Source organism: Enterococcus sp. DIV0240d, assembly GCF_051711245.1.
GTDB classification, from domain to species: Bacteria; Bacillota; Bacilli; order Lactobacillales; family Enterococcaceae; genus Enterococcus_D; species Enterococcus_D casseliflavus.
This window is the reverse complement of record NZ_JBIOMG010000003.1, coordinates 1-56,711: the sequence shown is the minus strand read 5'-3', so window position 1 is coordinate 56,711 and position 56,711 is coordinate 1. Positions and strand designations below refer to the sequence as shown.

The window sequence follows — 56,711 nt, the reverse complement described above, 5'->3', positions numbered from 1 at the left end:
CTGGTTCATTCTGACCCAGATTTGATTTTGCACAACTCATCAGTCCTTATTGACAAAGAGCCGAAAATCCTTCGTTTTGTATCACTTATTTTTCTTTCGTATCGATCACAATCGTCACCGGGCCATCATTGACCAAGGCGACTTGCATATCTGCACCAAATTTTCCAGTAGCAACAGTGATCCCTTCTGCTTTTAAGCCTTCATTAAAAGCTTCGTAAAGCGGGATCGCAATACTTGGCGGTGCCGCTTGAATGAAGCTGGGACGATTGCCTTTCTTGGTCTCCCCATAGAGGGTGAACTGTGAAATACTCAAGACGGCGCCATTTATACTTTCCAGTGACCGATTCATTTTACCTTCTTCGTCTTCAAAAACCCGCAGATTTTTGATTTTTCTTACGAGATAAGCCACATCGTCGCCTGTATCCTCATGGGTGATCCCCAATAAAACCATAAACCCTTGTTGGATCGCACCGACGATATTCTCCTCAATCGACACACTTGCTTGACTGACTCGCTGGATCACTGCCCGCATTCTTTCTCATCCCTTCGTACGTCTGACGCTGTAAACATCTGGAATCTGCTTGATCTTATCAACGATCGATTTCAAATGAGTCAAATTCTGAATCGCCACCGTGATGCGGATCGTTGCCATTTTGTCTTTGTTGGTTTTGGCTTCGACACTCACTAAGCGCTTCGTGACAGTGTTGACTGTCTGTAAGACATCATTGAGCAACCCAGAACGATCATAGCCGTAGATCTCAAGATCGGCATCGTATTCTTTGTTGATGTCAGTGGCATCTTCCCACTCAACATCGATCAAACGGTTCGCGGCGTCTTTGTTTTGAACATTGGGACAATCGCTACGGTGGATCGAGATTCCTCGGCCTTTGGTAATGTAGCCGACGATCGAATCTCCAGGGACGGGATTGCAGCAGCGGGAGATACGGATCAACAAGTTATCGACCCCTTCAATGACAATGCCGCCTTCGTGACGAACCTTCATTTTTTCTGGTTCTTTTTTCGTCGGTTGATTGATCATCTCTTGGACTTGCTGCTTTTGCTTCTCGATTTGTTTCTCGCGCCGTTCTTCTTCGGTCAACCGGTTGGCTAACGTTGTGGGACTAACTTCCCCATAGCCGACAGAGGCAAATAGATCATCTTCTGTTTGGTAGTTGAACCGTTCGCAAGCTTCCGCCATTTTGCTTTTCGTCAAAAATTCTTTTGGCACAAAGCCCATATCTTGTAAGGTACGAACCACTGCCTCATGCCCTTTGATGATGTTTTCATCACGATCTTGGGCTTTAAAAAATCGTTTGATTTTGTTCTTCGCTTTGCTGGTAGCCACTAGTTTGACCCAGTCGCGGCTTGGACCAAAGGAATTTGGTGAGGTCAAGATCTCGATAATGTCCCCATTTTTTAGCTTGTAGTCCAATTGGACCATCTTGCCGTTGACCTTGGCGCCGGTGGTTTTGTTACCGATGTCGGTATGGATGCTATAGGCAAAATCCAGGGGACTGGAGCCTTGAGGCAACTCCGTCACATCACCTTTTGGCGTAAATACATAGACTTTGTCGCTGAAAATATCGCCTTTGACACCTTCCATAAATTCAGAAGCATCATAGCTTTCATCTTGTAGTTCCAAGATTTCTCGGAACCAGCCAACTTGTTGGGTCATCTTGTCGGCTCTGACTTTTTCGGTCTTGCCTTCTTTATAGGCCCAGTGCGCAGCAACCCCAAATTCAGCGATCTCATGCATTTCATGGGTCCGAATTTGGATCTCGACAGGATTGCCTTTGGGACCAATGACCGTCGTATGCAGCGATTGGTACATGTTGGCTTTTGGCATCGCGATATAATCCTTGAACCGCCCAGGCATTGGTTTCCATTTTGTATGGATCGTTCCCAAAACCGCATAACAATCTTTGATGGAGTCAACGATCACTCGGATCGCCAACAAATCATAGATTTCATTGAACTGTTTCTTTTGGTCTTTCATCTTGCGATAGATTGAGTAAATATGCTTTGGTCGGCCATAGATCTCAGCATAGATATCTAGTTCCTCGGTGGCGATTCGAATCTCTTCTACGGTTTCAGAAACGTAGGATTCCCGTTCTTCTCGTTTTGTCTGCATCAAATGCACGATTCGGTAATATTGCTGTGGATTCAAATAACGCAAAGAAATATCTTCTAATTCCCATTTGATGCGGCTGATCCCTAAACGATGAGCCAATGGGGCATAGATTTCCATCGTTTCTTGGGCGATGCGGCGTTGTTTGTCTTCCCGCAGATGTTTCAACGTACGCATATTATGTAAACGGTCAGCCAGTTTGACCATGATGACCCGTAAATCTTGCGCCATGGCGATCAACATTTTCCGATGATTTTCTGCTAATTGTTCTTCATGAGATTTGTACTTGATCTTACCCAGCTTGGTCACGCCATCCACTAGCATCGCTACATCGGCACCGAATTCTTCTTTCAGATCGGCTAACGTCACATCGGTATCTTCGACGACATCATGCAAAAAACCAGTTGCAACGGTATGAGGATCCATCTGCAATTCTGCCAAGATCCCCGCAACTTGGATTGGATGAATAATGTAAGGCTCGCCGGATTTACGGAATTGTTCTTTATGGGCTTCTGTCGCGTAATCTAATGCTTTTTGGACAAAGGCAACATGCTCTTCACTCATATAATGAGCGACCAATTTGATGACATTGGGCCCGGTCAATATAACTTCTTTTGCCATTCATTCCGCCTCCTGCTTTTCTTTTTTGTGCTATCAAAAAGGCAGACAGAAGTCGCTGTTAACGTTTCGTCACGCACCCAAAGCCTTGCGGACAAACGTTCTAAGCATGGGACTCCTGTCTAACCTGCAGTTCTTATTTAGTAGTATTATTATACAAATTTTTCAGCTATTTTTCAATCGCTGTTGTTCAAAGCACATCGGGCGACGGCTGGTCCTTAAGCAATTCTTCAAAAACATGATACGAGAGCCCGATTTTCTCAGCGCCAGCAGCCTGTAGTGATTGCAGCGCTTGTTCATCGACTGTGTCAGGATTGATCTGGATCGACAGTTGACTGCCGCCATCTAAGGAAAACAAGCTCACGTCATGCAATGCTTCTGCTAGTGGTTGTTTTTGCCCTAACACAATCTTTGGCCAAGCTTCTTCTTTCAAGCGTTGTGCTACTTGGATCTTCGTCAATTCATTCATGATCTCGGTTTGCACAGCTAAGCGGATCTCTCCTCCTGTCAAGGTCAAGGAGCGGATCGTTTCAGTCAGCTCCGCAAAGCCACGATCATTTTCCATGAAGGAAGAAGCTGGCAGCCAGACTTCCAAAAAATCGGCGCCTTCCATAAACGCCCGACCAATTTCAAACGCCACCTTTGCCAGTGTTCCTTGGGCAAGGGGGTAATCGATCACTGCGCCGATTTGTAGGGAAGAGCCTTGTGCCAAGATTTTCGCTCGCCGAATGGCACTAGGCAAAACGACGACTTCCTTTAAGGTCGTCTTATATTGATTGATAAAATCCTTCAAGACCCAGTCGGTCAGATCGGCCGTCAACAAACGGACACTGATTGCTTCTTGGTTCTTATTCATCAACTCACATCCTCTTTAATTCCGTTAGCACACTGACAGCACTTAAAAAATAAAACGGTGCTGTTTCTGTTCGTAAAATTCGAGGGCCTAACCCGCATAATTTGGCGTTGTTTTGCTGGGCTTCTTCGATTTCGGAGGGGGTCAGACCGCCTTCTGGACCAAAGATCGCTAAAACTTTGCTGCCAACAGGCAATGCGGTGATCACTTGCAGCAGCATCGCTGCTTCTCCTTGTTTGGCTGATTCTTCATAAGCCACTAGGACCGCATCATACTGACTGAGGCTTTGCCAAAATGCTTTGGCGTTATCCAGCAGCGTGATGGCTGGTGCGATCTGCCGTTGGGATTGCTCCGCCGCTTCTTGGGCGATTTTTTGCAGCCGTTGCTGCTTTTTCTGTAATTTCTTTTGATCCCATTTCACGACCGAAGTTTGTGCAGGAAAACCGATAAAGGCTGCCGCCCCCAGCTCCGTTCCTTTTTGAACGATCAATTCCAGCTTGTCGCCTTTCGGGTAGCCGCTAGCGATCGTGACCTGCAGCGGCAATTCCTTGTCCTGCTGTTCTTTTGCGACTTCCTCTAAGTACACCGTTTCTTCATCGGCTTCTTTGATCTTGGCAATGATCGCCAAATGATCCTCAAACACTAAACCGACTTTTGCCCCGGGAGTCATGCGCATCACTCGGATCATATGGTGGAAGGGTTCTCCCGAAACGGCAAACACCGCTTTTGCTTCATAAGGCTCCTGTAAAAAATATCGCTGCATCTTACTCTACCTCTGGTTTTTTAAAGGCGATCGCATACCAGTCTTTTTGATTGAACAATTGATCGATCTCAAAGCCTTGTGCGATCATGGCATCGATCACTAATTGTTTTTTCGTCTCAATGATCCCAGAAACGATCAAGGTCCCTTCTTGCTTCAATAGACGCCACGCATCAGGGATCATCAATAGAATGATGTCCGCTAAAATATTGGCAACGATAAGATCAGCAGGGACCGTCACTCCTTGCAAGAGATCATTGGCCTGCACGGTCACATCGTGAGCAATAGGGTTCATCGCCATATTTTCTTGGGCGGACCTCACAGCGACTTCATCTAGATCATAAGCGAACACGTCTTTGGCACCTAAATATTTACTGGCGATACTCAACACGCCTGAGCCCGTCCCGACATCTAAGACGGTTTCACCGCCTCGCAAGTAGACTTCTAGAGCTTGTAATGTCAAGCGTGTCGTAGGATGCGTGCCGGTTCCAAAAGCCATCCCCGGATCAAGGGTGATGATCTTTTCCTCTTCTTGCAGCGGTTGATAGTTTTCCCAGCTCGGCACGATCGTCAGATAGCGGGAGATACGGACTGGATGATAATATTTTTTCCAGGCCGTCGCCCATGCTTCTTCCACGACCTCGCTCGTTGTGATGGTGTTTTTGCCGATCGCCAAACCATATTCTGGCAGACGGTCGATGGCTGCTTTGATCGTCGGCAGCACTTCTGGTAAAAAGATCGTCTCTGGGAAATAGGCACTGACTTGGGCGCCTTCTTCTAAGGTCGTATAGGTTTCTTTATCCAAAATTTCGCCATACGCATCGCTTTTAAAATTTTCGATATCTAAAACGTCCTCGATCGCTACCCCACTTGCTCCGTGTTCCATTAAAATATTGGCGACTGCTTCCACTGCTTCGCTAGCTGTCGCTACGGTTACTTCATTCCATTTCATGTTCGTTCTCCTTAGTAACTAGGGTACGGGATCATGGTTTCCCCAGCTCCCGCTTGATAGTTCGTCATTTTCTCCACAAATTCTTCTTCGTTGAATCGCAATTCAAAGATCGCTTCTTCACTGTCATCGTTCAAGAAATCAAGCAGATCGCTTTGGCCTTCTTCTAAAATTTCTTGAATGTAATCAACCAATCCGTCTAACAAGGCTTTTTGGATCCCTTTTTTCCCTGCATAAGGGATCGTCGCTAAATAATCTTCTTCATCAAACGTTGATTTTTGTGGATCATACAGCAAAATCCCATCTTCAAATTCAATGATCGCTTCTTCTGATGCCACACCTTGCGCATCGTCGATCTGCACGTGGTGAGGATTTTCGGCAAACAAGCGCAGCACCAATTCGATCGTATGATTTTTGGCATCCCAATCGATCGCCACATCATAGTCGGTGATTTTTTTCGTTAATCGCTGATCTAAGTAAGTCAATATCGTTTCTTTCGCCATCACTATTCCTTCTTTCTTAACACCATCCATGGTCTTGCTGAACAGCGGTTTTTCGTATATTTGTCAAATACGGATTGCCAGCCACCGCAAAACGAAGCGGCATCTGGGTCCATTCCCCTTTATTTGGGATACCGATCCGAGGCAATGCCAAAATTTCTTTTGGGGTACGTCGGCGCTCAGGAACCAAATGCAGTGGGCTTGTAAAAATCGATTCTCCATAAAGCTCAGCGGGGATCTGCAGTGCCTGTACCAGTTTCCCGGGGCCGTTGGCTACATCCGGTCCTGTTTTTTGTCGTTGTTGCTCCATCAAAGCGATCCCATCCACCGGTTCTAGCCCGCGAATCATGATTCCTTGCGGGATGCCTTTTGGCTGCGTAATAAAGTTGACGATTCGATGCGTATGCATCGTATATAAATAAATCGTACCTGGTTCCTGATACATCGCCCGAACCCTTGGTGTGTTTCGCATGCCCACACTATGAGCCGCCAAATCATCGGGACCTAGATACGCTTCACAATCCACGATATACCCACCTACTGTTCCTTCTGGGGTCTCATGTTCCAAATACATTCCTAATAAGGCACGTGCGATGGTCGTTGTCGGCTGTGTCGCAAAAAGTGCCATTAATTCATCCATTCTCATCACCCTCTTTATTCTACACAATTCTCGACGAACTTACTATCTTTGACTACAGAGTTACGACGATCTCAACGATTTCTTTTCAACGAACCTGATTTTTGCTGACTGAGTGGAAAATAAGCGCCCTTTTGTTTCTGTAAAGACGCAAATCAGCTTGTTTATGAGAATATACGTTCTTATGTTATACTTACAGGAAAAGGAGAGGATCGTTTTATGCAGCAGCCACTTGCTTATCGAATGCGGCCACGGAACTTAGATGAAGTCGTCGGACAGCAGCATTTGGTTGGCCCGGGGAAAATCATTCGCCGAATGGTCGAAGCCAAAATGCTTTCTTCGATGATCCTATACGGACCGCCGGGAACCGGAAAAACCAGCATTGCCAGTGCGATCGCCGGCTCGACACGCTATGCGTTTCGCATGCTGAACGCCGCCACAGATACAAAAAAAGACCTGCAGATCGTGGCAGAGGAAGCCAAAATGAGCGGTACTGTCATTTTACTGCTTGATGAAGTCCATCGACTAGACAAGACAAAACAAGACTTTTTACTGCCCCATTTAGAAAGCGGCAAGATCATTATGATCGGTGCCACGACGGAAAATCCCTACATTACGATCAATCCAGCGATTCGCAGTCGGACACAGATTTTTGAAGTCAAACCGCTCCAAGAAGAAGATATTTTGACCGCCATTGATCAAGCCTTAGCAGATGAAACTCGCGGACTTGGATCAGAAACCATCGTATTGACCGATGATGCCCGCTTGCATCTCTCGCGAGCGACCAACGGCGATTTACGAAGTGCGCTAAACGGCTTAGAGCTCGCTGCTCGTTCCACCCCAAAAGGACCAGACGGCATTATTCATTTGACCTTAGCGATCATTGAAGAGTGCGTCCAGCGTAAAGCATTGACCCACGATAAAGATGGGGATGCGCACTATGATGTGATCTCTGCTTTTCAAAAATCGATTCGCGGCAGCGATGTGGATGGTGCGCTGCATTACTTAGGTCGTTTAGTAGAGGCAGGCGATCTGGCGATCATTTGTCGGCGCTTGATGGTCATCGGCTATGAAGACATTGGTTTAGCTAACCCAGCAGCCGCTGCTCGAACCGTCAATGCTGTGTTAGCTGCTGAACGTTTGGGCTTGCCAGAAGCTCGGATTCCGTTAGCCGATACAGTGGTCGATCTATGTCTGTCACCAAAATCCAACTCTGCCTACATGGCATTGGATGCAGCGATCGCAGATATTCGCAGCGGTAAAGCTGGTGATGTCCCGGATCATTTACGAGACAGTCATTACAAGGGTGCCCAAAGCTTGAATCGGGGTGTCGGCTATCAATACCCGCATAATTTTGATGATGCCTGGGTCGATCAGCAATACTTACCTGATAAGCTGAAAAATACTCATTATTACCAACCAAAAGCCACTGGTAAATATGAGCAAGCCTTAGGTCAACGGTACCAACAATTGCAGCAGCGAAAGAAAAAAAACTAGGTACTTAGAAAAAATAGCGACTTTTTGGTATCGTTTTCAAACAACTTTATTGCACCTTCGTCATTCCTATGCTACTATAAGGGTGGGAATTCTGTGATGTACGAGTTGTCCCTTTTGTGTGTTGACCGAACATTTTTATTGATATCTTGGGATCCGTCTTGTGTCAATGCTGGTAACATGCCTTTTCCTTTGGTAGTTCGAAGCTTAGACCGTGGAACCCACCTGCTAGAATTTGCGGGATCAATACTATGGGAAAAAGAACGGCATCAACGGATATTACCCATTCTTTTTAGAATGTGCCATCTGTTTTTAACAGATGGCTTTTTTGCGTTTTCTAACTGATAGCAACAGTGAAACGTCCTTGCCTGACATCAGAGTAAGGGTGGCTTTTGCTATTCTTTCTAGGGTTCGCTATACTAAACTTATCAACTTAGGACAGGATGGCGTATGTTTATGATTCTTCTATTATTTACGATCGTGGCACTCGTATTATTCGGCACCAGTTATTTGCTTTATGCCAAACAAGCGATTTTTTTCACTTTGATCCCTACCACCGAGGCGAATAAGGTCTTCTTAAAAACCTATAGTCTCATTCATTTCCTTTTAGGCGTGGTGGCATTGGTTGTGGGCTTTGTCGATAAGGAGCTGATTGCCTTGTTTTATTTGGCTTTATTGCTGCTCTCTTCCGCATCTTTCAGCATCTTGCTGGCACAAAAAATGAAAAAAAAGAAAGATTAGGTTTTCTTTTTCCAGAAAAAAGCATTACAATAAAAGTAGAAGATAACAGATGGGAGTGTTTCTTATGTTACAACAATATCAACGAATCATGGTAGCCGTCGATGGGTCTAGCGAGTCAGAATTAGCCTTCAAAAAAGCCGTGAACGTGGCACAGCGGAATGATTCTGAATTGGTTTTAGCACACGTGATCGACACTCGTGCCTTTCAAACCGTTTCTTCTTTTGACGGCATGCTTGCTGAACAAGCAACCGAAATGGCCAAACAAACCTTGAAAGACTATGAGGATTATGCCCGCAAGCATCAAGTAACTGCGGTCAAAACGGTGATCGAATACGGCTCGCCAAAACCGATCATTGCCAAACAATTGCCCGAAGATCACGACATCGATTTGATTATGATCGGTGCCACTGGTTTAAATGCCGTGGAACGAATCTTTATCGGTTCCGTTTCTGAATATGTCATTCGCCATGCCGGCTGTGATGTGTTAGTTGTACGGACAGACCTAGAAAACAAAGTCCCAGCAAAAGACCACACGAAAGCTTAATAGTGAGACGACCTGCCGCTGCTTGGCAGGTTTTTTTGTACAAAAAAAACCGTGACAAAAGCAAAAGAGGCAACGAGCGCTCAGGTCTCATTGGTCTTTTTGACTTTGGTCACAGCTCTTTGACAAGTCGGTTATCCAAACTTGTACAGCAAAAAATGAAAGCAAAGTAATAGGTACTCCTATCTAACCATGTTTCCGCTTGATTGTAAATAGTTTTTCTGAATTTTCTGAATAAATAGTTAATTTACCCATCCTTAAATTAAAAAAGCAAAGCGTCGCTTCCCTTAGGAAAAACGACGCCAAAATATATGGTGATAATGGGCTATCCAAAGGACGCTGGTCAAGAGGATCACAAAGAAAACCGGACCATTCAATAACCAAAAATCAACCGAAGTCGCAGCAAAGCCGTAAAGGATGATAACAATGATGGAAAGAAACAGCGTTGCGATCGTTCCAATGGCTAACCCAAGACTCCCCGCCCCTCTCGTAAACAATTGACTGATGTTGGTCCAATCCAAAAGCAGCAGCCGATAATCACGAGCAAAATATTTCAAGCACAAAAGAAAACTGCTCCAAAGTGCCCCGATTAGAAAAGAGACAGCCAAAATCAGCGGCATTTTGAACAGAAGGACTGCTGCCAGCACGATGACTGCCGTTAAGCTCAGCTGCAAAACGACGCCAAAGCGGAATTTTTCCCGCAAGTAGCGCTTCATCGATAGCGGCAAGGAGCGGACAAACAAGAAATTCTCCTGATCCAGTGAGATCAAATTACTGATAAAAGAAGTCGGGTTGACCATCAATGCTGCCAAGGCGATCCCCGCCACAAAAACGACACCGATAAACCGCTCATCCAATTCACTTAACTGAATCGCTCCTGTAAACACAAAGGACACTAAGAAAATAATGGGCATCAGCAACGAAGAAGAAAAGACTTGCATGATCAAATTCGGATCTCGGATCAACTGCGAATTGTAATTAAACAACAGCTGGCCCAAGCCTTGATTGGGTTTATGCTTCCGACGAACACTCCCTTGGTTGGGCGCCGCGGCTGCCACTTGCTCATAAAACTTCGGCAAGATCAATCGATAGAGGGCAAAAAGAAACACGCCTGCTGTGGCGATGATCCCTAGCAAGCTAAGCAAACCAGTCGTTTGAAACGGTGCCACCATCACATAATAAAAGGGCAATAAAAAGCTGATCGCTCCCCGATCTACCACGTCTGTCTCATAAGTATTCACCTGATTCATCATTAAGACCCCGATCACAACAACCAGCATCGTCACGCCTAGCAATAAACTAGTGACCAATTTTTTATGCTTCAAGAAAAACTTGGTGCGCGTCAGGCTGAAGACGATCAAGCTGCAAATGCTGAAGATCAAGACTAAAAACAAGCCGAACAGCAAGAACGCCCATAAGATCGTCAGCAAGAAAAAGACATTTGCCCGAATCCCTGTCAGGAGAAATAAGACCAACAGAGGAAAAATAAACGGCGCAACGGTGAGAAATACCACCACGATCTTTGCCAGAAAAATTTCACTCTGTCGAAAGGGCAGCGGCAAATACGCTGGCAGATCTTGACTCTCGAAAAAGACATTGTAAATAGACGAAATCCCTTGGGAAAAGCCTAAGATCCCGAACAAAGCGACATAAGCGGTAAAAAAGCCTGGCATCTGACTAAAATCCAATGTGATCATCGTCAACCCATAGACTAGCAGAAACACTACCCCAGAAAGCGCATATTGAAACAACAAATAACTGGTCAAGGTCGAACCAGCCTTGCCTTTTTTGCGGGCTTTGTCTGTCAATTGGGGATTGGCATACCGCAAATTAACGGAGGTCAGAGTCAGAAATTGTTGTTTTCGCATCTACGCTTCCTCCGCTTCTGCAAGAATCGCTTCTTCTTGACTTCTCCCAGTCATTTGCAGATAGATCGTTTCCAAAGAAAGCGACGGATGCTGTGCCAGCAAATCTGCCACTGAGCCATTGTACAGCAGCTCGCCTTTTTTCAAAATCGCCAATTGATCACACAACTGCTGGGCGGTGTCTAAGACGTGGGTGGAAAAAATCACGGTCTTGCCCTTGGCAGCATGCTGTTTCATCATTTCTTTTAAATCATACGCCGCTTGGGGATCTAAGCCTTGTAACGGTTCATCCAAGATCCAAATGTCAGGATCGGGGATCAATGCCCCAATCAGCAGCGTTTTTTGCCGCATTCCATGGGAAAAGCTGGCGATGGTCTCTTCTTCATGAGACAGCATATCAAACAAGCGCCCTAATTTTTGCAAACGCTCGGCCTTTTCCGCTGCTGGCACCTCATACGCGGCGGCAATCAAGTCCCAATACTCCCCTGCCGTTAGCTGTAAAAACAAATCTGGCGTGTCCGGCACATAAGCAATTTGTTTTTTTATCGCTTCGCGATGTTCCACGAGGGATTGGCCATCAAAATAGATTTCCCCACTCGTCGGTTGCAAAATACTCACTAAGCTTTTGATCGTGGTCGACTTCCCTGCTCCGTTGTGTCCCAGAAAGCCAAAGATCTCCCCTTGACGGATCGTCAGGGAAAGATCAGACAACGCTTTTTTTGGTCCATACTGTTTCGTCAGATTCTTGATCTCAATCATTTTCCTGCCTCCTTATTCCATACCTATTGTTATCTTACGCTGAAAAGCAGGAAATGAAAAATGTTTATTGCCATTTTTAACAAATCAATTGACAGGAGCTGTAAAAACAAAGATAATAAGAGCACTTTAGGGGAGTAGCACATGGATCGTTCCATGATCTTAGATCAACAGCAAGCGGGAATCCGCTGGTTTAAGATGTTTCTTGCAAGACCTAAGTGGCAAGGGGCCGCTTAGGTCTTTTTGCAGTTTAAAATGGAGGGAAAACAGTCAATGAGTTCAAGTAAAATGAAAAAAGTGACCGCCGGCGGACTTTTAGTCGCCATGGGGGTGGTCTACGGTGATATCGGTACGAGCCCGCTTTACGTAATGAAAGCCTTGGTGGAGGACAATGGCGGACTACGCACCTTAACACCCGATTTTATCTTAGGCAGCGTCTCGCTCGTCTTTTGGACGCTAACGCTGTTAACGACGATCAAGTACGTCTTGATCGCATTAAACGCGGATAATCATGGAGAAGGCGGGATTTTCTCCCTTTATACCCTAGTTCGTAAAAACAGCCGCTATTTGATTATTCCAGCAATCATCGGGGGCGCAGCCCTGCTAGCAGATGGCGTGTTGACGCCAGCCGTGACGGTGACCACTGCCATCGAAGGATTACGGGGCATTCCAGTCTTTTTTGATCGCTTCGGCAATGATCAATCGATCATCGTCGGCATCACCTTAGCAATCTTATTGGTCCTCTTTGCCCTGCAGCGTTTTGGGACTGAGTTTGTCGGCAAAGCCTTCGGACCGATCATGCTAGGCTGGTTCACCTTCTTAGGCATCGTCGGTGTGATGAACTTTGCTGGTGACCTTTCGGTGATTCGCGCCCTTGATCCCCGTTATGCAATCAATCTGCTCTTTAGTCCCGATAACAGTGCCGGTCTCTTTATTCTCGGCAATATCTTTTTGGCAACGACTGGTGCGGAAGCCCTCTACTCAGACTTAGGTCACGTGGGCAAGAAAAACATTTATGCCAGCTGGCCCTATATCAAAATCTGCTTGATGCTGAATTACTTTGGTCAAGCGGCGTGGTTGCTGCAAGTCTATCAAAACCCGACTTATCAAGAAATCGAAAACTTGAATCCATTCTTCCAAGCGTTGCCGCAAGGGTGGACAGTCTTTGGCGTCAGCTTTGCCACCCTCGCTGCCATCATTGCTTCGCAAGCCCTGCTGTCTGGCTCCTTTACCTTGGTTTCTGAAGCCATCAAGTTGAAACTATTGCCGCGGATGCAAATCATCTATCCGGGGGCTTCTATCGGGCAAATGTACATTCCTGCCTTGAACACCTTGCTGTGGATCGCCTGTTCTGGCGTGGTCTTGTTCTTCCAGACCTCTACTCGGATGGAAGCTGCTTATGGATTGGCCATTACAGTAACAATGTTGATGACCACTATTTTGCTGTATTTCTACTTGCATCAAAACAAGAAGACCCGTTTCTTGGCACCGTTCATCACGCTCTTTTTTGCAGCGATCGAGGGGATTTTCTTTATCTCCAGTGCGACCAAATTTTTCCATGGCGGTTACGTTGCCATCTTATTAGCCAGCGTGATCATCGGCGTGATGCTGATTTGGGAATGGGGCAATCGTATTCAAGAAAATGCTGCCGAAGAAGTTGCACTTTCTACCTACATCCCTCAATTGAAACAGTTGCGGGAAGATGATTCTTTGCCCTTATCTCAGACGAACGTCGTCTTCATGGTTCCTAAACTGCAAGACGATCAGATCGGTCAGCAGTTCATCTATTCCATTTTAGACAAACGGCCAAAGCGTGCCAAAGTGTATTGGTTCGTCAATGTGGAAGTCACCGATGAACCCTATACGAAAAAATATGAAGTTTCGATGGCAGATACCGATTTTATCGTTAAACTAAAGCTTTATCTCGGCTTTCGGGTGCCGCAAGAAGTCAATCTCTACATTCGCCAAATCATTCAAGAATTAATGAAAGATGGTCGCTTGCCGCTACAGCCGCAACGCTATTCTTTAACGCCTGGACGCAATGTGGGCGATTTCCAATTCGTGATGATCGAAGAAGAGCTGTCGAATGCAACTGCATTAAGCAAATGGCAGAAGCAAGTCATGCAGACGAAGCTTTTTATCAAACGCCATACCATTTCACCTGAACGCTGGTTCGGCTTAGAATACAGCGATGTGGTTCATGAGACCGTTCCATTAGTCATCGGACAGATGAAAGAAAGCTCTCTGACAGAATTACGCATCGAGGAACGCTAAGACACCGCCAGTACTGGTTGAACTTTCTGATACTTTCAGGTACACTGAAAAGACAAAGACACAAAGGAGGGGAAACTACCATGATGCGCATGACTAAAATAACAAGTAATGAAAATTACCAACGATACCATATCGCATTTAGCCATGCAATTGGTTTTACAGTTGCTGTTGACGGGACGAGTCTGTCCAAAACAGTGAAATTTACGTAAAATCAATGGCCATCTCAAGGTATTTTTCTCAAGAGAATCTGAGTTTAAATAACACTGGCCATGGATATCCATGGCCTTTTTGAGTGGTCTCAAGGAGAGAGATCATGATCATACAAGCAATTGCTATTAAAAAAACCATCGGCGGGAATCCGTTATTTGAGGAGTTATCCTGCCAAATCGAAGCTGGGGAAAAAATTGCCCTAGTCGGCATCAACGGAACGGGCAAATCAACCTTTTTACAAATCTTGACTGGCAGTGAAGGCGTCGATAGCGGCGTTATCAGCCGCCAAAAAGGCTTGAGGATCGGGACGGTCGAGCAAGAGCTGACCGTTTCTGAAGCAACCGTTACCCACTACCTGCTCCATTCTGCTGCTACCATTCAAGAACTCAAGCAGCAAATGAGCCATTACGAAGCCTTGATGGCAGAACCCGATACTGATTTAGAGAAGTGTCTGATCCGTTATGGCGAACTGCAGCAGCGCTTTGAAGAGCTGGGCGGCTATGGATTGGAAGACCGAATTTCCGCGATCTTACAAGGCTTAGGAATTCCCCATCGACAGAACGCACGCTTAACAGAGCTTAGCGGCGGTGAACGGGTCAAAGTCGCTTTAGCCAAAGTGTTAGTTGCCGATGCTGACCTGTTGTTACTAGATGAACCAACCAATCACTTGGATCTTTCCAGTATTCGCTGGTTGGAAAATTATTTACAGAATACGAAAAAAGCGGTTCTAGTCGTTTCGCACGATCGGCACTTTCTCGATCAAGTCACCACCAAGACCTGGGAACTGGAAGAAGGCGCCTTGGTTGAGTATCCTGGAAATTACAGCCGATTTCGTGTCTTAAAAGAAGCTCGCTTGGCAGAGCTGACCAAAAATTACGAACTGCAGCAAAAAGAAGTCCAGCGGCTAAAAGTCATGATTCGTCGGTTTCGTCAGTGGGGCCATGAAGGAGACAATGAATCCTTCTTCAAAAAAGCCAAAGAATTGGAACGCCGCCTAGCGAAACTTACACTGGTCAAACCGCCAGCGCCCCCGAAAAATCGGCTGCAAGGCTTGGCAAATGGCGGAAAATCAGGCAAAGAGGTGTTCATCGTTCGCGACTTGCACCAGCAATATGCCGATCAGCTCCTATTCAAAGACAGCAGTTTTGCAATCTACCGTGGGGAGCATCTAGCCATCATCGGCGACAATGGTACTGGAAAATCAACCTTACTCAAATTACTTCTCGGTGAGGAGCTTCCTAGCGGCGGCACTATCAAGCGCGGCAGCAGCTTACAAATCGGCTATTTGCCCCAACAGCTGCAGTTTGCCGATCCTGAGAGCCGCTTGTTGGCCTACGTACAGACGTTGACAGGAAACGAAGAGGCTGCTCGTCGGCAATTGGCCAAAAGTGGGTTTTATCAAAGTGATGTGGCCAAACGAATCAAAGATTTGTCTGGTGGTGAAAAAATTCGTTTGGCGTTACTGAAACTCTTTTTAGAAAAAATCAACGTCCTGATTTTGGATGAACCAACCAATCACCTCGACAGCTATGCCCGAGAAGAAATTGAAGAAATGCTGCAAGATTATCAAGGGACCCTGCTGGCGGTCAGCCATGACCGCTACTTTTTACAGCAGCACTTCCAAGAAGCCCTGGTCATTGCACAGCAGCAGATCACGCGCCAGTCCCTGAGCCCCTTGATTGACTAAGAGATTGATTCGCAACAAAAAAACTTGATTTTCCTACCGTATGCATGGGTTGTTCAATCCATGCATAGGCGGAAAATCAAGTTTTTATTTTTTGATCAATGAATGTTGCCGATCAAGTTGCGGATCGGTTTTCTAGCTAAATACAAGATGATGCCGACAACAACGGCTACTCCGCCGACGATGCCATAGTACATCCCTTCTGTTTGCGGTGTGTAGAACCGAGCGATTTGCGCATTGATGGCTTGTGAAGAAGCGTCTGCTAACAACCAAATCGCCAAGGTTTGTGCTTCGAAGGCTTTCGGCGCTAGTTTGGTCGTCACCGACAAGCCCACCGGTGAAAGACACATTTCCCCTGCAATCATGATGAAGAAGCTCAATACCAACCATAATGGGCTGACCCGTTCTTCTACTCCAAACAAGAGGCTTGGCAGCATTAGCAATAGAAAGGACAAACCGGCTAAGACTAAACCGATGGCAAACTTCACTTCTGTCCGTGGCTGACGAGAGCCTAGTTTGGTCCACAACCAGACAAAGACAGGTGTCAATAAGACGACAAAAAGTGGATTTAAGGTTTGATACAAACTTGCTGGAATATTGATGCCGAATAACGTTGATTGCGTACGGTCAGCGGCAAACAATGCCAAGATCGATGAGCCTTGTTCTTCCAATGACCAAAAGACGATCGCTGACAAAAACAGCGGAATGTAGGCCAACACTTTTTTCTTTTCATCTGGTGTGACATCTTTCGAACGGAGCATTTTGGTAAAGTAGTAGATCGGTAAGAAAATACCTAGAACACTGATAAAGTTGATGAAGAAATCCACCGTCAGATGGCCAGTTGCAGCTGCTGCGCCAAACAACACTGCCAATGCGAGAAGAACCAGAACGACTGCTCGGAAGAAGGTTTTCTTTTCGGCTGCCGATAAGGGATTCGTTGGCGCGATCGCTACACTTTTCAACGTGGTTTTTCCTTGCACATAATACTGCACCAAACCGATGAACATCCCGATGGCAGCAATCGAAAAGCCTAAGTGGTAGTTGACCTCTTGTCCTAAGATCCCGACGATGATCGGTGCTAACAAGCCGCCAATATTGATCCCCATGTAGAAAATCGAGAAACCAGCATCCCGACGGATATCGTCTTTGCTGTATAAATGCCCCACCATACCCGACACGTTGGATTTCAAGAGTCCGGTTCCGATGACGATCAGCATCATGGACACAAACAACGCTGGAATCCCTAAAGGTGTTGCCAAAACGATGTGTCCTAACATGATCAAGATCCCACCATAAAAGACGGATTTATTTGATCCTAACAGACGGTCCGAGATCCAGCCGCCAACAATACTTGACATATACACTAAGGAACCGTAAATGGACATGATCGCCACAGCCGTTCCTTTTGGCAATCCTAAGCCGCCGTTGGCAACTGCATCGTACATGAAGTACACCAAAATCGCCCGCATACCATAATAACTGAATCGTTCCCACATTTCCGTGAAGAATAAAGTCGACAGCCCTCGCGGCTGACCTAAGAATGTTTTTTCTTTTTCCATATGTAATGGCCCCTTATAAAAATTAATGAAAATAAAATAGCGGAATTTTTCTGAAAATTCACAAATGCCAGTTTATTCCCATTTGGCAACTTTTACAAGGGTATTTCCCTGAGAACATCTTGTAAAAAAGGAGGGAAATTTAAATTCAAATGAAAGCAAAATGAGAAGCCCTCCACCTAGGTGCAGTATGAGCCAATTCTCATATGTATAATTATTAAATTATCTGTTTAAAAAATTAGAAAATGGTCTTCACCAATTTTTCTCTCTAGCCCCATTTTGCGGACTTTCCTACAAAAAAAACACATGCAAGCATTTCTCTTGCATGTGTTTCAGCTTCTATTTCTAAAGAATGTTTTCGCTTAGCCGCGTAAACGTTCCACATCGCGAGCGATCATTAATTCTTCATCTGTTGGGATCAAAAGTACTTTGACTTTTGACTCTTCAGTTGAGATCACTAATTCTTCGCCGCGTTTTGCATTTTGATCGGCATCTAATTCGCAACCAAACCAAGTCATGCCTTTGATAACTTCGCTGCGGACGTGGGCATCATTTTCACCGATACCGGCAGTAAAGACGATCGCATCAACACCGTTCATGGTCGTTACATAGCCACCAATGTATTTACGGATGCGGTCAGTAAAGACGTCATAAGCAACTTTGACTTCTTCTTTGTCGTAGTTTGCTTCTAGATCGCGCATGTCGCTGGAAATACCAGTTAAGCCTAATAAACCAGATTTTTTGTTTAAAACATCCACCATTTCATCGATATTCAAATCTAATTTTTCCATTAAGTAAGGCAAAACAGCAGGATCGATGTCACCTGAACGTGTGCCCATCGTTACACCAGCTAATGGTGTGAAGCCCATTGATGTATCTACTGATTTTCCGCCGTCAACCGCAGTGATCGACGCACCGTTCCCTAGATGGCAAGTGATGATTTTTAATTCTTCGATTGGTTTACCTAACATTTCTGCTGCACGCTCAGAAACATAACGGTGGCTTGTACCGTGGAAGCCGTATTTACGTACTTTAAATTCGTTATAGTACTCTAATGGCAAGCTGTATAGGTAATTGTGTTTTGGCATCGTTGCATGGAAAGAAGTATCAAAAACAGCGACACTGATGATTTCTGGCAAGATTTTTTTGAAAGCAGTGATCCCCATCAAGTTTGCTGGGTTGTGTAATGGCGCAAATTCAGCCAATGCTTGGATGCGTTCCATCACTTCGTCTGTGATCACAACTGAATCAGGGAAATCTTCTCCGCCGTGAACGACGCGGTGACCGACGCCAGTGATTTCATCATAGGCACCTAAAATGTTTAATTCGATCAGTTGATCCAATAACATTTTTACAGCTACTTCGTGATCGTTGATGTCGATGATTTGTTCGAATTTTTGATCTTCCCCATATTTGATGGTAAAGATAGAATCTTTCAAACCGATTCGTTCAACGATTCCTTTAGCGACAACTGTTTCCTCTGGCATTTGATATAATTGCCATTTTAAACTTGAACTTCCAGCATTGATTGCGATTGTTTTTGACATGATGATCTCCTTATCCGAATTATATTACAGATTTGCTGCTTTCCAAGCCGCAAATTGTTCAAAAAGTTTTGTGATGTTCTTTGGTTCTTTCAGTGAGGCTAGCTTGACCAGCAAGACTTCGTCTGCTTGTTTGCTTGTCCCTCCATGGTTTTGTAAAAGCAAAATACTTTTACGTGAATGTTCATTTTTAAAGAGTTCTTCAGGAAGCTGAATCATTCCTTGCAAATAAACCTTTTCTTTCAGCCATTTTTTCAAAAATTCACTCTGTTCCGTTTCCAAGAAGTTGCTTGGTACTAAGAACAAACCGTAACCGCCAGCTTTGACATAGTTCATCGCTTGTTCCATCAACAAATGATGGGCGTAACTGTGCCCTTCTGGAGCCGCCGTAATGAAGCTGCGGGCTTTGTCATCTTGTGGGTAATAGCCCACCGGTAGATCGCTGATCGCCAGATCCATCGGTTCGATCAAAAGCTCTTGCAAGCCATCTTGATGGAACAAATGCAAGGGCGCTTTGGTCCATTCGCCAGTCACAGCTGCGATCGCCAACAAGGTTTCGTCAATATCCACACCGGTTCCTTCTACTGGACGCTTCGCTAATTGCAGATTCAGCAAGACTGTCAATAAGAGATTCCCCATGCCTACCGATAAATCAAGAAGTTTCACTGGTTGGTCGGCACTACTCAACTGCTCGATCAAATAGACGAATAAAAACCCAAGACTATCTGGTGTCAGTTGGTGATTGGCCTGCAGGCGTTCCGTTTGGCTGCCTTTCAACAAAACCAACTGCGCAAGCTTGCGTTTTTCTTCTGCCGATAGTTCCATTGCTCGAATTTCTTGATAGATGGTTTCTAAACGAGCAGCAGTTGCTTCATCTGGTACCCCATCGATCACGCGAACTTGGTATTGATCAACAAAATTTTCGATCGTCTCTACGTAAGCATCAAAAAAAGACGTTTCCAATGCGTTTTGAAGCAGTTGGATCGCTTCAACGGTCAAATGAAAAGACGTTTCCATTTTTTCTGCGGACATCTTGCACCTCTTTTCAAAACTATAACAACATATATACCTGTTTAATTTTAGCCGATTCATCCAAAATAATCAATCGCTTTCGTTTAGAATAATTTGTGAAGCTGTAAACATTCTTTTTCTATTTCTGTATGAAAAAGGATGGTCGAAACAACCATCCTTTTCCTGTACTATTCTTCTTGGTCATCTGTGTCTATTTCAGGCTCTTCTTCGGGTAACAAAAAGGTAAATGTAAAGCGGCGGCTTTTGACATGGCACTCGATCTGTAAGAGTTGTCCTTGCCGTTCATAGGTCAACTTTCCTACATTATAAAGTCGTGACCCTTGATCTGCCAATTCGTTTTGCAAGAATTCCGCATGAAACAGTTCGCTCATGATGCGGGCTTCATAGGTTTCAATAGTTTTTGTATAAAAAAGGGCTGTTGTGCGGCTGTTTTCTAACACTAGCAATAACATCAAGCTCAACAGCTGCACAAACAACAATGCTGTGAGTAAAATACCGCCTTTATGCCGCCTCTTGTGTGTGAATTTTCCATTGTCCAATTTTCTGCTCTCCATTCTCAAAGGAAACGGTAAAGCGGATCGCTGCGCCAATTTTCTCAAAAGACACATCCGTTACTTCTGTCAATAGTGGTTGATACCCATTGTTGTCCCGCTTTCGCAGCACGCGATTGATGCGATCGATGGTGACCGAATTGTTTTGACTGCTTCTCAAATACAGTGTGGTCTCACTGACCGATAGATAGGTACAGGTACTTAATTCCCGTTCCAGCTGAAACAAAAACACATGCCATTCTTGATCTTTGCGAGCCATGATCTGCTGATTGACGGGTGCGAGGTGCTTAACGATCCCGCTGATCAGCAATAAGCAGATCGCCAATACCCATAAAGACAACAGACACTCCAACAAAGTAAAGCCTTTACTCTTCATACACGATCTCCCAGAGCTGCTCGCAACTTTGGATGCGTGCCTGTTGATGCTGCGCTGCTTGCCAAAAGCGAACTTGATAGACTGCCTGACGCTGCGTCGTGTAGGTAATGGTTGACGCATCAAAGGAGTGGTTCTGGACTTCTTCATACAGCACCCGCAGCATTTGGGCTTTTTCTTGCAATGCCGCACTTTGCGTCAGTGAAGCGGTCTGCATTGCTAAAAACAGTAACACACAAGTTGCCAAGACCCCAAAGCCAATCAGGCTTTCTGCTAAGATGAACCCACTATTCAACGATTTTTTCATAACGGCCACTCCCAAATAAAAACTTATAGCTGATGGTTTGCTTTTTCTCCTGCCAATAGAAAATGATCCTTCGCAGACTGCTGTTGTTGCCGGATTGACTACTAAAAAGAATATCGGGAAACGCCTGCATCGCTAGTTGAGGAGGAACGTCGATCTTGGTGACTGGCTCAGTTGCAGCGCCGTAAAATGAAACAGTTGGTGTTGGCTCTGCTTGATAGGTTGCTCGGGTTTGTGTGTTATCGATGATGGCCGATTGCTGCAAGGTATAGAGTCCTTTTTCTAAGCGAGCACAAAAGCCGAAAACTTCCGCAGAGCGTTGATAGTACTCGATAGCCACGACGGGGATAAAGAGAAAGAGACTACTGACCAAGAGTACCAAGAGACTTTCCATCAAGGTAAACCCAGAAAATCCCCTAGTGCCATTGTTCTCACTTTCTCTGCTCATAAATCGCATATTGTTCCTCAGATACATACCCTTCTGCAATCAATTCTTCTTTCGAAGGCACCCGATCTTCATTTAGACGAAAGAGTTCGATCTGGGTTTCCACTACTTTTTCAATCGCCGCATTTCCTTTCTCATCAATGATTCCTCTTTGATTGGCAAGATTTGGGACAAACAACAAAACCAAAATACTGATCACTAATAAAACGACTAGCATTTCAACCAATGTAAAGCCTTTTTTGACACGCCAAATCCCCTGCTTGCGAGGAGATGCTACTTTCTTTTCTATCATTCGATCACTCCTTGGATATTTCCATAGATTGGTAAAAACATAGCGGCATAGATCCCAACGATCATTAAAGCAACCAACAAAAAAATCAGAGGCTGAACCCAGTGAATGGCTTTTTCGATTCGTTGAAACAAGCGTTCCATCAATAATTGACTGTATAAAAAAAGCTCTTCTCCTAACTTTCCTCGTACTTCTCCTTGAAAGACGATCAAAGAAAATTCGGGTGTGAGAAACGAGAAATGACGAAGTTTTTCTGGGAGTTCGCCCCCAAGTGTCAAGGTCACTCGCAGTTCTCGTGCTAATTCTTGGATCAAGGTAGCTTTATTGGTGTGCTCCATACACTCGATGATCTGTTGGATATCTAACCCTTGCTGAAACAACTTGCCCCATTCCAATGCGAAAAAACTCGTGTGATAACTCGTGTACAATGCTCCGAACAATGGCAGGTGGCTGAAAAACACAGCTTTTTGCAAGGCAGTGCGGCGGGCAAACACCCAGCGGCTGATCACAAAAAGCAGCACACTTAACAACAAGAAGAGGATAAGTACTGCTGGTGCCCAAGTGATGGCGCGAATGCCCCAATGACCTTCGTCGATCATGCCAGAGGCTAGCAATTGGGGCAATAAAAAGCGGTGCATCCCAAAAAGCGCAGCTATTAAAAAGACCAGTAACAAAAGCGGATAGGCAGCTACTTTGTACAGCAGCTGTTTTTGCTTGTTGACCAATTTATGGTAGTCGACCATCCGCCGCAAGGTCGCCGTGAGATCCCCATGATTTTCTGCTAAATGAAGCTGACTTTTTTCAGTAGCCGATAACGACAACGGCGCTACCGCTGCTGCAAAGCTTTGCCCTTGGGCGAGATGGACAATTAGCTGTTCGATCACAGGTTCAGAAAACTGGCGGCTGCGCAGCAGCACTTGGAGGCTTTCTTGTAGGGAAAAGCCACTCTCCAATAACACCGTGAAGGTGACTAAGAGGGCTTCAGTTGCACGGCGTGGTAGCTGGGGCTTCTTTTTCATAAACTTCATCGCTGATCCACCCACTTTCTTTCACTTGTTTTAATACCTGTTGCCACCGTTTTTCCACTTGCCCCTCATAAAAGTGATATGCCAGCAATCCATGAGGTTCATTCGCTTCATTTGGCAACAATCGCTGATAAATGATCCCTTGCAGCGCATGTGCCAGACGATCGTCTGTCCCGAGCAATTCCAGCAGCCGCGTCTTGGTTTCTGCTACACCTCGGGCATGGATCGTGGCAAATACTCGGTGACCTGTCAGAGCGGCTCGTACAGCGGCTTGCGCCGTTTCTTTGTTACGAATCTCGCCGATCAAAAGCAGGTCTGGACGATGCCGCAAGGACAAGCGAATCAATTCATCATAGTCTTGTTCGATCTTCAAATTGGTTTGCAGCTGTAAAAAGCGCGGCTCCTCGATCTCCACAGGATCTTCGATGGTAATGATTTGCCCCTTGGTTGCCCGAGCTAATTGATACATGAGGGGCGATTTCCCTGAGCCAGTGGGGCCAGAAAACAAATACAGCCCTCTTTGTTTGGTTGCCTGTTGGATCTGCTGGACGTCTTCTGCAAAAAAATAGCGCAGATGCTCCTGAGTCAAAGGATAAAGAAACCGCATCACGAAACTTTCACGCCCTTGGTAATCACCGACTGTGGAGATGCGCAGCCGCTGCAGCTGATCGCCTAACGGATAACTGACTGCTCCTAACTGAGCTTTGCGTCGTTCTCCCACCTCCATTCCTCCTAAAAATTTGAAGCGAGTGATCAGCTGCTGGGCTTCTTCGTTGGTCAGTACTTGATAGGTCTTTCTGAGATAGCTTTTACTGAAAATCACCTCCATCTGTGTACCGCTCGGCAAAATGGCCAGATCCTGCATGCGTTCTTGTCTGCCATAGTGAATCAACTCATCTGAGAATGCTTGAATATCCACGACTTATCCCTCCTAAAAAGAAATACGCAAGCCTTTTGAGAATAGAAAAAAAAGACGAAGCAAATTTGCTTCGTCTTTCGTCTCTTCTTTATTCCTGCGGGTCTTTTGCCACAAATTGGGCTTCCACCCGATAGATTCGCTGCCCGCGGCTTGAGAATTTTTCTTCATATTCCGTCATGATATTGTTCTCAAAGGTACTGTTATGCAGGTCCAACCAAACTTGTTTGATGATCATGCCATATTGAGAAAAGCTCGCTAAGGAATACTCAAACAATCCTTGGTTGTCCGTTTTGAAATGGATTTCGCCATTAGGTCGTAAAATTTGCTCGTCCACCGCTAAAAAGGCTTTAGAAGTCAAACGGCGCTTCTCATGCTTCTTCTTAGGCCATGGATCAGAAAAATTCAAATAGATCTGGTCTACTTCATTGTCTTCAAAATAGTTGGTCAAAGCCGAACCATCCACATGCAGCAGCTGCAAGTTTGGGATCTCCTGCTCGATCATTTTATCCAGTGCGATCGAAACGACACTGATCTGCATCTCTACCCCAATATAATTGATTTCGGGATGAGCTTTCGCCATTTCCGTAATAAATTGACCTTTTCCCATGCCGATCTCGATGTGTAGCGGATGATCATTGCCAAAGCGTTCATGCCAACGCCCTTTCCATTCGGTAGGCTCTGCAACGACGTATTGTGGATGAGCTTCAATCAGCTCTTTTGCACCTGCACGTTTTCTTACTCTCATGTTTCTTCCTTTCCGAAAAAACAAGATGGAACCAAATTGCCTCGCTCCATCTTCTCTTCATTCACTATAAATTCGTTTTAATTGTAAAATCTCTGCATTCATGGCTTTGTAATCGCCCCGCAGATAATATTTTTTGACCTCTTGCAGCATACTCAACAATGCATACCAATAAATTTTTTCGATCACTTCGCTGCTGCTATGGATACCGTAGCGCACCAGCCAATGGGACCAGCTGGATAGCGGCACATAGTGACCTAAAATAGTCCCGATATCGATTGCTGGATCTGCAAACATCACGGAATCCCAATCGACTAAATACAAATAGTTTTGACAAACCAGCCAATTTCGATAATTGACATCGCCATGGACGACCGCGGCTTTTTGCTCGTCAAAAGCTGGAATATTGGCTTTTAAATACTCGGTGACCAAATGAATAAAACGGTTTTGAGCCACCGCAGAAGGCAGCTGATCTTGATAATCCATCAGCATTTGTTCAGGCGATCTGACTTGTCCGCCGATTTTGCTTAGCATCTGTGCCAGCGTTTTTGAATGATGCAAGTGATACAACACATCAATGACGTCATTTCTTTGGCCGATCTCATCGGGATCTAAGACCCGTCCATCCAGCCATTCTTGTGCGGAGAGCGTATCCCCATTCCCCGTCCGTTTCGTCCAGACGAGTTTGGGTGCAATGCCCTCTTTAGAGAGTGCCGCAAGCATCGGGGTCGTATTTCGTTTGATAAAGACTTTGTCGTTGTCCTTGAGCCCGATATAGGCTTTCCCGGTGTCGCCTTTGATCGGCCGCATACGCCAATCTTGATCCAAGCGAATATCCATCCTAGCTTCTCTCCTTATTTCGCAGTACCTCTTATTCTAGCTTCCTAAAGGGTCGCCGTCAAGCGCATATGCGTTCGCTTTTTGTAAGAGAGGTTTCCTGAGGATCAGGCGTGCATTTTCTTTAATCGCCCTGGCAAGTAGATGCCTAAAAAAAGACCCGCAAAGAGGAAGAAGCCCACAAAAGCGATGCCCCCTTGCCAAACAACGGGCAAGCGCAAGCAACAGATCACGCCGAAAAAAACAGTCGTCACAAGCAAAAGTGACCCGATAATTTTTTTGATTGCTGTGGCTTTTTGTTTTTCTGGCACGGGATACAAATGGGTCAAAACCATGTATTGAAATTCATTGATCAAAGGGATCAGTTGGAAACCGATCAGATAAAGAAACAAGCAGCCGATCAGCAGACTGATCCAAAGCTCATCGACAAAGAATAAGACGAAGCCACCAATCAAGGATAACCGGACATAAAGACCGCCGTATTGCCCACCACGAATCACTCGGCGCAAGTAAAGATAAAGATACGTATTGCTTTGGGCTGGTTTGATCTTTGCCAGCAACCAGTCGAGGTATTTGCGTCGTTTGGCTTCCGTCGTGATTTGGGGAACATCTGTAAACAAGTTGATAAATCGATAGATCCGTAATAAGCGCGATTGCTCGGCTTGGATCATATAGTCCCAATCCAATAGCTGACGATTAGATTTCACGCCAAAGAGGAACCAGATTGCTTGGAGGATGCTGATCACCAACCCTAGCCAAGGTGCTACATAAATACTGGCAAGTGTGGCAGCTAACGCACTGGCGAACCAGATTCCTCGCTGCTGTTTGACTTGCTGCTGTGTTTCTTGATACAACCGAATCCGCTGCAGTGAAAAATCCCCCAGTTTTAACAGCCACATCATTCCTAAAAAGAAGGGAAAGGAAGCAAATGTACTGTTTGCGGTGACCACGACTAAAGGCATCGTTGCTCCTACGGCTAAAAATAAGACCCCAAAGGGCAGCCAGAGGGAATAACGCAGGGCTTGACTGAGGTAACTTCTCATTTGCCCTTCTTTGGCTAACAGAAAAATCAAATCTGCCGGTTTCGTCAGTGTCGCTAAGCGTCCCAGCGGTAAAACGAAGAGCCAAACAGCGACCACGATGATGCCGCCTAATGGAAACGGCCGCGGCAATGTTTTTAGCAATTCTGAATAATACAGCCCCAGACCTCCCACTAAGAAGGTGCTGATCAAAGCAAAATGATCATTGAAGACATAGCGCAAATAGTGTGTCATCTGTTTTTGATGCCGCTGTAAGCGTTGCGAGAAAAACTGCTTCATGCTTGACTCTCCTTTGTCAGTGCGAGGTACAGATCATCAAGGGAGGCTTCTGGTGCTTGAAATTGGCTTCTTAGCTGCGCCAATGTCCCTTGTGCGCGGATCTCACCGTTATGCAGTAGGATGAATTTGTCACAATACTTCTCTGCGGTTGCTAAAATATGGGTGGACATCAAAATTGATGCCCCTGTTTGTTTCATCTCATTCATCAGCTCCAATAACGCATTGATCGCTAAAGGATCTAATCCTAGAAAAGGTTCATCAATGATGTAGACGCTTGGCTCAATCAAAAAGGCACACAGCACCATGACTTTTTGCTTCATTCCTTTTGAGAAGTTTGCTGGGAACCAATCGAGTTTGTTTTCTAAGCGAAAGGTTTTTAATAAACGCTCCGCTCGCTTCATGGCTTCTTCTTGCGGAAGATCATAGGCCATCGCTGTCACTTCAATGTGCTCTCTTAAGGTCAATTCTTCATATAAAGATGGGGTTTCGGGAATATACCCGATTTGTTTGCGGTATTGCTCTGGGGTTTCCTTTAAGGTCAAGCCATCGATCGTGATCGTCCCGCTGTGAGGTTGCAGTAACCCGATGATTTCTTTGATCGTCGTACTCTTCCCTGCCCCATTCAAGCCAATCAGACCAACGAGCTCACCATCGCCGATCGTAAAATCAATATTTTTTAAGACTGGCAGCTGGTTATAACCGCCTGTCACATTTGTTACTTGTAAAGTCATTCTTTTCCTCCGATTCGCCTAATTACGGCTTTCTGTCAACGTAGGCTCTTTTTTCAATCCGCTAGCAAAACCGTTGCTTATTTTTCTTTATTCGTGACTTGTAAGATAAATTCGTTTTCTCCCACTGTAATGGTTTCTTGCGGCAATTCTTGGCTGCCAAAGCGTTCTTGCCACAGTTGTGCATCACTCGCTGGAAAAATGACCATTTGGATCGCACCGGCGGCAAGGCGGGTAGTAAAGGCTTGAACAGCAGCTGGTTCAGCATAGGAAACCAGACTGATCCTCAACTCTTCTTTTTGATACCCTTGGTCGATCGCCCAGGTCTCAACGGCTGTCTCTAATTCACTTTGCACCGTAGGGTCCATCGCTGTTTCAGTGACGATGGCGGCATTGACTACTTCTTCTTTTGGGCGCGTTAGCGAATAGGTGATCGAACCTGCGAACACCACAAAAAGCGTGATCGCAATCAACCATTCTTTATAGGCATAAGCCAAGTAGCGGAGCTTCGCTGAAGTCGTTGTTTTTTTCTGTAAGGTTTCTTTGATGATCGGTTTCATAGGTTCCTTCTTTCCAATTGATTTCTGATATTAAGTCTAGGGTTGTTGGAATCTAAATGCAAGCGTTTCTCGCTCGCTTTTCGCATTTCTTTAAAAAAGCGCCTTTGTTGAAGGAACAGTTGCCTTGTTCCGACTTTTTCAAAGAGGAAACCAGACGAAAAAAAGCAAAATATGGTAAAGTAGAGGTAATAGATCAAGGAGGTTTTTTACAATGGAAAATTGTATTTTTTGTAAAATCAACAATCGTGAGATCCCTAGCTACAAAGTCTACGAGGATGAGCAAGTTTATGCCTTTTTAGATATTTCCCAAGTCACCCCTGGTCATACATTGGTGATTCCCAAAACCCATGTGACGGATATTTTTGAGTACGATGAAACGTTGGCAGCAGCGGTTTTTGCCCGCATCCCTAAGATTGCTCGGGCGATCGAAAAAGCATTCCCTGAGATCGAAGGCTTAAATATCATCAACAACAATAAAGAATTGGCGTACCAATCGGTCTTCCATTCCCATGTCCATTTGATTCCTCGTTACAGCAAAGACGATGATTTCAAGATCCATTTTGGCAATCACGCAGACAATTACACGGGGGAAGAACTAGCGGCAATCGCCGAAAAAATTGGAAAGCAGGTGGACTAAATGATCGGCAATTTTCTTAAAGGACTATTATTCGGGTCCATCGCCGGCGGCTTAGGCGGTTTGCTTTTTGCACCGAAAAGCGGCAATGAAACCCGTGAAGAATTGATTCGCTATTTAGATGACACGACAGAAGCGACCTTAGAATTCAATGACAGCGTCAAACAGCTAAAAGATGCCGTAATGGTGACCCGCAAAACGATCGACGAAACGATCCCTGTTGTTACGGAGTCTTTCACGAAAGATTTGGAAGCCTTCAAATTCCAAGCCCAACCGCGCCTTGCTCGGATCAAGACCCAAATGGAGCAATTGAATCAACACATTACGACGATTCAAGCCCAAAGCGCAGAGGATGACAAACAAATCGAAAATTTGTAGTTTTTATGAATTTTGTTTGAAACATCCACTGTTTTCTTCCCAACCATTTCTAGAAGTGGTATAGTAGGTGCAGTGATTATTATGAATCTTTTTAGAATTAGGAGTGCTTAAACGAATGAAGAAAAAATTACTTTTAGTAGCAGTCAGTGCAATGAGTCTTTTTGCATTAGCGGCTTGTGGAAACTCAAGTGAGGAAATCGCAACAATGAAGGGCGGTAAAATCACTGTTCAAGATTTTTATGATAAAGCAAAAACAAGTTCAGAAAACCAACAAGCGTTGCGTCAAATGATCGTCTTAAAAGTCTTTAATGAAAAATACGGCGATGACGTGACTGAAGAAATGATCGACGAACAATTCAACAACGTGGCTGAACAATACGGCGGTAGTGATTCTTTTGAATCAACCTTGACTGCTTCTGGTTATACGGTGAAATCTTACCGTGCAGAATTGAAAGAACAGCTTGCGTTACGTGAAGGCTTAAAAGCCAACATGGATATTACTGATGAAGAAATGAAAACTGCTTGGGATTCTTTCCACCCAGAAGTAGAAGCACAAATCATCAAAGTAGCAAGTGAAGATGATGCCAAAGATGTCTTAGAAGAAGCGAAAAAAGATGATGCTGACTTTGGCGAAATCGCTAAAGAAAAATCAACGGATGCAGCAACAAAAGAAGATGGCGGAACGATCAAATTCGATTCTACGTCAACTGCTGTGCCAAACGAAGTGAAAACAGCCGCTTTTGATTTAAAAGATGGTGAAATCTCTGAAGTGATTTCTGCAACCAACACGTCGACTTATACGACGGAATACTATATCGTGAAAATGGTTAAAAACCAAGACAAAGGCAACGATATGGATAAATACAAAGATGAATTGACTGAAATTGCTCAAAACACGTTGTTGAATGATTCAACCTTTATGGCAGCAACGATCGGTCAAGAATTGCAAGCAGCCAATGTGAAAATGAAAGACTCTGACTTAGCAGACTTGCTTTCTGATTACATCACAGCTGCCGAAACAGAAGATTCAACTGCTGACTCTTCTGCAACGGATGCAACAGACAGCTCAGCAGCAGATTCTTCTGCTACTGAGGCAACCGATGATTCTACTGCAACAAGTGAAAGTGCTACAGATTCTTCTGCTGAATAAACAAAAAAAGAAGTGCCGTCATAGCGGTGCTTCTTTTTTTGTGCCGATTAGATTTCTATCTACGATTCAACTGCTTTTCCAGCAGCTAAAAAAGCCACGCTAAGCAAGCCTAGCGTGGCTTTTGTTCTTTCTATCATTCACTTTGATCGATCAAGCTGCAACGTCACTGCTACACTTCTTTCGGTACATAAAAACTCCGATTGTCCATGCCAAAAATTCGGTCTGTGTATTGACCAGGTTCTGTCAGGCGGATCGAGGTCAGCATCATTTGCATGGAAGCATCCAAATTATCGATCTGATGGAGGATCTCCGCTTCCATTATGCGGGGCCGAACAGGTGACCCATATTCTAACAAGCCATGGTGGGCTAAGACCATATGCCGCAAAACAACGATGTCTTCTTGTTTGTCATCAAATTTCAACGCAATACAGGCTTGCGTGATTTCTTCATCCACTAAGACCAAATGCCCTACTAGATTCCCCGCTAAGGTATATTCTGTCGTCATGGGACCTGTCAACTCGATCACTTTTCCTAAATCATGTAAAATAATGCCCGCATACAGCAGTGACGCATTTAATTCAGGGTATTCTTTGACGATCGCTTTTCCTAAGCGCAGCATAGTTGTCGTATGATACGCCAATCCACTGGCGAAGGCATGGTGATTGCGCTTCGCAGCTGGAAAATCAAAGAATTCCTTTTTATACTTGTTCAACAAGAAACGGACGATGCGATTCCAGTGAGGATTTGTGATCTCAAACAAGGTTTGACTGATTTCTTCTTCCATCTCTTCTTTTCGCAAGGGCGCTTTTTCCATGTATTGGCTTGGTTCGTGGGGTTCTTCCGGCTTCGCTAAACGCAAATGCATGATTTTGACTTGCGGATTGCCTTGGTAAACTTCTCGTTTCCCATCTAGTAGTACCACTTTCCCGGGTTCAAAACGGGCGATTTCTTCATCTGATGCATCCCAAAACTTTCCATCAATCGTGCCAGATGTATCCTGAAACGTGAAGGCAATAAACTTTTTGCCGTTTTTCGCGATCCGTACATCGGCATTTTTGACCAGTAAGAAAAGTTGAAACGTTTCATCAACAGTTAATTCACGAATTTTTTTCATGGGCTTATTTGGCCGATCAGCCAAATCTTTCACTTCCTTTACTCAGATCCTGGATAGGCTGCTGGTACTTCTGATAATAGCTTACCATTTCTTGGTCAGAAGACAAACAAATTACTTGATAACTTTGTCCAAACTCTTTTAATAGTGCTGCGAAGCGTTCCTTACGAACACTGTCATAATGCAACCAACCATCATCAATAATGATCGGGCACAACGGATGATTTTTTTGCAGCGCTAGATAACCGAAACGTAACGCCATGATCAACTGATCCTTCGTTCCTGTGGACAAGTCAATGATCGAAAAGGTCTCGCTGGCGTTTGCCGCTACTAACAGACCATTTTCCAGAAGAATCTTTTGATAACGTCCGTTTGAAAGCTGTTCAAAATAAGTCGAAGCGGCTGACAATAGCTGCGGCAATTGCTGTTCTGACAATTCAGTCGTGACATCCGTCAAAATTGAAGCCGCCAACTGACGACTGCCCCATGCCACAGCGAGTTCTTCAATGACCGCCTTCAGCTCACTTTCTTCTTGATAAAGCTGATTCAAGGTGCCGTTTTTTTGACTGGCTGCTGCTTCTAATTCCAAGCGTTGTTTGTGCTCCGTCAACTGCTGCATTTGTGCCTGAAGCTGTGTTTGCTGCTGCTTGATCTGGTCTTTTTGCTGCAGCAATTCTGCTTGCGTGACTGGTTTGGGATAGATCGGTGTTAACATCCCCGCCAATTCTTCTGCTCGCTGCTGCGTGCGCTGCGCTGCTTCCCATTGCTTCAACCAGAGGCTGATTTCTGCAGGGTGATCTAACCCTTGCTGCTGCAAGAGCGCACTGGCTTGGGCAAACAGCTGGTCGCGTTCGTTGCGGGTACGGGTCAATTGTTGGGCCAGTAACGTGCTAGGTTGTTGCAACCGCGAAAGCTTGATCGTTTGCATCTCTTCATGAAACTTCTGCAACATCGCCGCTTTTTCTAACAAGGTTTTGTTTTGCAGCGGCAGCCACTCCGCATACGGGCGGAATTGCTCCTCAAAGGGGGCCAATTCTTCCGTGACCGCTTGCCGTTCTTGATAGGCTTGCTTGCGCTGCTGCGAGTAGGCTTGATAGCTAGCAACATCTTCATCATAGGCCAATAGATACGACTGCCAGTTTTCCACCGGCAAATCACCAAAAAAGGGTGTCAACGCTTGGTGGGCACGGCTGATCTGCTGCTGCTTTTGCTGCTGTTCATTTTCCAGCTGTGCCAACTCTTCGCCCAGCAGATCCAGCTTCATGAGGACCGTCTGCCATTCTTGCTTGATGCCTTGCTGCTTGTTTGGTGCTGCTTTCATCAGCGGCAAAATACTGCCGATGATCGCTACGATCCCCGCACCTAATGCAAGCCAGCGCCACGGACTTGGCAAAAAGATACCGATCACTGCGACTAGCCCACCGACGATCCCTAGCGGCCATAGTGGGCGAGAAACGGGCTTGCGGCCAATCAATTGAGGATGCTGCTGTTCTAAGCGGGCCGCGGTGGCTTGCAAAGGTTGCGCTTTTTCTTCTAAATGCCTCATGCGCTTTTCGAGCTCTTCTAACTGCACACGTTCTTGCAGTAAACGTGTGGTTTGTTCATGGATCGAAGCCGTTACTAGCGGCGGCGATTCTCTACTCCACTGGCGCTTTTCAATCAAGCGATTCAACTCTGTGATGGCGACAGTTTCTTGTTGATTGGCTGCTACTTCACGATCTGCCAAACGCGCCATCGTCACTTGCTGCTGCAGCAAGTGATTGATCTGATGCTCGTGATCAAGGTAAAAGAAATACTTGTCTGATTCTTTTCCTTGCTCCAACTGATCTAATTCGGCTTCTTTTTTGCGAATTTCTTCCGTCAGCTGCTGATACTGCTGATAAAACTGTTTGATGGCTTGGACTTGCTGAGGATCGGCTAGCGTATCTGCTGGTGCCATTTGCTGCCACTCTTCATAAAGGCCCCAGTGACTCAGCTGTTGCTGATTTTCCTGATAAGCGTCATTCAATGCTTGATACTGGTGCCGCAAGTCTTGGATCTGTTCTTGCAGCTGGGCGATCTGTTGATACTGCTGTTGGATGCGGCTTTCTTCGCTTTCTTTTTCCGCAATCGTTTTTTGCAGTTTTTCTAATTGTTTTAACGCTTGGTTCAAAGGCAGCTTTTGCCCTCGTGGCTTGTATTGCTGCTGATTGGTGGTTTCATATTGCGCCACTTGCTGCAGCATTTTTTGACTGCCGCTGATCCCTAGAGAAATCAACGCTTGGTGCAGCTCATTTTCTTCTAGCTTATCGATCTGGGTCAATTGCTCTTGCTGAAAAGTAAAGACATCGAAGAACAATGCTCGATTGAGGGGCTGCAGGTGTTGTGCCAGCCATTGCTCATCGACCGTCTGGCCAGCGACATGGACTTTGGCACGACCACGGTCCACTTGCCGATAGCGTTCCACGATCACTTCGCCGAAGGGTTCCAGCGCCAACCATAACTTGCCACCGTAAGCAGCACCGTTTTTGGGGGTATAGTCTTTTTTCTTGGCTGTCTTTTTCGAAAAGCCAAACAAAATGGCGGCAATAAATTGATACAACGTCGATTTTCCGATCTCGTTGTGCCCAAAGAGCAGCTGATTTTGCGGATGAAAGGCAAAGCTTTGTTCATGGTATTTCCCAAAACCGGTAATCTCTGCTTTTAAAATTCTCATGACTGCTCCTCCCATTGAAAGTCGTCTTTCAACAATTGCTTGGCTTGCTGCAAGACTTCTTCTTGAAATGATTCATGGGTGATCCCCCGCTGGATCAGTGGATGCTGCAATAGATCCGACAATCGATCCGCAAACATCTCTGGCGACTCATACATCGCTAAAAACTGCAGCATATAATCTTCTGATACCGCCAATGCGATCTTGTCTTCATTGGCTTGCTCGACTTCAAGGGCATAGATCACTTGCAGCGGCTCTGTTTGTGCCAACCGTTCATTGAGGTAGGTCAGCCATTCATTTTTTTCCGCAGCTGGAAACCAATCTGGCGGCAGCTGCTGCACATCGGTCAACACCAGATGCAGCAAGCGCGAACGAGGACTTTTTAAGCGCTCGATGATCGCTGGCAATACGGCATTCGAGGCAGTCACATCCGCTAAGGAGACCACTTGCTTTTGCCAAGCGATCTCTGCGATCTCCAAGCGCTCGATCGTTGGTCCCTGCGGCGTTAAGTCTGCCAAAATCACCCCAGTCGCCTGTTCTTTCTTGGTCTTTCCTTGAGGTGTACCTGGATAGAGAATCGGTGGCTGCTCTGAGAGCGTCTTAGGTACATGGATGTGCCCCAAGCCCCAATAATCATAGCCTTTTTGCTTCATTTCACTGATTGAAAAGGGGGCATACCGTTCACCAGCTTGGTCCCCGTGGTAAAGCCCGATATGGTAATCCACCGCTGCTCTTGCAGGAAATTCTGTTACTTTATTTTCAGTAATCCAAGGATGTTGGTAGCTAAATCCACTGATTGCATAGGTTTCACCGTTTTTCGTTGTTCCTTGAACCGTTTGAACTTCTTCTGATGAAAAGAGAATGACGTTTTCTGGAAAAGCAAACCAATACCGTTGCGGATCATAATAATCATGGTTGCCGAAAATCATATAGACAGGGATCTGTGCTTCCCCTAGTCGTTGCAGTTGGGCAAAAAAGTCATGCTGCACTTTTAGACTCGGCCGTGCTTGATGGAATGTATCCCCAGCCAGCAAAACAAAATCGACCGCTTTTTCTAAGGCAACATCCACCAAATTACGGATGATTTTTTGATTGATGGCAGGGAGTTGGGTCTTCACTTTTTCAGATAACAAATGAACCCCTTCAAATGACCGGTCGATATGCAGGTCTGCACTATGTAAAAATCGCATTTCTTTCTCCCTCCTTAATGCTTCTATCATAACATTTCTCAGGCATTTCGTCAGCAAAATACGAAAATTTGTTCGCCTTTTTCATAAAAAAAACCAAAGAAGCGATTTTGAAACTTCTTTGGAAAAGGCTCTTGCAGTTGCAGCCGATTGCTCTGAAGATTCACTTGCTTCTTTGGTCTTTGTTTGTTGGCGATTACGCTTCGTATAGATCTCTTACAGGACCCATGATGATGCGGTTCAAGTCATTGGCTACTAAGCTGAAGGCTTGCTCTTTTTGCATCAAGTCAGAAACAATGCCGTCTTGTTGAATTTTTTGCGATAATTCTTGGGCTTTTTGCGCTTCTTCTTCTGTCATTTCTTCGCCAGCCATCATTTTTTGTTGCAGGCTTTGTTGCAACTCTTGAAACTCTTTGAATAACGCATACGCTTCTTCATTTGCTTTCAAGCGGTCGAAAGAACCTTTCAAATCTTGAAACTGTTCTGACTCGCGTAATTCACGTTCTAATTGGTTTGCTGTATCATAAATATTTGCCATTTTGACGCCTCCTCTTTTTTTCTAGTATACCATTCTTCTCAGGTTCTAGACTAGCAGTTGCCTAATTCCTTTAATTTCCGCTGATGGAATTCCACAAGCCGCCAAACAGTTCTTTCGTTCCTTCTTTGATCTTGCTGCCGAATTCCTTCATACCTTCTTTGGCGCTTTCGGCAAAGTCATCGATGGTTTTCTGCCAATCATTGCCATTTTGTGACGTACTGCTCTCAGGATCTGGTACTTCATCGGCTGCCATCAATTTTCCACCTGTCCAATAAGCGTCTGCAACTTGGAATTGGGTGCCTTGACTATAAGGCAGTAAGCTTTCGGCCTCTGCTTTGAATATTTTCCCAACGACTTGTCCGCTAGTTCCCGTTAAGTAATGATCTTCACTCACATGTTCAAATCCTAGCCAGGTTGAAAGAACCATATCAGGGGTATAGCCGACGATCCATTGGTCATTGACCTTAGAAGCATCAAAGTTGGTCTCTGTCGTACCCGTCTTACCGGCGATCGTAAAGCCGTACGGACTGGCACTAACACCCGTCCCGTTAGAAAAGGTGCCCAGCATCATGCTCGTCATTTTATCAGCGGTCTCTTTAGAAATCACCCGTTTGCCTTGCACAGACGTATTGTCAACGATCACGGCACCAGTTGAATCAACGATTTTGGTGATCAAATGCGGTTTGTAGTAATACCCGCCATTTGCGAAAACGCCATACGCTGCTGCCATCGTCATGGGTGATTCCCCTTTTTCCAAACCACCTAATGCTAAGCCATAATATTTGTCGGATTCGGTCAAGGAAAGTCCAAACTCTTGTGCTTTGCTGTACCCACGATCTAAGCCGATCTCATGCAACAGCCAAACTGCTGGCAGATTCAGGCTTTGGGCGAGGGCTTGATACATGACTGCTTCGCCAGCATAGGTCCCATCAAAGTTTTGAGCATCATAAAAATCGAGGGGCTCGTCTTTCAGGATACTGTCGGGTTCAAACCCAGCTTCTAGGGCAGGGGCGAAGACGCTGATCGGTTTGATCGTGGAGCCTGGTGAACGTTTCATTTGCGTGGCAAAATTAAAGCCTCTAAAGACGTGCTCGCCACGACGACCCACCACCGCTTGCACCCCACCGGTATTCGGATCAAGTGCGACAGAGCCTGATTGCACCATCGTGCCATCAGCGGCATTTTCAGGGAACAAGGCATCGTTTTTATAGGCAGCTTCCATTTGCGCTTGGTAGTTTTGATCCAGTGCTGTATAGATCTTGTAGCCGCGATTCATGACATCATCGGCGTCCAACCCATAGGATTCGGCTTCATCGATGACCGCATCGAAATAATAAGGATACTTATAGCCAGATTCTGAATTGCCAAATCCATCATACAGTAAATTAGCTAAGGCAACTTGTGATTCTTGGTCAGCAACGGACTGGTCCAACTTGCCGTTATCCACCATCAAACTCAAGACGGTATCGCGACGGTTCGTGGCGTTTTCCAGATTGTCGATCGGGTTATAGATCGAAGGACCTTTGAGCATCCCCACCAACGTCGCAGCTTCTCCCACGCTTAGTTCAGAAGCATTGACACCGAAATATTTTAGCGAGGCATCTTGAATGCCCCAAACCCCGTTACCAAAATAGGAACTGTTCAAATACATTTCCAAAATCTCATCTTTAGAATATTTCTTCTCGATCTCGATCGCTAAGAAAAGCTCCTTGGCTTTTCGACTAAAGGTTTGATCCAAGGACAGATAGGCATTTTTGGCAAGCTGCTGGGTGATGGTACTTCCCCCACCGCCTTCGGCACTGCGGTTGACCAGCATGCGCAGGGCTGCTCGAGCGATCCCCTTGATATCAAACCCGTGGTGATTATAGAAGTTGCGGTCTTCGGTTGAGATCAAGGCGTTGACCACATCACTGGAAATGGCATCAAGAGAAACGTACGTGCCTTTTTGCGAGTACAACTGCCCTGCTTCATCGCCATTGGCATCAAAAATCACCGTCGATTCTTTCAGACCTGACTCTAATTCACTGACTTTCGTATTTTTAGCGATATAAAACAAATACCCGCTCATGATTAAGATAGCAACTAAACTAAGTAAAATAAAAATTTTATTTACGTGGTATTTTTTCCAAACCCGCTTGCGCCATTGATGAAATTGCTGCAAATACGGTTTTAACCAGCGCCAAAAGGTCAGCCAACCGGTCTTTATTTTGTGAAGGATGTGTTTCCAATCCATTACTTCACGCTCCTTTGGTTAAGTGTAGCATAAATGACTTTCTTTGTTATACGGCTCTAGACGTAATTTCATTCGAAAAGAATGCTTTATTATTCTAGCATTGAATGCTCTGTTTTTTATTGTTTTTTTTATAAGAAAAGCTTAAAGATGCTATAATAGTCGGTAGCTAACAGCAAAGAAAGGACGTTTTTATGGAATACACCATGACTTTACCCAAAAATCACCCGCCCATGCCGCTTCGCGATTTGTTGGAACGGGAGTGGCTCGTCCCACGAAAAGTGCGCCATTTTCTGCGCACACGGAAAAATGTAATCGTCAATCAGCAGCCCGCGATGTTTCATCAAGAAGTTCGTGGCGGCGATCAAATCACTTTGATCATTGAAGACAGTGATTACAGCTATCAGCCGATCCAGTTAGGCCAAGCAGACAAAGTCAACGTACTTTTTGAAGATGAGCACTTATTGGTGCTGAACAAGCCTGCGGGGGTCAAGACGCACCCCAATCAGCCATTAGAAGCAGATACCCTATTGAATGATGCCGCTGCTTACCTTGCGCCGAAACAGCAGCAGCCTTATGTGGTCCATCGTCTAGACAAAGAAACCAGCGGTGTCGTTTTATTCGCAAAAAATCCTTTGGTGTTGCCGATCTTGGGTCGAATGTTGGAAAACAAACAGATTTTCCGCCGCTATCAAGCCACAGTTTGGGGTAAACTTACGCAAGATCAAACGATCACCAAAAAAATCGGTCGTGACCGTCATGATCGTCGCAAGCGAATCATTGACCCCCGCAACGGTCAGTCAGCCGTCACCCATGTAACCATCGCCCACACCCAACAAAAGACGACCGATGTGTATTGTGTGTTAGATACGGGGAGGACCCACCAAATTCGCGTCCACCTTGCCAGTATCGGTCATCCAGTCGTCGGTGACCCGCTTTACCAAAACAAACCAGCGCCGCGTTTGCTGCTGCATGGCTATGAATTGCATCTGGAGCATCCCTTTACCAAAGAACAGTTAGTGATCATCGCTCAACCGGGCTTGTGGTAAACAAAAAAAGCATGACGACTTGAGGAACCCCTCTTGTCAGTCATGCTTTTTGGTTTCAGATGTTTTTTTCAATGTTTCTACTCGGTGCTTCGGCTTATAGCGGTAAGTAAGCTGCTGGATCAACGAAATCTGACCACAACGTCTTACTCAATCCAAAGTGCAAATGGACGCCAGTCGAGTTTCCAGTCGTCCCCATCGTACCGACTTGCTCGCCGACTGCAACGGTTGCCCCCTTCGAGACACTGATAGCTGTTAAGTGAAAATAATACGAGTAAAAGCCGTTATCATGAGCCAAAATCACGTAATTCCCCGTGCTTGGACCATAACCAGCATCTTCTACCTGACCATCACGAGCGGCGACGATCTTCTCCCCCGCTTGACCTGTAAAGTCGATCCCATCATGCTGCGTCCCAGAAAAACCAGTTGGGTCAGCTCGAGTACCAAAACCGCTGGAGATCGACACGGCGCCCGTGATTGGCAGTGAAAATTCACTGGCTGCTGCTTTCTCTGCTGCTTCTTTGGCTTTTTGTTTTGCTTCTTCAGCGGCTTTTGCTTCTTTGTCCACTTTTTCTTGCAAGTCTTGTACTTGCGCTTGCGTTTGCTGCAGCTGCTCTTGTTGGCTCTGCAATTCTTCTTTTGCTGTTGCTAGTTGTTCTTTACTATGTACTAATTGGGCTTGCGTCAAGGTTTGGTACGAAGTGATTCGTTGCTGTTGGGCTTCTTTTTCCGCCAATTGTTGGTTCACTTCCCGTAAAGCCGCTTGTTGTTCACTAAACTTGCGTAGTTGTTGGATCGTGGCTTGTGGTCCGTCGACTACCGGGCTGCTTGGCGCTTGGCTTTCTTGATGCTGGGCTTTTTGGTCATTCAGAGCAGCGATCTGCGTTTGAACTTCCTGGCTTTCTTGTGCTAATTGGCTTAATTCTTCCTGATAATCCGCTAATTGACTTTCCAGCGCTGTGACTTTCTGTTGGCTAGTGGTGACTTCCTCTTCATACGTTGCAAGTTCTGCAGTCAAAACCGTCAGTTCCTCGGTGCTCTTCGTTTCAGCAGCATAACTGACAGCTGGCTGGAAAAGCGGCAACGTAAGGGCGAGCAATAAAAAAATCTTTTTCTTCAATGAGGCAACTCCTTCTTTTTTTTAGTAGCTTGGCTACTTTAACATGCTTATTCATGAAAAAAAAGAGGGTTTTTCCAACAGTTTAAAGTCTATTGTTGCAAATTTTCATGTAAATTACCTATAAAACGGGCTTTTTTTACAAATATTGCAGCCAAATAACAACTTTTATAAGAATTTCTTTAGCTCGCCAACCGCCTTATCCTCGCTCTTGCAGCTTCGCCAATTCCTCAGACGTTAATTCCCGATACTCGCCTAATGCCAAATCATCAGGCAAGGACAGGCCTCCCATGCGAATCCGTTTCAAATAAACGACTTCTTTTCCTACTGCATGGACCATCCGTTTGACTTGATGAAACTTGCCTTCATGGAGGATCAGTTTGATCTCGCTGCGCATTTCTTCTTCATCGACGTTGAGGATCTGCAACTCAGCCGGCAAAGTCCACTCGCCGTCTAATTTGATGCCTTTGGCAAAGATTTTTTGATCCTCCGCTGTCATGATTCCCTCGACTTGGGCATAATATTCTTTTTCCACATGCTTTTTAGGCGACAATAATTGATGCGCCAATCCGCCATCGTTCGTAATCAGCAAAAAGCCTTCGGTGTCTTTATCCAACCGTCCTACTGGAAACAGATCTTCGCGAAATGCTTCTTCAGAAAACAAATCTAAGACCGTCTCTTCATAGGAATCGACGGTTGCCGAAATCACGCCGGCGGGTTTATTCAGCAAATAATAAAACTGGCTTTGATAGGCGATGGGTTCCCCCTCAAAACAAACGGTATCTTGTGTTTCTTGTACTTGTGCTTTGTCACTTTTGATGACTTGTCCATTGACGGTCACGAGCCCTTTTTTGATCAACTGTTTCACTTCTTTGCGGGAGCCATGGCCCATATCCGCTAAAAACTTGTCTAAACGCATCGGTTTCTTCCTTTCATATAAAACAGCCGCCAAGGTCTCACAAAGGAGGCTCAGCGGCTGCTTCTGGTTTTATTTGATGTGTAATTTCTGGCGTAAACGTACCATTGATGAGCCGAGTAGTTTTTCAGCTAAACGCAATTTCAGCGCAATGTAGATGTATACACTGCCGCCGACTCCTGCTACTAGCAAGCTCAAGATAAAGGCTTGGACTTTTCTTTCAGAGCTCAAGACAAGCCCAAAGAGTTGGCGAGCGATCAACGCTGCGATCACCATAATGATCGTCATCGCGCCAATCAATAATGTCCGTCGCAACGTTAAGTTTACATTGAAATGGCCTTTGCGAATCATTTTGCGAATATTTAACCAGCAGACGATCCCTAAGGCAATCGTGGTAGAAACCAATGGTCCATAGACTTGGAACAAACGAATCGCTGGATACTGCAAGATCACTTTCACCAGTAACCCTACAAAGAAGAAAACAACCGCTTCTTTGTTGTGGTACATCCCTTGCAGCATACTCGAACTAAGCATAAACAAGCCCAAGACCAGACCAGACAGACAGGCAGCGACTAAGACGCTCGCCCCTAACGCATCTGGACGATAAAACAAGGTGTATAGAGGATAAGACAGTACGATCATCCCAAAAGTCGCTGGAAACATTACAAAGGAATACAATTGCAAGTTGTTGCTGATCAATTTGGCTAAGTTCTTTTTGTCTTTTTTGGCGACTGCTTCACTGATCAAAGGCAGTCCCGTTGAAGCCATGGAAGTAGCTAATCCGATAACCACCATCGTCAGCTTATCAGGGTTGCTGCCGAAAATCGCCATTAGTTCTAAGAGCTGATCATTTGAAAATTCGGTAAAACTGCTCATCATTCGAACAAAGGTGTACTGATCCACCAATTTTAAAATCGTGATCCCTGAGCCTACGATAATAAAAGGGATCGCTTCTTTGATGGTCGCTAAAACCAATTCTTTGGTTTGCAGCACCGTTTCTTCTTTGCTCATATCGACTAAAACATCCATCCGCACCCGCTGCTTTTGGAAGTAATAGCCTAATACCAAAATGCTGGCTAAGACACCGATAAAGGCGGCAAAGGTCGATTGCGTCACGGCTGCCGTGTATTCGCCTTCGATGACCCGCATAATGATGAAGGTCGCTAAAAGCATATAACAGACACGAGCGATTTGTTCAACGACTTGCGAGATCGCAAAAGGTTTCATGTCTTGGTTTCCTTGGAAATACCCTCGCATGACACTCATACAAGGAAAAACCAATAAAGCAATACTCAATGAGCGCATCGCAGGAATCAATTCTGCGCCTCCGCCTGAAGCCGTTGCCAACCATGGGGCTGCCAAATACATGATTCCAGCGGTCACCACGCCAAAACCTGCCATCAATTGAAACGCTCTTAAAAAGAGCTTCTGGCTCGTGCGGTATTCTTGGCGAGAATTGTAAAAAGAAATCTGTTTGGCAATTGCTGAAGGGATCCCCGCAGTGGAGATCATTAAAAATAAGGCGTAAACATTATAGCCCATTCCAAACAACGCATTTGCTTTATCCGCATTTGCGCCCATCCAATAATACCAGGGTAAAATGTAAATGGCGCCAAGCAAACGTGAGCCGATATTTCCCATCGTCATCCAAGCAGATCCTTGAGCCATTTTTTCTTGTGTAGTTAATTCTTTTGACACTGAACGCATGTGTTTATCCATCGCCATTATCTCCAACTTTCTACAAACATATCCCTTCCATTTTAATTCGAAAAAGGGTTGGTCGCAATCTATTTTTGCAACATCTTAAAGTTTCTTCAAAATAAGGAGAAAAAAAAGAAAACTTTTCCCTCCCAAACGGCGGTTTTTAGGAGTTATGCTATAATAAGAGAAATCTTTAGAGGAATGAAGGAGAACAACGATGCAAAAGGAACTCATTACCGTGCCACAGATCCGCAAGCTCTTATTGCAGGAAAACCTATTGAAAGAAATCATCACCCCCACTGATTGGGTTTATACCGTGCCGCAAGAAATGACTGATCTTGCCTTTACCTCATTAAGCTACGACTCGCGAACAGCCGATGCGGCGACGCTTTTTTTCTGTAAAGGGGCTTCTTTTAAAGAAAGCTACCTGGCTGCCGCCATTGACCAAGGGATTCAGTGCTACATTTCCGAAACGCCCTATGACAACTTTGCAACTTATGGAATCATCGTCACCGACATTCGAGAAACGATGGCAGTGATCGCTCAAGCGTTTTATGGCCATCCTCAAGAACAGCTGGTGACCATCGGCATCACTGGAACAAAAGGCAAAACCAGCTGCGCCTATTTTGCTCGGGCGATTTTAGCAGAATCGACGGGTCAAAAAGTAGCATTCTTTTCATCTGAGGAAAACTCAGTCGACGGAAAAACCTTTAATGAAGCAGTGTTGACGACCCCCGAAACACTGGATCTTTATAAGATGATGGCCGAGGCTGTCGCAAACGGCATGACCCATCTTGTGATGGAGGTTTCTTCCCAAGCCTATAAAACCAAACGGGTCGCCGGTATTACCTTTGATATTGGCGCGTTCTTAAATATTTCGCCTGATCACATTGGACCAGTGGAACATCCAACTTATGACGATTACCTTTACTGCAAACGGGAACTGATCCGCAACAGCAAACAGATGATTTTAAATCGCCAAAGCGATCACTACCACTTGCTACGAGAAACTTGTGAAGTCCATCAAGTTCCTTATATTACCTACGGACGTTCAGACGCCGATTATGTCGTCCAAGAAGGGACAGATCTAAAAGGCTTTGCGCTGTCAGCTGCTTCTGATGTCTTGCAAGTCTCTGGTGAATATCAACTGGGGATTTTAGGTTCTTTCAACCATGAGAACGCTGCAGCTGCGATTTTAGCTGCCTGCTTAGCGGGTGCCTCTCGTGAGGACGCTCAGAAAGTCCTGCCGACAGTGATCATCCCTGGACGAATGATCGTTTTAGAAAAAGAAAATGGTGCAGTCATGATCGTTGACTATGCCCACAATTACCTTAGCTTCCAATCATTAAGTGAACTTGCCCGCCAATTGCGCCCAGAAGGCCGCCTGCTTTTTGTCACTGGCAGTGCTGGCGGCAAAGCCCAATCTCGCCGAGCAGATATGGGACGAGCGCTAGGAGAATATGCGGACAAAGTCTACCTGACCAGCGATGATCCTGATTTTGAAGAAGCAGCTGCGATCGCAAAAGAAATCGCAGCTGCAATCACCAATCCTGAAGTCGCCATCATTCATGAGATGGATCGGGCTCAAGCCGTCAAATCAGCGATTGCTGAAGCAGACAGTAAGGATATCGTGATTATTGCGGGCAAAGGCGCCGAACAATACTTGAAAGTCGCTGGAAAAAAAGTCCCTTACATCGGTGACTTGACCTTAGCGCAGCAGCAAGCCAAACACCAATAGCAACAAGTTGCCTCAACAAAAAAACTTTCAGATGATTTAACAGATCATCTGAAAGCTTTTTTTCTGCGTGACTAAGGTTGTTCGTCTTCGTAAGTCTCATAGACATAGGGTGCGCCATCATAACGGAATTCTGTTGAAATGGCGGCGTCAAGGTCTTCGGTAAACATTCGTTTGCTGAAAGGAAACAAAAAGACTTGCCCTTCTTTGGCATCTTCGGCTGCTAAACGGTAAAACAGCTCTTCTTCTGTTAATTGTTGATTCAACTGTTCCAAGACATCGGCAGTGACTGCCTCTTCCTCATAGCCAGGTTTGGCAATCCGTGCATAATCTTCAAAAAAAGCCGACTGGCCTTCAAATGATTGATACTCCATGTAAGTCCCCTCTTTCTTTTCTCTTACTTTATTATACGAGAGTCCGTGAGGATCAGCGAATAATATGATCGGTCTACAGGGGAATTTTTACTCTTCTGGTGCTTAAATATGTCAGAAATATTTCAAGTGTATTACGAATCAATTATTTGACAAAATCAGATTGAACACGCATCCAAATTTTGTATAATGATACATAGAGACTATAAAAGGGGCAAATGTAATGAACAACGCAAAGAAAAAAATTTTCGTCGGTACTGGTGCTGCAATTGGTTTTGTCGCAATCGTTGCTATGATGGCTCAGTTCATGATTTCCAATCATCTATTTGGCGGAAGTGATGCTTCATCAGAAATTTTCACTCGCGCTACGTATCCAAACGGCTTTCTACTAGTGATCTTGATTCCATTGGTCGCAACAGCCGCTTTGTTCTATGGGATCATTCGCAAAAAATAACAAAAAAGTGTTGCTGAGAACTACTCAGTAACACTTTTTTTCTTTGTCGTCACCAAAAAGCTGCCTAACAGACCCTCGATCTGCTAGGCAGCTATTTTTTAGCGTTTAGTTTGCAACGATATTGACCAATTTGTTCGGTACGACGATCACTTTACGGATCGTTTTTCCTTGGAGCTGTTCTTGGACAAGTTCGTTTTCTTGTGCCAATTGTTCAAGCACTGCTTTTTCGGCATCCGCTGGCACCATTGCTTTGGCGCGAACTTTGCCGTTGACTTGAAAGACGACTTCGATCTCGTCTTCCACTAGGGCACTTTCGTCATAGGTTGGCCATGGCACATAAGAGATCCCATGGTCATTCCCGAGGATCGACCATAGCTCTTCCCCGATATGCGGTGCGATCGGAGCCAATAGCTGCACAAATCCTTCGACATATTCGTAAGGCAAGGCATCGGCTTTGTACGCTTCATTGACAAAGACCATCAATTGGGAAATCGCCGTATTGAAGTGCAGCTGCTCAAAATCTTCCGTCACTTTCTTAACGGTTTGATGGTAAACTTTCGACAATTTGCCATCGTTGAATGTCGTGATGCGGTCACGCATTTTGCCATTTTCATCGACGATCAAGCGCCACACACGATCCAAGAATTTACGACTGCCTTCAAGACCATTCTCATTCCAAGCGATCGATGCATCCAATGGTCCCATAAACATTTCATATAGACGCAAAGTATCCGCACCGTATTGATTGATGACATCATCTGGATTGACGACGTTGCCGCGGGATTTTGACATTTTTTCATTGTTTTCCCCAAGGATCATCCCTTGGTTGAACAATTTTTCAAATGGTTCTTTCGTTGGCACGACACCGATATCATACAAGAATTTATGCCAGAAGCGAGCATAAAGCAAGTGCAAGACAGCGTGCTCTGCGCCACCGATATAAATATCGACTGGCATCCAGCGTTTCAATTTGTCGTAGTCTGCCAAAACAGACTTATTATGAGGATCGATAAAGCGCAAGAAATACCATGAGCTTCCAGCCCATTGCGGCATCGTATTGGTTTCACGACGTCCTTTTTTCCCGGTTTCAGGGTCAGTGACATTGACCCAATCTGTGACATTGGCTAATGGCGATTCACCAGTACCGCTTGGTTTGATATTGTCGGTTTTTGGCAAACGCAACGGCAGCTGATCTTCAGGAAGCGTCGTAGTCGTACCATCTTCCCAATGGATGATTGGGATTGGCTCTCCCCAATACCGTTGGCGAGAGAACAACCAATCGCGAAGACGATAGCTGACTTCTTTTTTCCCAACGTGTTTTTCTTCCAACCATGCGACCATTTTTTCGATGGCTGTCTCTTTGTCTAGCCCATCCAAAAAGTCTGAATTGATATGCAGTCCATCTTCGGTATAGGCAGATTCTTCCACGTTGCCCCCTGCCAATACAGGAATGATCTCTAAGCCAAATGTTTTGGCAAATTCGTGGTCACGTTCGTCATGGGCAGGAACCGCCATGATCGCACCTGTTCCATAAGAAGCCAAAACATAATCGGCGATCCAAATCGGGATCTCTTTGCCATTCACGGGATTGATGGCATAGGCACCTGTGAAGACACCAGTTTTTTCTTTGGCCAAATCTGTTCGGTTCAAATCAGATTTTTTCGACGCTTCTTCTACATAGGCATCAATGGCTGCTTTTTGTTCTGGTGTAGTGATTTGGGCCACTAGCTCATGTTCTGGCGCCAATACGGCGTAGGTCGCACCAAACAAGGTATCTGGGCGAGTCGTAAAGACGGTAAAGTCTTTTTCCATCCCTGCCACTTTAAACGTAACGTTGGCTCCGACCGAACGTCCGATCCAATTGCGTTGCATTTCTTTGATGCTTTCTGGCCAATCAACTTCTTCAAGATCGTCCAACAAACGATCAGCATACGCCGTGATTTTAAGCATCCATTGGCGCATCGGTTTGCGGATCACATCGTAGCCGCCCCGTTCGCTTTTGCCGTCAATGACTTCTTCATTGGCGATCACGGTCCCAAGCTCTGGTACCCAGTTTACTGGAACTTCGGCTTCATAAGCTAACCCTTTTTCATAAAGCTTGGTAAAGATCCATTGTGTCCACTTGTAGTACTCGGGATCTGTCGTATTGATTTCACGATTCCAGTCATAGCTGAATCCTAGCGCATTGATTTGACGGCGGAAGGTCTCAATATTTTTCTTCGTGAATTCCGCTGGATCATTTCCAGTGTCTAGTGCATATTGTTCGGCAGGCAGACCAAAGGCATCCCAGCCCATTGGGTGCAGTACATTGTACCCTTGGCTGCGTTTGAAGCGACTCAAGATATCCGTAGCTGTATAGCCTTCTGGATGTCCGACATGTAATCCTTGTCCAGATGGATATGGGAACATATCTAGCGCATAAAATTTTGGTTTGTCCGGCTCATCATGGGTGTTGAATTCATTTTTCTTTGCCCAATATTTTTGCCATTTTTTTTCGATTTCTTTGTGATTGTAATTCACGATGGACTCCTCCTAAAAAAATTGGTGTTTTGCTCGTCAAATCAACCAGCAAAACTTAAAAAAAGTCCTATAAAAATCGCTATGATTTTTATAGGACGTTATCAACGTGGTACCACCTAAGTTTATCTGCTCCTCAAAAAAGCAGACCTCGATGTTTTAACGGCCATCGCCGTATCTGCCTAGCCAAATCAGGTTCAGTCAGATATCACTCGAAGACGAGTTCGAAAGGTGTGCTGTGCATTTCCACCAACCATGCACTCTCTAAAAGTCCCACCGTACTTCTACTATTCCTTCTCAAACGTGAAAGTTTCTTTGCACTTATCCTAACAAAAATCATTAGGAATAGCAATCTATTTTACCCTAACTGTTTGTCCTGGGTAAATAAAGTTATTTTGAATATTGTTCCATTGGATAAATTGATCCGTCGTGATGCCGAACTTATCTGCGATCCCCCAAACAGAATCCCCCGATGCGACCTTGTACGTACCATTTGTCGCTGAAGTGCTGGTAGTAGCTGCCGTGCCGCCTTGCTTGACGACCACCTTTTGTCCTGGATAGATAAAATCATTTTTGATGTTGTTCCAGCTGCGGAATTGGTCCATCGAAATCCCGTGTTTATTGGCAACTGACCAGACTGAATCACCAGAAGCCACCGTATAGGTGTTGCCTGCAGCACTGCTGCTGGTTTGGCTGCTGACGGTCGTGCTCGTCGTTGTACTTGTACGGGTAGAACTACCGCTGACAACCACCTTTTGACCTGGATAAACATAGTCGTTTTTAATATTGTTCAAGCTGCGGAACTGATCCATCGAGATGCCATGCTTGTTAGCGATCGACCAGACTGAATCGCCAGCTGCCACCGTGTAGGTGCCGCCACTGCTTTGGCTAGCCGTTGATGCCGTGCTGACGGTCGTAGTACTGCTGGTATTCGTAGACGAACCACCGCTAACGACAACTTTTTGCCCTGGATAGACAAAATCATTTTTGATGTTGTTCAAACTGCGAAATTGATCCATCGAAATGCCATGCTTATTGGCGATCGACCAAACGGAATCACCAGAAACTACGGTGTAGGTATTGCCTGATGTAGTTGCTGAAGCATTGCGATTGACGATCGATACCGTTGAAGTTGCCGAAGTACTTTGGGCGCTGCCGTTGACTTTCAAGGTTTGTCCTGGATAAACAAAATCGTTTTTGATATTGTTCAAACTGCGCAACTGATCCATGGAGATGCCATGTTTGTTGGCGATCGACCAGACTGAGTCCCCCGAAGCGACTGTATAGGTTTGACTACCGCTCGTGCTGACAGCTGATGTCGTGGTCGTCGTACTCGTTGAAGCACTGGCTGTGGCGCCACCACCGGCATTGCCAGAAGCTGGCGTGTCATATTTCGTCAACCCAAATTGCTGGATCACGGCATTCAGTGAAGAGGCATAGTTTGGTGCAGTCGCATAACGGCCTGCTAGCCATGCGGTTGCATCAAGATATGAAGTCGTATTGCTTTTCCAAGCGCCAGAATAATAAGCGACACCGCTTTGTAAAGAAGTTGAGCGTAAAGTACGTGCGTTATCTTCAAATGATTGCGTGTAAGATGGGTAACGCTTAAAGGGTTCATTCATAGTCAACCATTGGTTGTTCAAATATTCTAAGGTACTCATATAAACGGTTTGACCGTTATAGCTGCCTTTGATTCCGAAAAGATTGTAATTCGGTGCTTTTGATAAGCTGCTTCGGCCCCAACCACTTTCTAAAATGGCTTGCGCGATCATCACAGAAGCATATAGATCGTTGGCGTTTGCCACAGGTTGGGCGTACGTAGCGATTTCAGCAATAAACGCGGAAGTATTCGGCGCGGCAAAATTGCTAGTAGAAACTTGGGCGATCGAGGTCTCTACGGCTTCTGCTTGAACCGATGACACCAATGGAGCTACAACAGAGCAAGCAGTCAGTGTTGTTCCTAAAACAACTGCACTTTTTTTGATCACTCGATACTTATCGCCCGATTGGTCTGCTTGACGATGTACTTTTCTTGATTGACTCGTGTTCATGTCCGTTATTCCTCCGTTTTTTCCTTATAGTGAACGTAGGTTTAGTATACAATTTCTTAAGAATTTATAAAAGGTATTTGAGCCGATTTCAGAAACTGTAAACTCTTTGTAATCAAACGAACATTTATTGCAATGAAGCAATTGGCCTGCTCCCGATAAACGTATCGCTTGCTCAGACGAGTAACCCCCTGCTCGTTCCCTGCTTTTTCCGACTTGTGATAAATGCTATAATACCTTCTAGATGTCTCTTTGACTTAATGACAATAATTGACAGAAATTCTCTAGAAACGAGGCTTATCCATGCATAAAAAACTTTATTTTCAATTTGCGGGCAGTTGCTTTTTACTGCTGTTCGTTTTTCTCGGCTATGTCGTGAAATTTTACCCTACTTGGTTGGTCTCCTTTGACGAAACCTTGACTCGCATCATCCGCAGCGGCTACCCGTTTTGGACACCGTTTTTTCTATGGGTCACAAAATTTGCGAATCCTACCACGATCATCTTGCTCTTTCTCGCTGTTTTAGCTGTCTTAGTGATCAACAAGTATTATGCTGAAGCTATATGGCTCAGTATTGGTACCATCGGGATTGCTGGGCTCTTTAATCCATTGATCAAACTGGTCTTTTTACGGGAGCGCCCAACTCTTGAACACTTAGTCACGGAATCAAGTTTCAGTTTCCCCAGTGGACACTCGACGGGCAGTATGATTTTTTATGGAACCTTACTCTTCTTGGTCCCAGTTTTCTTTAAGCAGCCTTTTTGGCAATGGGGCATCCGCCTTTTGCTGGGCCTTTTGATTGGCTGCATCGGCATCAGCCGTATTTATGTTGGTGTGCATTTCCCCAGTGATGTGTTAGGCGGTTTTTGTGTTGGCCTGTCTTGGCTGCTGTTGACCTATCCGTACTACTTGCAAAAACGCTTTGTCTGGCGCTTCACGCGTAAACAATTATAAAAGAAGGTAAAAAAATGAATCCATTTCCTTATGCAGAAGATAAAAACAAACGATACCATTCGTGGAACTTTGCTTTGCGGCAAGAATTTGGCGAAAAAATCTTTAAAGTCCCCATCGATGCGGGCTTCGACTGCCCCAATCGTGACGGCACCGTTGCCAAAGGCGGCTGTACATTTTGCAGTGTGTCCGGTTCTGGCGATATGATCGTAGCTCCTGAAGCCCCACTGCCAGAGCAGTTTGAAAAAGAGATCGCCATGATGCACAAAAAGTGGCCGCAAGTGGACAAATACATTGTCTATTTTCAAAACTTTACGAACACCCACGCACCGGTGGCAGTGATCCGCGAGCGCTTCGAGCAAGTGCTGACACTACCTGGTGTTGTCGGGATCTCCATCGGGACCCGACCAGACTGCTTACCAGCAGATGTCGTTGACTATCTAGCAGAGCTCAATCAACGCTTTTATTTATGGGTCGAATTAGGACTGCAAACGACGTTTGAAACCACGAGCAATGCCATCAACCGCGCCCATGATTATCAAACTTACTTAGACGGAGTCGCCAGCCTGCGCAAACACAATATTCGTGTCTGTACCCATTTGATCAATGGCCTGCCAGGCGAGACGATCGAGATGATGCAAGAAAATGTCCGCCGCACCATTCAAGATTCTGATATCCAAGGCATCAAACTGCACCTGCTGCATTTGATGCGCAATACTCGGATGCTGCGGGATTATCATGAAGGACGTTTGCAATTGATGCGGCGCGATACCTATGTGTCATTGATCTGCGATCAGTTAGAAATGATCCCCCCAGAGATCATCATTCATCGCTTGACAGGCGATGCACCATGGGATTCTCTGGTAGGTCCAATGTGGAGTTTGAAAAAATGGGAAGTCTTGAATGAGATCGATCAAGAAATGCTGCGCCGCAACTCCTATCAAGGAAAATTCAACGTGCGAAAGGAGCCTGTCAATGCTGCCGACCGCCATGCGCTATAGCCACACCCTTTTAAAAGAAGTTCTGCAACCGGGACAAACCGCTGTTGATGCCACGATGGGCAACGGCTTCGACACGGAATTACTGGCTTCCTTAGTTGGCCCAACTGGTCAGGTGTTTGCGTTTGATATTCAAGAACAAGCCCTGCAAGCTACCAAAAAGCGGTTGGCTGAAAAAGAGCTGTTGGCGCAAGTCCAGCTGATCCATCAAGGCCATGAGACGTTGGCAGATGTTGTGAGTGGTCCGGTTCACGCCGCCATTTTCAATTTAGGCTACTTGCCGAAAGGGGACAAAGCGATCATCACGCTGCCTGATACAACGAAAACGGCTTTAGAAGCTTTACTGACACGTTTAGCCCCGAAAGGTAGAATCATCCTCGTCTGCTATTATGGACACGCTGGCGGCGAAGCAGAGCTGAAAGAAGTACACTCCTTTTGTCAGCAGCTGCCGCAAGAGGCATTCAATGTCCTTTCCTATCAATTTATCAATCAGCGCAACCAACCGCCGATCTTATTTTGTATCGAACGAAAAAACCATCAGTCCTCGGCACGTTAAGGTGTCGATCGACTGATGGTTTTTTTATTCACTAAAAAGCCATTGCAGGACTCGTTGGATCCATTGATCCCAGAAATTCCAATCATGATCCCCAGTTCCCGATTCAAACGTTACGGCTAGTTTGCGTTTTTGCAGCTTATCCACCGCATATTCACTTGCCGGATACAGCTGATCCTCGGTTCCGCAGCTAATAAAAAAGCGCGGCGCTGTGCTTGGATCGATGGTCTCAATCAGATGGATCAAATCATTTTCTGACTCTTTGAATTGCTCTAATGGTCCAAAAATTCCTTCCCAATAAGCTTGGCTTCGCAGCTGCAGCAAGGAATCCATGCTTTCAGCCAGCGCTAATGCCCCAGACAAAGACGCTACCGCCGCAAACTGGTCAGGCTTTCTCAGCCCGAGTTTTACTGCCCCATAGCCCCCCATCGAAAGCCCAGCCGCAAAAGTTTTTTCTCGTTTTTGCGTCAGCTGAGGAAACAGCTCATGGCAAATCTGTGGTAATTCTTCGGCGATAAAAGTCCAATACTTCATCTCATAGGTCGTATCGGTATACCACCCCAGATCAGTAGACGGCATGATGACCGCTAGTTGATACTCTGCGGCATACCGCTCGATCGACGTCCGTCGCTGCCAGACACTATGATTTCCGTTCATCCCATGCAATAAATAAAGCACCGGGAGATCTGTGCCCGTCGATTGGCTTTGCGTGCCGATTTTTTTCTTGGTACTTTGAGGCAAGATCACATCGATCATTACCTCCATTTCAAGAACATTTGAATAGATATTTGCTTGTAAAAAAGCCATACAATCACCTGCGATCCTTTTTTTATATTGTACCAGATTCTCGCGAAATCGTGCGGGTCAAACCAATCGCTAGCACAATAAGTAAAACACCGATCCCAAAAACCCAGTGTAGACCGCTATAAAGAATCTCCCGTAATTGCCCTAATAATGCGGTTGGCAGCTGGCGCGCAGCGGCTGGATCTACTAGCTGATTCATGACACTGCTATCATTGACTTGTGCCTGTGCTAAGCCTACGCTATTACTGGTGTTTAAAACGATACCGAAGACCGCTACCATGATGGTTTGCCCGATCGTTCGCAACAGGGTATTGAAAGAAGTCGCCACGCCGACTTGTGTGGGGCCAACGCTGGTTTGGGCAGTAACCGTACAAACCACCATCGTTGCCCCTAACCCGACGCCAGTAATAGAAGAAATGACCAAGAACAACCAGAATGAGGTCTGTGCCGGTGTCAAAAACAGCCACAAAGCACCGGTAGCCGTGATCAACAAGCTAACCGTCAAGACCCAGCTGACACTGTGCTGTGTCAACCAACGGCTGGCTAAGAAGGAGCCAATCATCCATAAAATCGACAACGGTGCCAACACAAGCCCGCCAATCCCCGCACTCATGCCTAAGACCCCTTGCATCCACATTGGGATATAAACATCGATCCCCATCAAGAAGCCGCTAGCCAAAGCTGCTACGATATTGACCACCACAAATAATTTTGAGTGAAACAGCTTCAGATCAATAATCGGATCTGCTGCTTTTTTCTCCACCCGAACGAAGCCGATGAACATAAGGACAGAAAAAACGAACAGACTGAGGACAGGCAGACTCACACCATAATCTCCCAGCAACTGGAAGCCTAGCAGGAGCCCTACTAGCGTCAACATCAACAAGAGACTGCCTGCATAATCAATGTTGACTGCAGCAAAGGCCTTTTTTTCTTCATGAAAATAAAACCAAATCAAGGCAATCAGCCCTAATCCAATGGGTACGTTGATAAAAAAGATCCAATGCCACCCGATCGTATCTACGATCAAGCCACCGGCTAAGGGACCAACGACACTGGCGATCCCCCAAGCCGTACTATTGAGCCCTAAGACTTTCGCCCGCTTTTCAACGGGATACAGGTCCGCAATGATCGTTAGGGCAACGGGCATCATGGCCCCTGCGCCTAATCCTTGCAACGCTCTGGCAATGATCAACGTCAACATCGTGTTGGCCATCCCACAAAACGCCGACCCGATAATAAACAGCAACGTCCCAAATAAAAAGACTGGTTTGCGGCCGATATTATCGGCAAACTTGCCGTAGATCGGGGTCAACATCGCACTGGTCAAAAGATAGATCGAGAAGACCCAGTTCATGATCTCGATCCCTTTCAATGAACTGACGATGGTAGGCATCGCTGTCGTAATGATCGTTCCTTCGATTGCGGTCATAAACGTTGCGACAAAGACCGCAATGGTGACTAATTTTACATTGGTTCGCATATAACTCCTCCTTTTACTCCAAAAAAAAGAACCTCTATTGATAGTCATCAATAGAGGTCGCCTCTTTTAATCCTTCACACTTGCCAAAAGTGCCGACACCTTGTCGGTGCGTTCCCATGGCAAATCGATATCTGTACGACCGAAATGTCCGTAAGCGGCAGTCTGACGATAAATCGGACGGCGCAAATCTAACATTTCAATAATTCCTGCTGGTCGCAAATCAAAGTTTTCCCGTACCGCTTGGATCAAGCGCTCGTTGCTGACGGTTCCTGTACCAAAAGTGTTGATGCTGATCGAAACGGGCTGTGCCACACCGATCGCATAGGCTAATTGTACTTCCACTTTTTTGGCTAGCTTTGCTGCTACGATGTTTTTGGCAATGTAGCGAGCCGCATAGCTGGCTGAACGGTCAACTTTGGTTGCATCTTTTCCAGAAAACGCACCGCCGCCATGACGTGCATAGCCGCCATAAGTATCAACGATGATTTTTCTGCCAGTCAAACCGGCATCCCCTTGAGGACCGCCGATCACAAAACGACCAGTAGGATTGATATAATATTTTGTCTGCTCGTCTAAAAGATCGGCAGGGATCACTTCTTTGATCACTTTTTCGATGACATCACGGTGGATCGTTTCATTATCAGCCGCATCATCATGCTGGGTACTAATAACGACGGTGTCCACTCTTTGTGGTTGATCGTTATCATCATATTCAACGGTTACTTGTGATTTTGCATCTGGACGCAAGTAGCTTAGTTCGTTGTTTTTACGCAACTCTGCTAAGCGACGTACCAGCCGATGGCTCAACGCGATCGGTAAAGGCATCAATTCAGGTGTTTCATCAACGGCAAAACCAAACATCAAGCCTTGGTCGCCGGCACCGATATCTTCTTTATCCGTTTCTCCACGACTTTCTAAAGCATCGTCAACGCCTTGAGCGATATCTGGTGATTGCTCATCGATCGCTACCAAAACAGCAACCGTATCGCCGTCAAAGCCGAATTTTGCTCGTGTATAGCCGATTTCTTTGATGGTTTCTCGGACGACTTTTTGAATATCTACATAAGCAGAAGTAGAAATTTCTCCAAAGACTAAAACCAATCCGGTAGTAACTGACGTTTCGCAAGCGACCCGTGCCATTGGATCTTCGGCAAGCAACGCATCTAAGATGGCATCACTGATTTGGTCGGCTACTTTGTCTGGGTGTCCTTCTGAAACGGACTCTGATGTAAATAAGTGTTTCTCTGTCATTTTTGTATTCCCCCTAATATATGTTTCGGTTACAAGGCATCTTCGCAGCTGCGAATCCTTTCGGGAACTTGCAACGGACTGATTATAACAAATTTTGACTGCTCATGCTTGAAAAAATGATAAAAAGATCATTTTTGGGCAATAAAAAAACACTCTCAAGAGTGTTTGCATGATCCGTACGGGATTCGAACCCGTGTTACCGCCGTGAAAGGGCGGTGTCTTAACCGCTTGACCAACGGACCAGTTTAAAAATGTAATGGGCCTAAATGGACTCGAACCATCGACCTCACGCTTATCAGGCGTGCGCTCTAACCAGCTGAGCTATAGGCCCCAAATAAAAAATGCAAAGCGGGTGACGAGAATCGAACTCGCGACAACAGCTTGGAAGGCTGTAGTTTTACCACTAAACTACACCCGCATTCCTATGGCGCGGGACAGAATCGAACTGCCGACACATGGAGCTTCAATCCATTGCTCTACCAACTGAGCTACCGAGCCAAAAACAACGGTCTGGACGGGACTCGAACCCGCGACCTCCTGCGTGACAGGCAGGCATTCTAACCAACTGAACTACCAAACCAGAAGCTTTGTATTGCTGCTTTGCCGTTAAAC

Annotated in this window: 53 protein-coding genes, 5 tRNA genes, 1 other RNA gene, 1 riboswitch and 1 other annotated feature; of the genes, 16 read left to right on the top strand and 43 right to left on the bottom strand. The window is 45.4% G+C overall.

The genetic code is table 11. From position 1 onward, the window contains the following. Positions 1–85: 85 nt before the first annotated feature. The 7 genes from dtd to IGJ25_RS16795 form a co-directional block, all read right to left on the bottom strand. Positions 86–532: a D-aminoacyl-tRNA deacylase gene (dtd, locus tag IGJ25_RS16825; protein ID WP_005227772.1), complete on the bottom strand. Its 447-nt coding sequence runs from the start codon at positions 530–532 to the stop codon at positions 86–88. A gap of 6 nt (positions 533–538) precedes the next feature. After that, on the bottom strand, positions 539–2,749 hold the full coding sequence (locus IGJ25_RS16820; RefSeq protein ID WP_005227770.1) for a RelA/SpoT family protein: 2,211 nt from the start codon (positions 2,747–2,749) through the stop codon (positions 539–541). Between the two features lie 187 nt (positions 2,750–2,936). Next, positions 2,937–3,602 carry a hypothetical protein gene (locus IGJ25_RS16815; protein WP_005227769.1) on the bottom strand — a complete coding sequence of 222 codons (666 nt, stop codon included), beginning with the start codon at positions 3,600–3,602 and terminating at the stop codon, positions 2,937–2,939. Between the two features lie 4 nt (positions 3,603–3,606). Continuing rightward, positions 3,607–4,362, bottom strand: a complete 756-nt coding sequence (locus IGJ25_RS16810) for a 16S rRNA (uracil(1498)-N(3))-methyltransferase (RefSeq protein WP_225001323.1) — start codon at positions 4,360–4,362, stop codon at positions 3,607–3,609. A gap of 1 nt (position 4,363) precedes the next feature. Then, positions 4,364–5,311, bottom strand: a complete 948-nt coding sequence (gene prmA / locus IGJ25_RS16805) for a 50S ribosomal protein L11 methyltransferase (protein WP_081116938.1) — start codon at positions 5,309–5,311, stop codon at positions 4,364–4,366. An 11-nt stretch (positions 5,312–5,322) separates the two neighbouring features. Next, positions 5,323–5,811 (bottom strand): DUF3013 family protein, encoded by a 489-nt coding sequence (locus tag IGJ25_RS16800; protein ID WP_005227763.1) that lies wholly within the window; start codon positions 5,809–5,811, stop codon positions 5,323–5,325. 16 nt (positions 5,812–5,827) lie between these two features. Next, a complete protein-coding gene (locus IGJ25_RS16795; RefSeq protein WP_010749036.1) occupies positions 5,828–6,448 on the bottom strand; it encodes a DNA-3-methyladenine glycosylase in 621 nt (206 codons plus the stop codon). 216 nt (positions 6,449–6,664) lie between these two features. Between IGJ25_RS16795 and IGJ25_RS16790 the strand changes: the two genes are divergently transcribed. The 4 genes from IGJ25_RS16790 to IGJ25_RS16775 all read left to right on the top strand — a co-directional run bounded on the left by IGJ25_RS16790 (position 6,665) and on the right by IGJ25_RS16775 (position 9,224). Continuing rightward, complete coding sequence (locus IGJ25_RS16790; protein ID WP_015510472.1) at positions 6,665–7,942, top strand: replication-associated recombination protein A; 1,278 nt, start codon at positions 6,665–6,667, stop codon at positions 7,940–7,942. A gap of 85 nt (positions 7,943–8,027) precedes the next feature. Beyond that, positions 8,028–8,222, top strand: a non-coding RNA gene (ssrS, locus tag IGJ25_RS16785) — 6S RNA. Between the two features lie 167 nt (positions 8,223–8,389). Then, positions 8,390–8,680: a hypothetical protein gene (locus IGJ25_RS16780; RefSeq protein ID WP_010749034.1), complete on the top strand. Its 291-nt coding sequence runs from the start codon at positions 8,390–8,392 to the stop codon at positions 8,678–8,680. Between the two features lie 64 nt (positions 8,681–8,744). Continuing rightward, positions 8,745–9,224: a universal stress protein gene (locus IGJ25_RS16775; protein ID WP_010749033.1), complete on the top strand. Its 480-nt coding sequence runs from the start codon at positions 8,745–8,747 to the stop codon at positions 9,222–9,224. A gap of 284 nt (positions 9,225–9,508) precedes the next feature. Here the strand turns inward: IGJ25_RS16775 and IGJ25_RS16770 are convergent, their stop codons facing one another. Together IGJ25_RS16770 and IGJ25_RS16765 are read right to left on the bottom strand one after the other, a co-directional pair. Beyond that, positions 9,509–11,089: an ABC transporter gene (locus IGJ25_RS16770; protein WP_225001322.1), complete on the bottom strand. Its 1,581-nt coding sequence runs from the start codon at positions 11,087–11,089 to the stop codon at positions 9,509–9,511. Beyond that, positions 11,090–11,845 (bottom strand): ABC transporter ATP-binding protein, encoded by a 756-nt coding sequence (locus IGJ25_RS16765; protein WP_005227750.1) that lies wholly within the window; start codon positions 11,843–11,845, stop codon positions 11,090–11,092. A 270-nt stretch (positions 11,846–12,115) separates the two neighbouring features. Here IGJ25_RS16765 and IGJ25_RS16760 point away from each other — a divergent pair, with 270 nt between their 5' ends. The 3 genes from IGJ25_RS16760 (at position 12,116) to abc-f (ending at position 16,013) form a co-directional block, all read left to right on the top strand. Further along, the gene (locus tag IGJ25_RS16760; RefSeq protein ID WP_005227748.1) at positions 12,116–14,116 is read left to right on the top strand and encodes a KUP/HAK/KT family potassium transporter; all 2,001 of its coding nucleotides are present in this window, start codon (positions 12,116–12,118) and stop codon (positions 14,114–14,116) included. Positions 14,117–14,196: 80 nt separating this feature from the next. Beyond that, positions 14,197–14,325, top strand: a complete 129-nt coding sequence (locus tag IGJ25_RS16755; RefSeq protein ID WP_005233423.1) for a hypothetical protein — start codon at positions 14,197–14,199, stop codon at positions 14,323–14,325. A 104-nt stretch (positions 14,326–14,429) separates the two neighbouring features. Beyond that, on the top strand, positions 14,430–16,013 hold the full coding sequence (gene abc-f, locus IGJ25_RS16750) for a ribosomal protection-like ABC-F family protein (protein ID WP_081116941.1): 1,584 nt from the start codon (positions 14,430–14,432) through the stop codon (positions 16,011–16,013). A gap of 95 nt (positions 16,014–16,108) precedes the next feature. Here abc-f and IGJ25_RS16745 read toward each other — a convergent pair whose 3' ends face one another. From IGJ25_RS16745 to IGJ25_RS16675, 15 genes are all read right to left on the bottom strand, one after another. Then, entirely contained in the window at positions 16,109–17,569 is a 1,461-nt protein-coding gene (locus tag IGJ25_RS16745) for a peptide MFS transporter (protein ID WP_005227746.1), read from the bottom strand. Between the two features lie 359 nt (positions 17,570–17,928). Further along, a complete protein-coding gene (locus IGJ25_RS16740) occupies positions 17,929–19,113 on the bottom strand; it encodes an acetate/propionate family kinase (protein ID WP_005233419.1) in 1,185 nt (394 codons plus the stop codon). A gap of 24 nt (positions 19,114–19,137) precedes the next feature. Beyond that, positions 19,138–20,142: a class I SAM-dependent methyltransferase gene (locus IGJ25_RS16735; protein WP_081116942.1), complete on the bottom strand. Its 1,005-nt coding sequence runs from the start codon at positions 20,140–20,142 to the stop codon at positions 19,138–19,140. Positions 20,143–20,309: 167 nt separating this feature from the next. Then, the gene (comGG, locus tag IGJ25_RS16730) at positions 20,310–20,681 is read right to left on the bottom strand and encodes a competence type IV pilus minor pilin ComGG (RefSeq protein WP_015510479.1); all 372 of its coding nucleotides are present in this window, start codon (positions 20,679–20,681) and stop codon (positions 20,310–20,312) included. Next, entirely contained in the window at positions 20,644–21,069 is a 426-nt protein-coding gene (gene comGF, locus IGJ25_RS16725) for a competence type IV pilus minor pilin ComGF (RefSeq protein ID WP_005227741.1), read from the bottom strand. The genes comGG and comGF overlap by 38 nt, the downstream gene beginning before the upstream one ends. Further along, entirely contained in the window at positions 21,059–21,373 is a 315-nt protein-coding gene (locus IGJ25_RS16720; protein ID WP_015510481.1) for a hypothetical protein, read from the bottom strand. Before IGJ25_RS16720 ends, comGF begins: the two co-directional genes overlap by 11 nt. Then, positions 21,354–21,827, bottom strand: coding sequence for a competence type IV pilus minor pilin ComGD (gene comGD / locus IGJ25_RS16715; protein ID WP_081116943.1), 474 nt, complete (start codon positions 21,825–21,827; stop codon positions 21,354–21,356). The genes IGJ25_RS16720 and comGD overlap by 20 nt, the downstream gene beginning before the upstream one ends. Further along, positions 21,802–22,107 carry a competence type IV pilus major pilin ComGC gene (comGC, locus tag IGJ25_RS16710; protein WP_081116944.1) on the bottom strand — a complete coding sequence of 102 codons (306 nt, stop codon included), beginning with the start codon at positions 22,105–22,107 and terminating at the stop codon, positions 21,802–21,804. The genes comGD and comGC overlap by 26 nt, the downstream gene beginning before the upstream one ends. Further along, positions 22,104–23,132 (bottom strand): competence type IV pilus assembly protein ComGB, encoded by a 1,029-nt coding sequence (gene comGB, locus IGJ25_RS16705; RefSeq protein WP_034869028.1) that lies wholly within the window; start codon positions 23,130–23,132, stop codon positions 22,104–22,106. Before comGB ends, comGC begins: the two co-directional genes overlap by 4 nt. Next, the gene (comGA, locus tag IGJ25_RS16700) at positions 23,086–24,048 is read right to left on the bottom strand and encodes a competence type IV pilus ATPase ComGA (RefSeq protein WP_438779480.1); all 963 of its coding nucleotides are present in this window, start codon (positions 24,046–24,048) and stop codon (positions 23,086–23,088) included. The genes comGB and comGA overlap by 47 nt, the downstream gene beginning before the upstream one ends. Before the next feature lie 88 nt (positions 24,049–24,136). Beyond that, complete coding sequence (trmB, locus tag IGJ25_RS16695; protein ID WP_015510485.1) at positions 24,137–24,793, bottom strand: tRNA (guanosine(46)-N7)-methyltransferase TrmB; 657 nt, start codon at positions 24,791–24,793, stop codon at positions 24,137–24,139. Between the two features lie 57 nt (positions 24,794–24,850). Then, complete coding sequence (locus IGJ25_RS16690) at positions 24,851–25,630, bottom strand: phosphotransferase family protein (protein WP_005227730.1); 780 nt, start codon at positions 25,628–25,630, stop codon at positions 24,851–24,853. 104 nt (positions 25,631–25,734) lie between these two features. Continuing rightward, entirely contained in the window at positions 25,735–26,946 is a 1,212-nt protein-coding gene (locus IGJ25_RS16685) for an ABC transporter permease (RefSeq protein WP_081116946.1), read from the bottom strand. Beyond that, complete coding sequence (locus IGJ25_RS16680; protein ID WP_081116947.1) at positions 26,943–27,677, bottom strand: ABC transporter ATP-binding protein; 735 nt, start codon at positions 27,675–27,677, stop codon at positions 26,943–26,945. The genes IGJ25_RS16685 and IGJ25_RS16680 overlap by 4 nt, the downstream gene beginning before the upstream one ends. 77 nt (positions 27,678–27,754) lie before the next feature. Next, complete coding sequence (locus tag IGJ25_RS16675) at positions 27,755–28,234, bottom strand: hypothetical protein (RefSeq protein ID WP_005227727.1); 480 nt, start codon at positions 28,232–28,234, stop codon at positions 27,755–27,757. A 211-nt stretch (positions 28,235–28,445) separates the two neighbouring features. Between IGJ25_RS16675 and IGJ25_RS16670 the strand changes: the two genes are divergently transcribed. The 3 genes from IGJ25_RS16670 to IGJ25_RS16660 all read left to right on the top strand — a co-directional run bounded on the left by IGJ25_RS16670 (position 28,446) and on the right by IGJ25_RS16660 (position 30,396). Beyond that, positions 28,446–28,871, top strand: a complete 426-nt coding sequence (locus IGJ25_RS16670; protein WP_005227719.1) for an HIT family protein — start codon at positions 28,446–28,448, stop codon at positions 28,869–28,871. Beyond that, positions 28,872–29,246, top strand: coding sequence for a YtxH domain-containing protein (locus IGJ25_RS16665; protein ID WP_005227717.1), 375 nt, complete (start codon positions 28,872–28,874; stop codon positions 29,244–29,246). Between the two features lie 115 nt (positions 29,247–29,361). Next, complete coding sequence (locus IGJ25_RS16660; RefSeq protein ID WP_005227715.1) at positions 29,362–30,396, top strand: peptidylprolyl isomerase; 1,035 nt, start codon at positions 29,362–29,364, stop codon at positions 30,394–30,396. A gap of 169 nt (positions 30,397–30,565) precedes the next feature. Here the strand turns inward: IGJ25_RS16660 and IGJ25_RS16655 are convergent, their stop codons facing one another. The 5 genes from IGJ25_RS16655 to IGJ25_RS16635 all read right to left on the bottom strand — a co-directional run bounded on the left by IGJ25_RS16655 (position 30,566) and on the right by IGJ25_RS16635 (position 38,157). Beyond that, the gene (locus tag IGJ25_RS16655) at positions 30,566–31,510 is read right to left on the bottom strand and encodes a 3'-5' exoribonuclease YhaM family protein (protein ID WP_225001324.1); all 945 of its coding nucleotides are present in this window, start codon (positions 31,508–31,510) and stop codon (positions 30,566–30,568) included. 16 nt (positions 31,511–31,526) lie between these two features. Beyond that, on the bottom strand, positions 31,527–34,202 hold the full coding sequence (locus IGJ25_RS16650) for an AAA family ATPase (RefSeq protein WP_225001321.1): 2,676 nt from the start codon (positions 34,200–34,202) through the stop codon (positions 31,527–31,529). Beyond that, complete coding sequence (locus IGJ25_RS16645; protein WP_010749015.1) at positions 34,199–35,389, bottom strand: metallophosphoesterase family protein; 1,191 nt, start codon at positions 35,387–35,389, stop codon at positions 34,199–34,201. Before IGJ25_RS16645 ends, IGJ25_RS16650 begins: the two co-directional genes overlap by 4 nt. A 193-nt stretch (positions 35,390–35,582) precedes the next feature. Then, complete coding sequence (locus IGJ25_RS16640; RefSeq protein WP_005227708.1) at positions 35,583–35,924, bottom strand: YlbF family regulator; 342 nt, start codon at positions 35,922–35,924, stop codon at positions 35,583–35,585. Positions 35,925–35,994: 70 nt separating this feature from the next. After that, positions 35,995–38,157, bottom strand: a complete 2,163-nt coding sequence (locus IGJ25_RS16635) for a PBP1A family penicillin-binding protein (RefSeq protein ID WP_005227705.1) — start codon at positions 38,155–38,157, stop codon at positions 35,995–35,997. Between the two features lie 191 nt (positions 38,158–38,348). Here IGJ25_RS16635 and IGJ25_RS16630 point away from each other — a divergent pair, with 191 nt between their 5' ends. Next, positions 38,349–39,203, top strand: a complete 855-nt coding sequence (locus IGJ25_RS16630) for an RluA family pseudouridine synthase (protein ID WP_438779479.1) — start codon at positions 38,349–38,351, stop codon at positions 39,201–39,203. A 94-nt stretch (positions 39,204–39,297) separates the two neighbouring features. Here the strand turns inward: IGJ25_RS16630 and IGJ25_RS16625 are convergent, their stop codons facing one another. The 3 genes from IGJ25_RS16625 to IGJ25_RS16615 form a co-directional block, all read right to left on the bottom strand. Next, positions 39,298–40,320, bottom strand: coding sequence for a M23 family metallopeptidase (locus tag IGJ25_RS16625; protein WP_081116950.1), 1,023 nt, complete (start codon positions 40,318–40,320; stop codon positions 39,298–39,300). A gap of 196 nt (positions 40,321–40,516) precedes the next feature. Then, positions 40,517–41,236, bottom strand: a complete 720-nt coding sequence (locus tag IGJ25_RS16620; protein WP_225001320.1) for a pseudouridine synthase — start codon at positions 41,234–41,236, stop codon at positions 40,517–40,519. 69 nt (positions 41,237–41,305) lie between these two features. Next, positions 41,306–42,952 carry a putative polysaccharide biosynthesis protein gene (locus IGJ25_RS16615; RefSeq protein ID WP_015510492.1) on the bottom strand — a complete coding sequence of 549 codons (1,647 nt, stop codon included), beginning with the start codon at positions 42,950–42,952 and terminating at the stop codon, positions 41,306–41,308. Between the two features lie 199 nt (positions 42,953–43,151). Here IGJ25_RS16615 and murE point away from each other — a divergent pair, with 199 nt between their 5' ends. Then, complete coding sequence (gene murE / locus IGJ25_RS16610; RefSeq protein ID WP_081116952.1) at positions 43,152–44,672, top strand: UDP-N-acetylmuramyl-tripeptide synthetase; 1,521 nt, start codon at positions 43,152–43,154, stop codon at positions 44,670–44,672. 71 nt (positions 44,673–44,743) lie between these two features. On the opposite strand, the gene IGJ25_RS16605 is transcribed toward murE, so the two are convergent. Beyond that, entirely contained in the window at positions 44,744–45,043 is a 300-nt protein-coding gene (locus tag IGJ25_RS16605) for a DUF5960 family protein (protein ID WP_005227682.1), read from the bottom strand. Between the two features lie 220 nt (positions 45,044–45,263). Here IGJ25_RS16605 and IGJ25_RS16600 point away from each other — a divergent pair, with 220 nt between their 5' ends. Continuing rightward, positions 45,264–45,494 carry a hypothetical protein gene (locus tag IGJ25_RS16600; protein ID WP_005227680.1) on the top strand — a complete coding sequence of 77 codons (231 nt, stop codon included), beginning with the start codon at positions 45,264–45,266 and terminating at the stop codon, positions 45,492–45,494. A gap of 105 nt (positions 45,495–45,599) precedes the next feature. Here IGJ25_RS16600 and leuS read toward each other — a convergent pair whose 3' ends face one another. Both leuS and IGJ25_RS16590 read right to left on the bottom strand, forming a co-directional pair. Continuing rightward, positions 45,600–48,014, bottom strand: coding sequence for a leucine--tRNA ligase (leuS, locus tag IGJ25_RS16595; RefSeq protein WP_438779478.1), 2,415 nt, complete (start codon positions 48,012–48,014; stop codon positions 45,600–45,602). Between the two features lie 88 nt (positions 48,015–48,102). Next, positions 48,103–48,322 (bottom strand) — a binding site (T-box leader). 42 nt (positions 48,323–48,364) lie between these two features. Beyond that, a complete protein-coding gene (locus IGJ25_RS16590; protein ID WP_081116953.1) occupies positions 48,365–50,062 on the bottom strand; it encodes a LysM peptidoglycan-binding domain-containing protein in 1,698 nt (565 codons plus the stop codon). Between the two features lie 300 nt (positions 50,063–50,362). On the opposite strand from IGJ25_RS16590, the gene IGJ25_RS16585 reads away from it, so the two are divergent. The 3 genes from IGJ25_RS16585 to IGJ25_RS16575 are packed head-to-tail and all read left to right on the top strand — an operon-like array spanning position 50,363 to position 52,564. Continuing rightward, positions 50,363–51,013 carry a phosphatase PAP2 family protein gene (locus IGJ25_RS16585; RefSeq protein ID WP_005227675.1) on the top strand — a complete coding sequence of 217 codons (651 nt, stop codon included), beginning with the start codon at positions 50,363–50,365 and terminating at the stop codon, positions 51,011–51,013. 14 nt (positions 51,014–51,027) lie between these two features. Then, complete coding sequence (locus IGJ25_RS16580) at positions 51,028–52,011, top strand: TIGR01212 family radical SAM protein (RefSeq protein ID WP_081116954.1); 984 nt, start codon at positions 51,028–51,030, stop codon at positions 52,009–52,011. After that, positions 51,986–52,564 carry a tRNA (mnm(5)s(2)U34)-methyltransferase gene (locus IGJ25_RS16575; protein ID WP_034857576.1) on the top strand — a complete coding sequence of 193 codons (579 nt, stop codon included), beginning with the start codon at positions 51,986–51,988 and terminating at the stop codon, positions 52,562–52,564. Before IGJ25_RS16580 ends, IGJ25_RS16575 begins: the two co-directional genes overlap by 26 nt. Positions 52,565–52,588: 24 nt before the next feature. Here IGJ25_RS16575 and IGJ25_RS16570 read toward each other — a convergent pair whose 3' ends face one another. The 8 genes from IGJ25_RS16570 to IGJ25_RS16535 all read right to left on the bottom strand — a co-directional run bounded on the left by IGJ25_RS16570 (position 52,589) and on the right by IGJ25_RS16535 (position 56,679). After that, complete coding sequence (locus IGJ25_RS16570) at positions 52,589–53,368, bottom strand: alpha/beta hydrolase (RefSeq protein WP_225001319.1); 780 nt, start codon at positions 53,366–53,368, stop codon at positions 52,589–52,591. Between the two features lie 22 nt (positions 53,369–53,390). Beyond that, positions 53,391–54,848: an MDR family MFS transporter gene (locus IGJ25_RS16565; RefSeq protein ID WP_016609940.1), complete on the bottom strand. Its 1,458-nt coding sequence runs from the start codon at positions 54,846–54,848 to the stop codon at positions 53,391–53,393. Between the two features lie 66 nt (positions 54,849–54,914). Next, on the bottom strand, positions 54,915–56,099 hold the full coding sequence (gene metK, locus IGJ25_RS16560) for a methionine adenosyltransferase (RefSeq protein ID WP_115232893.1): 1,185 nt from the start codon (positions 56,097–56,099) through the stop codon (positions 54,915–54,917). Continuing rightward, positions 56,097–56,178, bottom strand: a riboswitch (SMK box riboswitch). Its footprint overlaps the gene before it by 3 nt. A 91-nt stretch (positions 56,179–56,269) precedes the next feature. Beyond that, positions 56,270–56,341 (bottom strand) — tRNA-Glu (locus IGJ25_RS16555). 15 nt (positions 56,342–56,356) lie between these two features. Then, positions 56,357–56,430 (bottom strand) — tRNA-Ile (locus tag IGJ25_RS16550). A gap of 16 nt (positions 56,431–56,446) precedes the next feature. After that, positions 56,447–56,517, bottom strand: a tRNA-Gly gene (locus IGJ25_RS16545). Positions 56,518–56,524: 7 nt separating this feature from the next. Then, positions 56,525–56,597: transfer RNA gene (locus tag IGJ25_RS16540), tRNA-Phe, on the bottom strand. Between the two features lie 8 nt (positions 56,598–56,605). Next, positions 56,606–56,679 (bottom strand) — tRNA-Asp (locus tag IGJ25_RS16535). Positions 56,680–56,711: the final 32 nt, after the last annotated feature.

Coding starts and splice junctions, on each gene's coding strand:
- dtd (WP_005227772.1), bottom strand. CDS start 532: ATGCGGGCAGTGATCCAGCGAGTCAGTCAAGCAAGTGTGTCGATTGAG.
- IGJ25_RS16820 (WP_005227770.1), bottom strand. CDS start 2,749: ATGGCAAAAGAAGTTATATTGACCGGGCCCAATGTCATCAAATTGGTC.
- IGJ25_RS16815 (WP_005227769.1), bottom strand. CDS start 3,602: ATGAATAAGAACCAAGAAGCAATCAGTGTCCGTTTGTTGACGGCCGAT.
- IGJ25_RS16810 (WP_225001323.1), bottom strand. CDS start 4,362: ATGCAGCGATATTTTTTACAGGAGCCTTATGAAGCAAAAGCGGTGTTT.
- prmA (WP_081116938.1), bottom strand. CDS start 5,311: ATGAAATGGAATGAAGTAACCGTAGCGACAGCTAGCGAAGCAGTGGAA.
- IGJ25_RS16800 (WP_005227763.1), bottom strand. CDS start 5,811: ATGGCGAAAGAAACGATATTGACTTACTTAGATCAGCGATTAACGAAA.
- IGJ25_RS16795 (WP_010749036.1), bottom strand. CDS start 6,448: ATGGATGAATTAATGGCACTTTTTGCGACACAGCCGACAACGACCATC.
- IGJ25_RS16790 (WP_015510472.1), top strand. CDS start 6,665: ATGCAGCAGCCACTTGCTTATCGAATGCGGCCACGGAACTTAGATGAA.
- IGJ25_RS16780 (WP_010749034.1), top strand. CDS start 8,390: ATGTTTATGATTCTTCTATTATTTACGATCGTGGCACTCGTATTATTC.
- IGJ25_RS16775 (WP_010749033.1), top strand. CDS start 8,745: ATGTTACAACAATATCAACGAATCATGGTAGCCGTCGATGGGTCTAGC.
- IGJ25_RS16770 (WP_225001322.1), bottom strand. CDS start 11,089: ATGCGAAAACAACAATTTCTGACTCTGACCTCCGTTAATTTGCGGTAT.
- IGJ25_RS16765 (WP_005227750.1), bottom strand. CDS start 11,845: ATGATTGAGATCAAGAATCTGACGAAACAGTATGGACCAAAAAAAGCG.
- IGJ25_RS16760 (WP_005227748.1), top strand. CDS start 12,116: ATGAGTTCAAGTAAAATGAAAAAAGTGACCGCCGGCGGACTTTTAGTC.
- IGJ25_RS16755 (WP_005233423.1), top strand. CDS start 14,197: ATGATGCGCATGACTAAAATAACAAGTAATGAAAATTACCAACGATAC.
- abc-f (WP_081116941.1), top strand. CDS start 14,430: ATGATCATACAAGCAATTGCTATTAAAAAAACCATCGGCGGGAATCCG.
- IGJ25_RS16745 (WP_005227746.1), bottom strand. CDS start 17,569: ATGGAAAAAGAAAAAACATTCTTAGGTCAGCCGCGAGGGCTGTCGACT.
- IGJ25_RS16740 (WP_005233419.1), bottom strand. CDS start 19,113: ATGTCAAAAACAATCGCAATCAATGCTGGAAGTTCAAGTTTAAAATGG.
- IGJ25_RS16735 (WP_081116942.1), bottom strand. CDS start 20,142: ATGTCCGCAGAAAAAATGGAAACGTCTTTTCATTTGACCGTTGAAGCG.
- comGF (WP_005227741.1), bottom strand. CDS start 21,069: ATGAAGAGTAAAGGCTTTACTTTGTTGGAGTGTCTGTTGTCTTTATGG.
- IGJ25_RS16720 (WP_015510481.1), bottom strand. CDS start 21,373: ATGAAAAAATCGTTGAATAGTGGGTTCATCTTAGCAGAAAGCCTGATT.
- comGD (WP_081116943.1), bottom strand. CDS start 21,827: ATGCGATTTATGAGCAGAGAAAGTGAGAACAATGGCACTAGGGGATTT.
- comGC (WP_081116944.1), bottom strand. CDS start 22,107: ATGATAGAAAAGAAAGTAGCATCTCCTCGCAAGCAGGGGATTTGGCGT.
- comGB (WP_034869028.1), bottom strand. CDS start 23,132: ATGAAGTTTATGAAAAAGAAGCCCCAGCTACCACGCCGTGCAACTGAA.
- trmB (WP_015510485.1), bottom strand. CDS start 24,793: ATGAGAGTAAGAAAACGTGCAGGTGCAAAAGAGCTGATTGAAGCTCAT.
- IGJ25_RS16690 (WP_005227730.1), bottom strand. CDS start 25,630: ATGGATATTCGCTTGGATCAAGATTGGCGTATGCGGCCGATCAAAGGC.
- IGJ25_RS16685 (WP_081116946.1), bottom strand. CDS start 26,946: ATGAAGCAGTTTTTCTCGCAACGCTTACAGCGGCATCAAAAACAGATG.
- IGJ25_RS16680 (WP_081116947.1), bottom strand. CDS start 27,677: ATGACTTTACAAGTAACAAATGTGACAGGCGGTTATAACCAGCTGCCA.
- IGJ25_RS16675 (WP_005227727.1), bottom strand. CDS start 28,234: ATGAAACCGATCATCAAAGAAACCTTACAGAAAAAAACAACGACTTCA.
- IGJ25_RS16670 (WP_005227719.1), top strand. CDS start 28,446: ATGGAAAATTGTATTTTTTGTAAAATCAACAATCGTGAGATCCCTAGC.
- IGJ25_RS16665 (WP_005227717.1), top strand. CDS start 28,872: ATGATCGGCAATTTTCTTAAAGGACTATTATTCGGGTCCATCGCCGGC.
- IGJ25_RS16660 (WP_005227715.1), top strand. CDS start 29,362: ATGAAGAAAAAATTACTTTTAGTAGCAGTCAGTGCAATGAGTCTTTTT.
- IGJ25_RS16655 (WP_225001324.1), bottom strand. CDS start 31,510: ATGAAAAAAATTCGTGAATTAACTGTTGATGAAACGTTTCAACTTTTC.
- IGJ25_RS16650 (WP_225001321.1), bottom strand. CDS start 34,202: ATGAGAATTTTAAAAGCAGAGATTACCGGTTTTGGGAAATACCATGAA.
- IGJ25_RS16645 (WP_010749015.1), bottom strand. CDS start 35,389: ATGCGATTTTTACATAGTGCAGACCTGCATATCGACCGGTCATTTGAA.
- IGJ25_RS16640 (WP_005227708.1), bottom strand. CDS start 35,924: ATGGCAAATATTTATGATACAGCAAACCAATTAGAACGTGAATTACGC.
- IGJ25_RS16635 (WP_005227705.1), bottom strand. CDS start 38,157: ATGGATTGGAAACACATCCTTCACAAAATAAAGACCGGTTGGCTGACC.
- IGJ25_RS16630 (WP_438779479.1), top strand. CDS start 38,349: ATGGAATACACCATGACTTTACCCAAAAATCACCCGCCCATGCCGCTT.
- IGJ25_RS16620 (WP_225001320.1), bottom strand. CDS start 41,236: ATGCGTTTAGACAAGTTTTTAGCGGATATGGGCCATGGCTCCCGCAAA.
- IGJ25_RS16615 (WP_015510492.1), bottom strand. CDS start 42,952: ATGGATAAACACATGCGTTCAGTGTCAAAAGAATTAACTACACAAGAA.
- murE (WP_081116952.1), top strand. CDS start 43,152: ATGCAAAAGGAACTCATTACCGTGCCACAGATCCGCAAGCTCTTATTG.
- IGJ25_RS16605 (WP_005227682.1), bottom strand. CDS start 45,043: ATGGAGTATCAATCATTTGAAGGCCAGTCGGCTTTTTTTGAAGATTAT.
- IGJ25_RS16600 (WP_005227680.1), top strand. CDS start 45,264: ATGAACAACGCAAAGAAAAAAATTTTCGTCGGTACTGGTGCTGCAATT.
- IGJ25_RS16590 (WP_081116953.1), bottom strand. CDS start 50,062: ATGAACACGAGTCAATCAAGAAAAGTACATCGTCAAGCAGACCAATCG.
- IGJ25_RS16585 (WP_005227675.1), top strand. CDS start 50,363: ATGCATAAAAAACTTTATTTTCAATTTGCGGGCAGTTGCTTTTTACTG.
- IGJ25_RS16580 (WP_081116954.1), top strand. CDS start 51,028: ATGAATCCATTTCCTTATGCAGAAGATAAAAACAAACGATACCATTCG.
- IGJ25_RS16575 (WP_034857576.1), top strand. CDS start 51,986: ATGCTGCCGACCGCCATGCGCTATAGCCACACCCTTTTAAAAGAAGTT.
- IGJ25_RS16570 (WP_225001319.1), bottom strand. CDS start 53,368: ATGGCTTTTTTACAAGCAAATATCTATTCAAATGTTCTTGAAATGGAG.
- IGJ25_RS16565 (WP_016609940.1), bottom strand. CDS start 54,848: ATGCGAACCAATGTAAAATTAGTCACCATTGCGGTCTTTGTCGCAACG.
- metK (WP_115232893.1), bottom strand. CDS start 56,099: ATGACAGAGAAACACTTATTTACATCAGAGTCCGTTTCAGAAGGACAC.